Source organism: Variovorax sp. J22G73, assembly GCF_030317035.1.
In the GTDB taxonomy this organism is placed as follows: domain Bacteria; phylum Pseudomonadota; class Gammaproteobacteria; order Burkholderiales; family Burkholderiaceae_C; genus Variovorax.
Map to the genome: position 1 here is coordinate 1 of NZ_JASZYK010000006.1, position 56324 is coordinate 56324.

Sequence of the window (56324 nt, forward strand, 5' to 3'; positions counted from 1 at the left end):
TCATCGCCATGATCATCCCGCGCTCTTCGGCACTCAGTTGTTCGTAACTCCTGGTCATGCAAGCTCTTCCTTTCAGGATCGAGTGTGTTGCACTTCAGGTTTGAAACCGCCCTTACTTTCTTTTGGCGAAGCAAAAGAAAGTAAGTCGCCTGCCGGGGCGAGACCCGGCCCCGGTAAAAAACCACCAAAGAAAGCAGACAGCATGCTGACCCCAGGCACCCCTTTCCCCTTGGGCGCAACCCCAACACCACAAGGCGTCAACTTCGCCCTGGCAGCCCCCACAGCAGAGCAGGTAGACCTCTGCATCTTCGACAGCACGGGCACCCACGAGCAGCAGCGCCTGAAGCTCCCTGCTTTCACGGACGGCGTCTGGCACGGCACCCTCCCCAGCGCCAGGCCGGGCCTGGTCTACGGCTACCGCGTCCATGGCCCGTGGAGGCCGGAAGCGGGCCAGCGCTTCAACCCGGCAAAGTTGCTGCTAGACCCGTACGCACGTGAAATAGCAGGCACCTACGACGGCAGCGACCTGTTCCTCGGCCACGTGCCCGGACGCCCCCAAGAACGCGACAACCGAGACAACGCAGCCATCGCCCTGAAAGCCAGGGTCGCTCGGGCCACATCCCTGACAAATGCATCGGCAAATGCATCGACAGACGCACCAGCACATCAGGGCCATGCCCGCATCCCAGCCGGAGACCGCGTCCTCTACGAACTCCACGTCAAGGGCCAAACCCGGCTGCACCCCGAAGTCCCGGAGCAACTCAGAGGCACCTACGCCGGCCTGGCGGAACCGGCCGTGCTCGACCACCTGCAACGCCTGGGCGTCACCACCCTCAGCCTCATGCCCGTGCAGCACCGCGCCGACGAGCAGCGCCTGCAGCGCATGGGCCTGAGCAACTACTGGGGCTACACCACCATCGGCTGGTTCGCGCCCGAGGCCCGCTACTGGAGCGGCCGCCCCGGCACCACGCCCGCCGGCGAATTCCGCGCCATGGCCGACGCCGTGCACGCGCGCGGCATGGAGCTGGTGATCGACGTCGTCTACAACCACAGCGCCGAGACCGACGAGCTCGGCCCCACGCTGTCGCTGCGCGGCATCGACAACGCCCTGTACTACCACCTGCGCCCCGACGACCGCGCCCTCTACCAGAACTGGACCGGCACCGGCAACTGCCTGAACCTGGGCGAGCCCCGCGTGCTGCAGCTGGTGATGGACAGCCTGCGCTTCTGGGCCTGCGAGATGGGCGTGGACGGCTTCCGCTTCGACCTCGCCCCGGTGCTGGCGCGCGACGCGCAACGCGGCTTCGACCCGCGCGCGCCCTTTATCGCCGCCGTCGCGCAAGACCCGGTGCTTTCGCGCGCCCTGCTCATCGCCGAGCCCTGGGACATCGGCCCCGGCGGCTACCGCCTGGGCGAGTTCCCGCCCGGCTGGCTCGAATGGAACGACCGCTACCGCGACACGCAGCGCGGCTTCTGGCTGCGGCAGGCGCACGACGACAAGGCCAGCCTCGGCGACTTCGCCCACCGCGTCACCGCCTCCAGCGCGCAGTTCGCGCACAGCGGCCGCGCGCCGACGGCCAGCGTCAACTTCGTCACCGCGCACGACGGCTTCACGCTGCGCGACCTGGTGAGCTACAACGAGCGCCACAACCTGGCCAACGGCGAGGACAACCGCGACGGCCACGGCCACAACATGAGCGACAACTGCGGCGTCGAGGGCCCCAGCGACGACCCCGCCGTGCTGGCGCGGCGCACCCGGCTGCAACGCGCGCTGCTCGCCACGCTGATGCTGTCGCAGGGCACGCCCATGCTGCTGGCCGGCGACGAGCTCGGGCACAGCCAGCAGGGCAACAACAACGCCTACTGCCAGGACAACGAAACCACCTGGCTCGCGTGGGCCGAAGCGTCGGCACCCGGCAGTGACACCGGCACCGGCAACGACACCAACGCGGCAACGCTGAGCGCCTTCGTCGCGCGGCTGGCCGCCCTGCGCCGCCAGGCCCCGGCCCTGCGCAGCACGCGCTGGTGGCCCGCCGAGCCGCCGCAGGGAACGCCCGCCGGCATCCGCTGGCTGCGCCCCGACGGCGAACCGATGACACCGCAGGACTGGCACGCGGGCACGGCCCTTGCAATCCTGTTTCCGAATGCTGCAACGACCGCGAAGGACGCGACGGACACCCCCGCGAGCGACTGGCTGGTGATGGTGAACGCGGGCCCCGGCACCGTCTCTTTCAAGCTGCCCGCGGGGGCGTGGCGCCTGTGCCTGGCGAGCGATCCGGGCATGGACCCCGGGGATGCCGGCCAGGCGCTCGGCGCAGCGCTCGAAGTGCCTCCCCAGTGCCTCGGGATTGCAAGAACGTAGCAGCCAGGGACACGGCGCGGTGCTAGTCTCGATACAGAAACTCTGACGACGAATTCCAACGAACGGAGACACAGGATGGACAAGTTCATACCCCAACCGCCGCAGCACGAGCTGCAGGCCCATCAACTGGTCCGTCGCACCATCGCCCTGGTGCTGGCCGGCGGACGCGGCTCCCGCCTCAAGCAGCTCACCGACCGACGCGCCAAGCCGGCCGTGTACTTCGGCGGCAAGTTCCGCATCATCGATTTCGCCTTGTCGAACTGCCTGAACTCCGGCATCCGGCGCATGGCGGTGGTCACGCAGTACAAGTCGCACTCGCTCATGCGCCACCTGCAGCGCGGCTGGAGCTTCCTGCGGGCCGAGCTCAATGAAATGGTCGATGTGCTGCCCGCGCAGCAGCGCGTGGGCGACGAGCACTGGTACCGCGGCACGGCCGACGCCGTGTTCCAGAACCTGGACATCATCCAGACCCGCTCCACCAAGCACGACTACGTGGTGGTGCTGGCCGGCGACCACATCTACAAGATGGACTACTCGCTCATGGTGAAGGACCACGCCGAGCGCGGCCTGGGCTGCACCGTCGGCTGCATCGAGGTGCCGCGCATGGAGGCCACGGCCTTCGGCGTGATGGCCGTGGACGGCGACCGCCAGATCACCGAGTTCCTCGAGAAACCCGCCGACCCGCCCGCCATGCCCGGCCACCCCGACGTGGCGCTGGCCAGCATGGGCATCTACGTGTTCGACTCCGAGTACCTCTACCAGCTGCTGGAGGAAGACAGCGTCAACCCCGACTCGAGCCACGACTTCGGCAAGGACATCATTCCGCGCGCCGTGGCGCAGGGTCGCGCGCTGGCGCATCCGTTCGGCATGTCGTGCGTCACGCGGGCCTCGCGCGGGCCGGGCGCCAAGACCTACTGGCGCGACGTGGGCACGATTGATGCATTCTGGGCAGCCAACCTCGACCTGGCCGCCATCACCCCGGAGCTGGACATCTATGACACGGACTGGCCCATCTGGACCTACCAGCGGCAGCTGCCCCCGGCCAAGTTCGTGCTCGACCGCCACGGCCAGCACGGCATGACCGTGAACACCATCGTGTCGGGCGGCTGCATCGTCTCGGGCTCCAAGGTGAGCAGCTCGGTGCTGTTCTCGGGCGTGCGCATCCACTCCTTCTGCGAGATCAACGAGGCCGTGCTGCTGCCCGACGTCGAGGTCGGCCGCGGTTGCCGGCTGAGCAAGGTGGTGATCGACCGCGCCTGCGTCATTCCCGACGACATGGTGATCGGCGAGGACGCCGAGGCCGACGCCGCGCGCTTCGAGCGCACCGAGAACGGCGTGGTGCTGGTCACGCGCGAGATGCTCAAACGGCTCGCCGCCGCCTGACCACGCCGACGATGCGAATCCTCCAGGTCAGCGCCGAGCTCTTTCCCCTCCTCAAGACCGGCGGCCTGGCGGACATCGCCGGCGCGCTGCCGCTCGCGCTCATGGCCGAAGGCGAGGACGCGCGCGTGCTGCTGCCGGGGTTTCCGGCCATCGTGGCGGGCCTGCACGACCTGGTGCCGGTGGCCGAATTCAATGCGCCCTGGGGCGAACGCTTCGCCCTGCGCTTCGGGCACCTTGCCACCGACGGCGCCCCTGCCGTTCCCGCCTACGTGATCGACGCACCCTCGCTGTACGACCGCCCCGGCAACCCCTACGAAGACGCGTCGCGCCAGCCCTACGGCGACAACCACCGCCGCTTCGCCCTGCTCGGCTGGGCCGCGGCGCAGCTGGCGCAAGGGCTCGACCCGCTGTGGCAGCCCGAGGTGGTGCACGCGCACGACTGGCATGCCGCGCTGGCGCCGGCGTACCTGCACTTCGCGCGCGAGGCCGGCGACCTGCGGGGCCGGCGCGTGGGCAGCGTGTTCACCGTGCACAACCTGGCCTACCAGGGCCTGTTCGCCCCCTGGAATTTCACCGACCTGGGCCTGCCCGCCCAGGCGTTCCAGATGAATGGCATCGAATACCACGGCCAGGTGTCGTTCATGAAGGGCGGCCTGAGCTACGCCGACCGGCTCACCACGGTGAGCCCGACCTACGCGCGAGAAATCCAGACGCCCGAGCAGGGCTGCGGCCTCGACGGCCTGCTGCGCCAGCGCAGCGGGGTGCTCAGCGGCATCCTCAACGCGGTCGACGACAAGGTCTGGAACCCGTCGAGCGACGCGGCGCTGGTGCAGGGCTTCCACACGCCCGAGGGCCGCCACATGGCCGGCAAGGCGCGTTGCAAGTCGGTGCTGCAGCACCAGCTGGGGCTGGCCGAGCGGCCCGATGCGCCGCTGTTCATCCTCGTGAGCCGGCTCACCGAGCAAAAGGGCCTGCACCTGGTGCTGAACGGGCTCGATGCCCTGCTTGCACAGGACGGCCAGCTGGCGCTGCTGGGCGCCGGCGAGGCGTGGCTGGAGCAAGCCTTCCGCGAGCGCGCGGCAGCGTCGCCGCAATCGGTCAGCGTGACCATCGGCTACAACGAGGCGCTGGCGCACCAGCTCTTCGGCGCGGGCGACGTGACGCTGGTGCCCTCTTTGTTCGAGCCCTGCGGCCTCACGCAGATGTACGGCCTGAAGTACGGCAGCCTGCCGCTGGTGCGCCGGGTCGGCGGGCTGGCGGACACGGTGGTCGATGCGTCGCTGGAAGACCTGGCCAGCGGAGAGGCCACGGGCTTCGTGTTCGACCGCTTCGACGTGCCGGACTACGAACGCGCCGTGCGCCGCGCCTTCGCCCTGTACCAGCGCGCACCCGACTGGCGGCGCGTGCGCGGCCATGCGATGCGCCGGCCTGCGGACTGGGGGACTGCGGCCGGGCAGTACATCGACGTTTATCGGCAGGCGCTGGCATGACTTGCCGTCTGTTCATTCGATGCAGCCTGCATTCACGGCACGATCACGCCGGCAGCCTGGGCTCACGCCCCAAGCAGTCCGAGCCCGCAAAAACCCGACAAAGCAGGTCCCGCGGTGTTCCTCCAACAAGACCGTGCCGACCCAGCGCACGGCCCCCACAACACCACACACATCGAGAGTGCCCACCATGACGATCAAAGACTTCGCCTACGACCACCCTGACCGCGACGTGGCGGCCTTCAAGCGCGCGGTGGCCAACAAGCTGATCTACGCCGTCGGCAAGGACCCCGTGGCCGCCAGCCAGGACGACTGGCTCAACGCCACCTCGCAGGCCGTGCGCGACCAGCTGGTGGAGCGCTGGATGATGACCACGCGCGCCAACTACGCGCAGGACCTGAAGCGCGTCTACTACCTCTCGATGGAATTCCTCATCGGGCGCACCTTTACCAACGCGCTGCTGGCCGTCGACCTGTTCGACACCGTGCGCGAGGCGCTGGCCGACTTCGGCGTCGACATGGACGCCCTGGCCGAGCGCGAGCCCGACGCCGCCCTGGGCAACGGCGGCCTCGGCCGGCTGGCGGCCTGCTTTCTCGACTCGATGGCCACGCTCGGCGTGCCCGGCATGGGCTACGGCATCCGCTACGAGTACGGCATGTTCCGCCAGCAGATCGTCGGCGGCCAGCAGGTCGAGACGCCCGACTACTGGCTCACGCGCGGCAACCCGTGGGAGTTCCAGCGGCCCGAGGTGAACTACCGCGTGCGCTTCGGCGGGCGCGTGCAGAAACGCGAAGGCACCAACGCCCCCTACGGCGCGGCCGACTGGGTCGACACGCACGACGTGCGCGCCGTGGCCTACGACACCATCATTCCCGGCTACGGCACGCAGGCCACCAACACGCTGCGGCTGTGGTCGGCGCGCGCCACCGAGGAAATCGACCTCTCGGCCTTCAACCGCGGCAACTACATGGGCGCGGTGGAAAGCAAGAACCAGTCGGAAAACGTGTCGCGCGTGCTCTACCCCGACGACTCCACGCCTTCGGGCCGCGAGCTGCGGCTGCACCAGGAGTACTTCTTCTGCAGCGCCAGCGTGCAAGACCTGCTGCGCCGCTACCTGCGCAACCACAAGACCTTCGACCAGCTCTCCGAGAAGGTCAGCATCCACCTGAACGACACGCACCCCGTGCTCGCCGTGCCCGAGCTGATGCGGCTGCTGCTCGACGAGCACGGCCTCGACTGGGACACCGCGTGGGAGCACACGCAAAAGGTGTTCAGCTACACCAACCACACGCTGATGCACGAGGCGCTGGAGACCTGGCCGGTGGAGATGCTGGGGCGCATCCTGCCGCGGCACCTGCAGATCATCTACGACATGAACGCCAAGTTCCTGGCCACGGTCACGCAGAAGGCGGGCAACGACGTCGAGCTGCTGCGCCGGCTGTCGCTGGTCGACGAGGCCGGCGAGCGGCGCGTGCGCATGGCTTACGTGGCGGTGCTGGCGAGCCACTCGATCAACGGCGTGTCGGGCCTGCACTCGGAGCTGATGAAGCAGTCGATCTTTGCCGACTTCGACAAGATCTTTCCCGAGCGCTTCAACAACAAGACCAACGGCGTCACCCCGCGCCGCTGGCTGGCGCAGGCCAACCCGCCGCTGGCGGCGCTGCTCGACCAGCGCATCGGCAAGGGCTGGCGGCGCGACCTGTCGCAGCTGGAGGCGCTCAAGCCCATGGCCGACCAACCGGCCTTCGTGCGCGCCTTTCGCCATGCCAAGCGCGAGAACAAGCTGCGGCTGGCCAACTGGGTCGAGCAGCACCTGAAGATCGACATCGACACGGACGCCATGTTCGACGTGCAGGTCAAGCGCATCCACGAATACAAGCGGCAACTGCTCAACGTGCTGCACGTGGTGGCGCGCTACCACCGCATCCTGGACGCGCAGGCCGCCGGTGAAACGCTCGACATCGTGCCGCGCGTGGTGGTGTTCGCGGGCAAGGCGGCCTCGGCCTACGTGATGGCCAAGCTGGTCATCCGGCTCATCAACGACGTGGCGGCCACCATCAACGCCGACGCGCGCGTGGGCAAGCTGCTGAAGGTGGTGTTCCTGCCGAACTACAGCGTGAGCCTGGCCGAGATCATCATGCCGGCGGCCGACCTGTCGGAGCAGATTTCCACCGCCGGCACCGAGGCCTCGGGCACCGGCAATATGAAGTTCGCGCTGAACGGCGCGCTGACCATCGGCACGCTGGACGGCGCCAACGTGGAAATGCGCGAGAACGTGGGGCCGGAGAACATCTTCATCTTCGGCAACACCACGCCCGAGGTGGCCGACATTCGCGCCCACGGCTACCAGCCGCGCGACATCTACGAGCAGAACGCCGAGCTCAAGCGCGTGCTCGACGCCATCCGCGACGGCGCGTTCTCGGCGGGCGAGCCCGCGCGCTACCAGGGCATCTACGACGCGCTCGTGAACTGGGGCGACCACTACCTGCTGCTGGCCGACTACGCGAGCTACGTGGCCAAGCAGGCCGAGGTCGATGCGCTGTACCGCGACTCCGACGCGTGGACGCGCAAGGCGATCCTGAACGTGGCGGGCATGGGTGCGTTCTCGTCGGACCGCACGATCGCGCAGTACGCGCATGAAATCTGGAAGACCAAGCCGGTGGTACTGGGCTGACCCCGCGGTTGCGGTAGTCGAGCGGCACGACGCTGCTGATCGGGTTGCCGCTCGTCGCCTGAGCGGCGGCGGCCTCTCAGCGCGGCGCTGCGGGCGTGGCCGAGGTTGCTTGCGGCGCGTCCGTCACGAAGCCGATGCGGCTCAGCCCGGCCTTGTTCGCGATGCCCATCAGCGCCACCACCTTGCCGTAGGGCACGGTCTGGTCGGCGCGCAGCTGCACCTCGGTGTCCTTGCTGTCGGCCGCGGCCTTTTCGAGCCGGGTGGCCAGTTCGTCGTCGGTCACCGGCTGGTCGTTGAAGAACACCTTGCCCGACGCATCGACCGCCAGGCTCACGAACTTGGGCGCGTCGTTGGGCTGGCCGGCATCGGTCTGCGGCAGGTCGAGCTTGATGGAGCTGGCCATCAGCGGCGCGGTGATGATGAAGATCACCAGCAGCACCAGCATCACGTCGACCAGCGGGGTCACGTTGATGTCCGACAGCGGCCGCTGCGCGCCGCCGCCCATGGCGCGCCCGCCGGCACCGGTGCTGCTGCCTAGCGATGTGCGTCCGAAGGCCATGGTGCGGCGTGCCGTGTTGAAGCTGTTGAAGCCGTGGAAGCCGTCAGACCGGCATCGGCCGCGCGGGCGGCGGTGCCACGGGGGCCGGCGGCGTGCCGAAGCTGGCCAGCAGGTCGTGCGCGAAGCCTTCGAGCTCGGCCTCGATGCGCCCGATGACGCGGCCGAATACGTTGTAGGCCAGCACGGCCGGAATGGCCACGGCCAGGCCGAAGGCCGTCATGACCAGCGCCTCGCCGACGGGGCCGGCGACCTTGTCGATGGTGAAGCCGCCGGTTTGCCCGGCAATGCCCGCCAGCGCCCCGTAGATGCCCCACACCGTGCCCAGCAGCCCGACGAAGGGCGCGGTGGCGCCCACGGTGGCCAGCAGGATCTGGCCCGCCTGCAGCCGCCGCAGCGCACCGTGCAGCGCGTCGCGCAGCACACGGGTCAGGCGCTGGTTGCGATCGACCGTGGCGCCCAGCGTGCCGTCGGGGGCACGCGTGGCCACGCCCTGGATGGCGGACACGGCGGGCCAGACCAGCCCGGCCTTGTCGAACGCCTTGAGCTTGTGTTCGGCGTCGGCCAGCGTGGACGATTGCCAGAACGCAGCGATGCTGCGCAGCACGTCGCGCGTGCCGCCGCGCAGCAGCCAAGCCTTCCACAAGATGATGACCCAGCTTGCGATGGACATCGCCAGCAGCAGCGCCGCCACCGAACGGCTGACGCCGTCGCCGTGGGTCAGCAGTTCGAGCACGCTCATCGGCGGTCCTTTGGTTCAGCGAAAACGCGGCAGGTCTTCAGCGAAGACCCAGCACGTCGTACATGTCGAACAGGCCCGCGCGCTGCCCGGCCAGGAAGCGCACGGCGCGCAGGCTGCCCTGGGCGTAGGTGACGCGGCTGGACGACTTGTGGGTGATTTCGATGCGTTCGCCCGTGCCCGCGAACAGCACGGTGTGGTCGCCCACGATGTCGCCGCCGCGGATGGCCGAGAAGCCGATGGTCGACGGGTCGCGCTCGCCGGTGATGCCGTCGCGGGCGTACACGGCGCATTCCTTCAGGTCGCGGCCCAGCGCGTCGGCAATGACCTCGCCCATCTTCAGGGCGGTGCCCGAGGGCGCGTCGACCTTGTGGCGGTGGTGCGCCTCGATGATCTCGATGTCGTAGCCGCTGGACATGGCCTTGGCGGCCATCTCGAGCAGCTTGAAGGTCACGTTGACGCCCACGCTCATGTTGGGCGCCATCATGATGGCGATGTCTTTCGCGATTTCTGCGATCTCGGCCTTCTGCGCGTCGCTGAAGCCGGTGGTGCCGATAACGGCCTGCACGCCGAGCTCGCGGCACACGGCCAGGTGCGCCAGCGTGCCTTCGGGGCGGGTGAAGTCGATGAGCACCTGCGCGTCCTTCAGGCCGGCACGCAGGTCGGACACGATGGACACGCCGCTGTCAAAGCCAAGGAAGGCGCCGGCGTCGGTGCCCAGCGCGGGGCTGCCCGCGATGTCGAGCGCGCCGGCCAGGCGCAGGTCGGGCGCGTTGCGCACGGCCTCGACCAGCATGTGGCCCATGCGGCCCGAGGCGCCGGCGATGGCGACACGGCGCGCATCGGACGCGGCGGAAGTGGAAGCGGGATGGGCGGAGGCGGAAGTGGGTTCGGTCACGCGGATTCAGTCATGCAAAAACACGGGGAACACGGAACGGGCACTGCCTGGCTCGGCGGGCGCCGCCCGCTACGGCTGTCTGTCTGGCTGCGGCGCGTTCAGCGCGCGGCTTCGAGCGGGGGGTAGGCGGCGGGCAGCGGCGGGAGCGAAGCCTGCGCGTCGGCCTTGTCGGCGGTGCCCGCTTTCTTGTCGTCCTTGGAAGGGGCGAATTTCTTCAGGTCGTCTTCCGAGGCCTCGAGCGTGGGCACCTTGCCGGATTTCTTGCGGGTGTCGAGCGTGGCGACGAAGTCTTCTTCGCTCGGCATCTCGTCGCCTTCGAAGCGGTCCATGATTTCGCCGTTGAAGAACACCGTGAGGTGGCGTTCCTGCGGGTCGACGCCCTGGCGGCGGATGGTGAACACGTAGTCCCAGCGATTGGCGTGGAACACGTCGGTCAGCAGCGAAGTGCCGAGAATTTCACGCACCTGCTGGCGCGACATGCCGGGCTTGAGCGCCGCGACCTGTTCCTTCGACACGAAATTGCCCTGGACCACTTCGACCTTGTACGGGGTGACCGCGGACAACGCACTCCGCGTCCGATCGCTGAAGCTGCTGCAGGCACCGAGGCAAAGCGTGGCGGCCACGGCGGCGACCATCAGCCAGGGACGGCGTTGGAAAATGGCAGGCATGGGAGGAAAAGGGGGTAGCGATATGATCGGCCATTGTAGCGGCAGCCCCTTTTTCAGGGCCTTTGCCGCAGCCCAGGGCGCAGGAACCAACATGGCCAACATCGACGAACTCAAGAACACCGGCCTCAAGGCCACATTGCCGCGCCTGAAGATCCTCGAGATCTTCCAGACCGGCAGCCAGCGGCACATGACGGCGGAAGACGTCTTTCGCGTGCTGCTGAACGAACACTCCGACATCGGCCTGGCCACGGTCTACCGTGTGCTCACGCAATTCGAGCAGGCCGGCATCCTGGAGCGCAGCCACTTCGAGAGCGGCAAGGCCGTCTACGAACTGAACGAAGGCACGCACCACGACCACCTGATCTGCACCTCGTGCGGCAAGGTCGAGGAGTTCTACGACGCCGAGATCGAGCGCCGCCAGCAAATGATCTCCAAGGACAAGGGCTGGATCCTGCAGGACCACGCCATGTCGCTGTACGGCCTGTGCGGCGACTGCGCCAGCAAGCACTGACACCGACCGCGGAGCGCCACGTGTGAGCGCACTAGGCTCACTGGGCGCAGAAACTGCGCTCAGTCTTGCCCGTTTTCCATCGCCTTGTGGTGCCGCGCCACGAAGTCGGCATAGGTGTCGATGCCGCGCAGCTGCAAAATCGAATTGCGCACCGCCGCCTCCACCAGCACGGCAATGTTGCGCCCCGCCACCACCTGGATGATGACCTTGCGCACCGGAATGCCCAGCACGTCCTGCGTGAGCGGCGCCGAGGGCATGCGCTCGTAGTCGCGCTCGAAGCTGTCGCGCCGCACGAGGTGCACGATGAGCTTCAGCCGCATCTTCCGGCGCACCGCCGTCTCCCCGAAGATCGCGCGAATGTCCAGCAGGCCGATGCCGCGCACCTCCAGCAGGTTCAGCAGCAGGTCGGGGCAGCGCCCCTCGATGGTGTTCTGGTTGATGCGGTACAGGTCGACCGCGTCGTCGGCCACCAGGCCGTTGCCGCGTGAAATCAGTTCGAGGCCCAGTTCGCTTTTCCCGAGGCCCGACTCGCCCGTGATCATCACGCCCATGCCCAGGATGTCCATGAACACGCCGTGCATCGAGGTGCGCTCGGCGAAGTGCTTGGACAGGTAGGCGCGCAGCAGGTCGATCACGAAGGCCGACGACTCGCGCGTGGCAAACAGCGGCAGCTGCGCGCGCTCGCAGATCGACAACAGTTCGTCCGGCGCGGCCTGGCCGTCGGCCAGCACCAGCATCGGCGGCTCCAGCGTCACGATGCGGGCGATGCGCCGGGCGCAGTCTTCCTGGCTGCCGCGCGTGAGGTAGGCGACCTCGCGGGCGCCCAGGATCTGCACGCGGTAGGGGTGGATGTAGTTGAGGTAGCCGACCAGGTCGGCCGCCGATTGCGCGCGGCTGATGACCTCGGGGTCGAACTGGCGTTCGGATGCGCCCAGCCCCGCGAGCCATTCCCAGCGGAGCGAGCCGCGGAACTCCTCGAACATGGCATCGGCGCTGATGACGGTCGGCTTCATGCGTTCAGGCGCCGGCGCACGGGCGCCGGCATTGCGTTGGAGTGACGGAGGGAGCCGCGCAGCTTATCAGCAGCCGCGCGTGCCGACGCATGCGCTCAGGCGACTTGCGTGGACTGCCAGCCGGCGATCAGCCCGTGAAGGGCGGCCGCGTCGGTGCTGGACTTGATCTGTTCGCGCAGGCTGGCGTCGCTCAGCAGCTCGGCGATTTCAGACAGGATCTCGAGGTGCTTCTGCGTGGCCGCTTCGGGCACCAGCAGGAAGATCAGCAGCGCGACGGGTTGCTCGTCGGGTGCGTCGAAACCGATGGGGTTGGCCAGCTGGAATACCGCGGCCATCGGTGCCTTCAGGCCCTTGATGCGGCCGTGCGGAATGGCAACGCCATGGCCCAATCCGGTGGAGCCAAGGCGCTCTCGCGCGAACAGGCTGTCGGTGATAAGGGCACGGCCCAGGCCGTGAAGGCTTTCGAACAGCAAACCTGCTTCTTCGAAAGCACGTTTTTTGCTGGTGGCGTCAACGCTCACGAGCACTTGAGCGGGCGGCAGGATGGACGCGAGGCGATTCATGGTGGGTGCAGAGCGGGGGCGATTATGCACCCGCTTGGTAAAAACCCCCAGTCCCCCTATTTACTTTCTGTCTACATGTTGCCCGCACGCCTCTTGGCGCCTGGGAAGCTTGCCAAAGTCCCAGTGCCGAGGTCGGAAAACAAAAAGGCCGCCCACAGGCGGCCTTCGGCTTGCGCGCGGGGCGCTTTGCCTACATGAGGCGTTTTGGCGCGGCGTGATGGTGGTCCTGCAGCCGGTCCTTGTGGCGCACCACCTGGCGGTCCAGCTTGTCGACCAGTTCGTCGACCGCGGCGTAGAGATCAGCGTGGCTCGATTCCGCGAACATGTCACTGCCCTTGACGTGGATGTTGCACTCCGCCCTTTGGCGGCGTTCCTTTTCCTTTTGCTTTTCCACCGTGAGGATCACCTTCACATCGACCACCTGGTCGAAGTGCCGCGTGATCCGGTCCAGCTTGCTCGTGACGTAGGTGCGCAAGGCAGGTGTGACGTCGAGGTGATGACCGCTGATCGTCAAATTCATGAATGACCTCCTGGAATTGACGGTTGGGGAAATGACCGCGCTCCGGAATGAAGCGTGGCCGGGGGAACTGGGAAGTAGAGGGAGAGAGGGAAAGGGGGGGAAGAGAAGGAGAAATGAGACAGAAATTGGGGCGGTCGATTCACTATGCCCAAGCTGTCACGGTATTGCAATACCAGGGTTGCCCGCGGTGCCGCGAACGGGCGCGCGGCGTTTCGCACGCTCATGAATCCATAGCAGTCCATGCGCGCGGGGCAGGCCTTGCAGCCGTTCGCGCAGATGTGTGTCAGCTCGAAAAACCCGGTGACCCTCCCGGCGACAGGGCTTGCCCGCTCCCGCGCCGGTTCACCGCCAGGCGGCGCGCATCCGGTTGCGCAGGTCGATCACCGCGCTCGGCGGCGGCACCGCCGGCGGACGTTCGGGCGGGGGCGGCCAGGTCTGTTGATCGAAGCCCGCCAGGTCGGCATCGGCGATGAAGCGCGTGCGGTTGGCGTACAGGTGCCGGTCGCCGCGCGCGGCCTGCTGCGTGACGTAGAAGCGCTGCGGCACCAGCAGGTGCAGGTGGTCGCGCGCCCGGGTCATGGCCACGTAGAGCAGCCGGCGCTCTTCTTCCAGCTCCTGCGCGCCCTGCGCCACGTCGGCCGGCATGCAGCCGTCGACCACGTTGAGCACGTGCACCGAATTCCATTCCTGCCCCTTGGCCGAGTGGATGGTCGAGAGGATCAGGTAGTCCTCGTCGAGCAGCGGCGGGCCGGGGCGGTCGCTGGTGGCGTCGGGTGGGTCGAGCGTGAGCTCGGTGAGAAAGCGCTCGCGCGAGCCGTAGCCGGCGGCGAGCCGCGCGAGCTGCTCCACGTCGGCGCGACGCACGCCGGAGGTGTCTTCGTACAGCCGCTCCAGGTGCGGCTGGTACCAGCGCATGGCCACCTCCACGTCGGCCGGCCACTGCAACGCAGGCGTGCGCAGCGCGGCGTAGGTTTCGGCGAATTCGGTCCACTGCGCGCGCGCGGCGGCGGGCGGCACGAAGTCGCGCACCGCCGCCGCCGGGTCGGCGGCCTTGTCCATCGCGTCGAGCAGCCGCGCGCCCGTGGCGGGCCCGATGCCCGGAATGAGCTGCGTCACCCGAAAGCCCGCCATGCGCCCGCGCGGGTTCTGCGCAAAGCGCAGCACTGCCAGCAGGTCTTTCACGTGCGAGGCCTCCAGGAACTTGAGCCCGCCGAACTTCACGAAGGGAATGTTGCGCCGCGCCAGCTCCAGCTCGAGCCCCGCGCTGTGCGACGAGGTGCGAAACAGCACCGCCTGCGACTTCAGCGCCAGCCCGCCCTCGCGGTGCGCCAGCACCTTGTCGGCCACCCAGCGCGCCTGCCCCGCCTCGTCGGCCACCAGCACCAGCAGCGGCTTGCCCGCCGACGGCTTGTCGGTCCACAGCGTCTTGGCATGCCGCTCGGCGGCCTGCGCGATCACGCGGTTCGACACGTCGAGGATGGGCTGCGTCGAGCGGTAGTTGCGCTCCAGCGTGACCACGCGCGCCGCCTGCGTGAACTGCGACGGAAAGTCGAGGATGTTGCGCACCGTGGCGCCACGGAACGAGTAGATCGACTGCGCGTCGTCGCCCACCACCGTCACGCCGCGCCCGTCGGGCTTGAGCCCCAGCAGGATGGAGGCCTGCAGCAGGTTGGTGTCCTGGTATTCGTCGATGAGCACATGGTCGAAGCGCCCGCCCATCTGCGCGGCCAGCGCGGGCTCGGCGGCCACCTCGGCCCAGTAGAGCAGCAGGTCGTCGTAGTCGAGCACGTTCTGCTGCTGCTTGGCCTCCACGTAGGCGCCGAACAGCTTCTTGAGCTCGGCCTCCCATTCGGCGCACCAGGGGAACGAGTCCTTGAGCACCTGCCCCAGCGCCGCGCGCGTGTTCACGCAGCGCGAGTAGATCGACAGGCAGGTGCCCTTGCGCGGAAAGCGGTTCACGGTGGACGACAGGCCCAGCTCGTGGCGCACCAGCCCCATCAGGTCTTCGGCGTCGCCGCGGTCGTGGATGGTGAAGTTCTCGTCCAGCCCGATCTGCGGGGCGTACTCGCGCAACAGCCGCGCGCCGATGCCATGGAAGGTGCCGGCCTACGGCAGCACGGGCGGCGCCTCGGACTTCAGGCCCAGCACCTTGGCCAGCACCTGGCCGGCGCGGCGTTCCATTTCCTGCGCCGCGCGGCGCGAGAAGGTCAGCAGCAGCAGGCGCTGCGGATCGACACCGCCAGCAATGAGGTGCGCCACGCGGTGCGCCAATGTGCTGGTCTTGCCCGAGCCGGCGCCGGCGATGACGAGCAGGGGACGCTCGTCGCCCTTGTCGCGCTCGGCATGGCCGATGGCGGCTCCCACGCCATGCTCCACCGCTGCGCGCTGCGCCTCGTTGAGCGTGGACAGCGCGGCGGCCAGGCGCTCGGCCTGGGTCTTCGGCGCGGAAGGGAAAACGGGGAGCGCAGTGGTCTGCATGGCGCACGACTTTACTGTATGTCCGTCCAGTCCGGCCACCCCGGCGTCATATGGCCGGTGACATAATCGCGCCTCGCTGCAACCGGAGATTCTTCCCATGGAAACCGCCCCGTCTCGGCAGCTTTCAACTCCCTTTCACTGACGCGATTTTTCGCTCACGTCGGGCCCGGGAATTGAAAGCGCCCCCCTCCCCGCCCACGTTTCAGTCACACCCGGGAGTGAGCCCATGCTCAATATCTTTACGCTCGCCAACGGCCGCCTCGTTCAGGAAGAGATCGAGGCGCTCGAAGAGCTCTCCAAGTTCCAGCCCATCTGGGTCGACCTCGAGTCGCCCACGCTCGAGGAAAAGCGCTGGATCAAGCAGTACTACGGCCTGTCGATCCCCGAAGACGCGATGGACGAGGACATCGAGGAGTCCGCCCGCTTCTACGAGGAAGACAACGGCGAACTGCACATCCGCTCCGACTTCCTGATCGACGACGACGAAGACCCCCGCACCGTGCGCGTGGCCTTCATCCTCAACCAGCACAACACCGACCTGCGCAGCCGCGGCGTGCTGTTCTCGATCCACGATGAAGACGTGCCCGTGTTCCGCCTGCTGCGCATGCGCGCGCGCCGCGCCCCGGGGCTGATCGAGGACGCGAAGGAAGTGATGCTCAAGCTGTTCGACGCCGACGCCGAGTACTCGGCCGACACGCTGGAGAACATCTACGACGAGCTCGAAGTGGCCGGCAAGAAAGTGCTCTCGGGCAACGTCAGCGACGAGCTGGCCGGCGAGGTGCTGGGCGCCATCGCGCGGCAGGAAGACTTGAACGGCCGCATCCGCCGCAACGTGATGGACACGCGCCGCGCCGTGAGCTTCATGATGCGCAGCAAGATGCTCAACGCCGAGCAGTTCGAGGAAGCGCGCCAGATCCTGCGCGACATCGAGTCGCTGGACAACCACACGGCCTTCCTGTTCGACAAGATCAACTTCCTGATGGATGCGACCGTCGGTTTCATCAACATCAACCAGAACAAGACCATCAAGATCTTCTCGGTGGCCAGCGTGGCGCTGCTGCCGCCCACGCTGATCGCGAGCATCTACGGCATGAACTTCAAGTTCATGCCCGAGCTCGACTGGTCGCTGGGCTACCCCTACGCGCTGGTGCTGATGGCGGCCAGCGCGCTGGGGCCGATGTGGTACTTCCGCCGGCGCGGCTGGCTGAAGTAACGCGCACCGCCCGCGCAGCGCAAGCGCGGGGACACCGGGTGTAGAGTGGCTGCCGACCCGGAGAGCCCCCCGTGCGCAGACTTCGCTTCCTCACCAACCGCCACCGCGCGCCGTCCACCAACATCGCGCTCGGCCTGCTGCTGGCCTTCAATGCCGGCGCCGTGAACGCGGGCGGCTTCCTCGTGCTGCACATGTACACCTCGCACATGACCGGCTTCGCCTCGCAGCTGGCCGACGGCATGGTGCTGGGCAACCTCACGCTGCTGCTGAACGCGCTGGGCGCCATCCTCGCGTTCGTGAGCGGCGCCGCGGTGTGCGCGGTGCTGGTCAACTGGGGCCGGCAGCACCGCATGCACGGCGTGTATGCGCTGCCGCTGGTGCTGGAGGCGGCGCTGATGTTCCCCTTCGGCCTCATGGGCGCCATCACGCTCACCTGGGCCACGCCGTTCGCGGTGCCGCTCACGGTGCTGCTGCTGTCCTTCATCATGGGCCTGCAGAACGCGGTGGCGTCGAAGACCTCGGGCGGCAGCATCCGCACCACGCACATGACCGGCAACATCACCGACATGGGCATCGAGATCGGCAAGATGCTCTACTGGAACGGCCGCGCCAGGCAAGACACGACGGCGGTGCGCCACGACCGCGCCCGCATGCGCCGCGCCGGCGGGCTGGTCGGCATGTTCGTGCTCGGCGGCGCAATGGGCGCGCTGGGCTTCAAGTACGTCGGCTTCGTGTGCGTGGTGCCGCTGGCCGCCTTGCTGCTCGCGCTGTCGATTCCGCCGCTGCTGCGCGACATTCCGCGCCGCAGGGCCGCCCCGCTCAGCTGAGCGCCGGCAGCGTGGCCAGCCAGGCGCCGACCAGCGCCAGGCTGTAGCGGCTGGCCACCACGGCCACGAAGCGCGCGAAGTCGCCATGCGCCGCGTCGTCGGCCCGGTCGGAAATGGTGCGCATCGCCGCGAAGGGCACGCCGTAGTCGTGGCACACCTGCGCCACGGCCGCCCCCTCCATCTCGACGGCGAGCGCGTCGGGCAACTCGCGCTGCAGCGCCGCGCTCTCCGCCGTGGTCGAGACGAAGCGGTCGCCGCTCACCAGCAGCCCGCGATGCACCCGGGGCGACGACAGGCCGAACTCGTCGACGCCCTCCTGCCCGATCAACGCCACCGGGTCGCGCAGCACGTTCGTGACGACCTGCGCCAGCGCATCGCTGATCGCGGCATCGGCCGCGAAGCGCGACAGCCCCATCAGCGGCACCTCGTGCTTCGGAAAGATCGGCGATGCGTCCATGTCGTGCTGCAGCAGCTCGGTCGCGACCACCACGTCGCCCACGTTCACGCCGGGCGCCAGTCCGCCCGCCACGCCGGTGAACACGATGGCCCGCACGCCGAAGCGTTCGAGCAGCACCGTGGCCGTGACCGCCGCCGCGACCTTGCCGATGCGCGACAGCACCGCGACCACCGGCTGGCCGTGCAGATGGCCGACCCAGAAGTCACGCCCCGCGACGCGCACGCGCTGCTCGTCGGGCATGAGCGCAAGCAGCGCGCCCAGCTCCTGCTGCATGGCCGCGACGATGGCAACAGGAGCGGCTGGACCGGCCATGCGCTTACTTCATGTCCACGCCGTAGAACGTATGGCGCCCGAAGGGGCTCAGCTTGAAGTCGACCACCTCCTTGCGCACCGGCTTCAGCTGCACCGCGTGCGCGATGGTGAACCACGGCGCCTGTTCCTTGAAGATCACCTGCGCCTTCTTGTAGAGCGCGTCGCGGTCGGCCTGCTTGGTCGTGCTCTTGGCCTTCACCACCAGGTCTTCGTACGGCTGGTAGCAGAACTTCGACACGTTGCTGCCGCTGGCCGACTTGGCCGATGCGCAGCCCAGCAGCGTGTAGAGGAAGTTGTCCGGGTCGCCGTTGTCGCCGGTCCAGCCCATCATGCCCATCTGGTGCTCGCCGGCCTGCAGGCGCTTGCGGTACTCGCCCCATTCGAAGCTCTTGATCTCGGCCTTCACGTTGACCTTGGCCAGATCGGCCTGCATCAGCTCGGCGATGCGCTTGGCGTTCGGGTTGTACGGGCGCTGCACGGGCATGGCCCACAGGTCGGTGGAGAAGCCGTCGGGGAAGCCGGCTTGCGCCAGCAGCTTCTTGGCGGCTTCGGGGTCGTAGGGGTCGTCCTTCACGGCGTCGTTGTAGGACCACATGCTCGGCGGAATCGGGTTCTTCGCGGCCACGCCGGTCGACAGGTACACGCCGTCGATGATGGCTTTCTTGTTGATCGCCATGCTCACCGCCTTGCGCACGCGCACGTCGTCGAATGGCTTCTTGGTGGTGTTGAAAGACAGGTAGCCCACGTTCAGGCCGGGCTGCTCCAGCACCTGCACGTTCGGGTCCTTGCGGATCGCGTCGAGGTCGGCCGGGTTGGGGTACGGCATGACATGGCACTCGCCCTTTTGCAGCTTGGCCCAGCGCACCGAGGCATCGGGCGTGATCGCGAACACCAGGTCGTCGATCTTCGCCTTGCCGCCCCAGTACTGCGGGAAGGCCTTGAAGCGGATGATCGCGTCCTTCTGGTACTGCACCAGGTAGAAGGGGCCCGTGCCGATCGGGTCCTGGTCGACCTTCTCGGGCGTGCCGGCCTTCAGCATGGCGATGGCGTATTCCTTCGACTGGATGCCCGCGTACTGCATGGCCAGGTTCGCGAGGAACGGCGCCTCGGGCTGGTTGAGCACGATCTTCACCGTGTAGTCGTCCACGCGGTCCACCGTCTTCAGCAGCTTGGGCATGCCCATGTCGTTGAAGTAGGAGTGGTTCTGGCTCGTCACCTTGAAGAAGGGGTCGCTCTCCTTCCACTGGCGCTCGAGCATGAAGATGAAGTCGTCGGCGTTGAAGTCGCGCGTGGGCTTGAAGCTCTTGCTGGTGGTGTGCCACTTCACGCCCTTGCGCAGGTGGAAGGTGTACTGCGTGCCGTCGGCGGAAATGTCCCATTTCTCGGCCAGGCCCGGCACGACCTTGGTGCCCCCGCGCTCGAACTCGACGATGGTGTTGTAGACCTGCGTGGTCACGTCGAACGAGGTGCCGGTGGTGTTCATGCCCGGGTAGAAGTTCTCGGGGCTGCCTTCGGAGCAATACACCAGCGTCTTGGCGGACACGGCGCCGCAGGCCAGGCTCAGGGCCACGGCGGCGAGCGCGGTCGGTGCCAGCAGCGCAAGCTTTCGTGGGCGGCGCGAAACGGTGGACTGGGGCTTCATGTCGACTCCTTGAAACACGGTTGAAAAAGTGAAAACAGGCGGCCCTCAGGCGGTCGCCGCCATCGGGACATCGGCGCGCACCACCGGCGCGCCCTCGAGAAACTGCTCGGCGAAATGGCAGGCCACCTGCCGCTCGTCGAGCATGCGCAGCAGCGGCCGCTCTTCGCGGCAGCGCGGCGCCACATGCGGGCAGCGCGTGTTGAACACGCAGCCCGTGGGCGGGTTCAGCGGCGACGGCAGCTCGCCCTTGAGCACGATGCGCTGGCTGCTGAGCCCCGGGGTGGAGGCCAGCAGCGCCTGCGTGTACGGGTGCAGCGGCCGCGCGAAGATGCGCGCCTTCGGCCCCTGCTCCACCGCATGGCCCAGGTACATCACGAGCACGTCGTGCGCGATGTGGCGCACCACGCCGAGGTCGTGCGAGATGAAGAGGTACGCCAGCCCCAGCTCGGCCTGCAGGTCGGCCAGCAGGTTGAGCACCTGTGCCTGGATCGACACGTCGAGCGCCGACACCGGCTCGTCGGCCACCAGCAGGCGCGGCGACAGCATGAGCGCGCGCGCGATCGCGATGCGCTGGCGCTGGCCGCCGGAGAACATGTGCGGATAGCGGTTGGCGTACTCGGGCCGCAGGCCCACGCGCGCGAGCATGTCGCGCGCCCTGGCGGCGCGCTCGGCCTTGCCCAGCGTGGTGTTGATGGCCAGCGGGTCTTCGAGCACCGCCGAGATCTTCTTGCGCGGGTTGAGCGAGCCATACGGGTTCTGGAACACCAGCTGCACGGCCTGGCGCAGCTCGCGCTTGCGGTCTTGCGGCGTGTCGACCGCGTCGGCGTTGACCAGCGTGAGCTGGCCGGCCGTGGGCTTCTCGATGAGCGCGACCATGCGCGCCAGCGTCGACTTGCCGCAGCCCGACTCGCCCACCACGGCCAGCGTGCGGCCGCGCTCGATGCGAAAGGAGATGTCGCCCACCGCGCGCAGGTGCGCGGGCGCGCGGAACATGCCGCGGCGGATGTCGTAGGTGCGCTGCAGGTTGCGGGCTTCGACGACCACGTCGGTGGATGCGTCAGCAGATACGTCGGTCGATGCGCCGGTCATGGCATCACCTCCGCCACCTGTTGTCGCGGCGGGTCTTGCGCGATGGCGGCCAGGCGCCCCGGCTCGCCGAGCGGAAAGTGGCAACGCACCTGGGCACCTTGCGTACCGTGCACCTCGCGCAACGTCGGACGCACTTGGCACGCACGCTCCGTCACGTAGCCGCAGCGCGGCGCGAACAGGCAGCCCGCGGGCCGGTCGTGCACGCCGGGCACCACGCCGCTGATGGTGGCCAGCCGGCCTTCGGGCGCGGCGCGCTCGGGCAATGCGGCGAGCAGGGCCTCGGTGTACGGATGCTGCGGCGACGCGAAGAGCCGGTCCACGCGCTGGTGCTCCATCACCTGCCCCGCATACATCACGGCGATGCGCTGCGCCATTTCGCTCACCACGCCCATGTTGTGCGTGATGAGCACCAGCGCCATGCCGCGCTCCTTCTGCAGGTCGCGCAGCAGGTCGAGAATCTGTGCCTGGATGGTCACGTCCAGCGCGGTGGTGGGTTCGTCGGCGATCAGCAGGCGCGGGTTGCAGGCGATGGCCATGGCGATCATCACGCGCTGGTTCATGCCGCCCGAGAGCTGGTGCGGGTAGCTGCCCAGGCGCGACGACGCAGCCGGAATGCCGACCTGCTCCAGCAGCTCGGTCGCGCGCTTCTTCGCCTCGCGCTTGTCGAGCTTCAGGTGCAGCCGCAGCGTTTCCATCAGCTGGAAGCCGATGGTGAAGCAGGGGTTGAGGCTGGTGGTCGGCTCCTGGAAGATCATCGCGACCTCCTTGCCGACCAGCGCGCGGCGCGCCTTGTCGGAAATGCCCAGCAGCTCCTTGCCCGCGAAGCGCATGTGGTCCGCGCGCACGCGGCCCGGAAAGCCGACCAGGCCCATCAGCGCCATCATCGTCACGCTCTTGCCCGAGCCCGACTCGCCGACGATGCCGAGCACCTCGCCCTCTTCGAGCGTGAGGCTCACACCGTCGACCGCATGCAGCACGCCGCCTTGGGTCGGGAACTCGACGTGCAGGTCTTTTATGTCCAGCAAAGGCATCTTGTCTTTCCTTTGCCTTAGCGTTTGAGCTTGGGGTCGAGCGCGTCGCGCAACCCGTCGCCCAGCAGGTTGAAGGCCAGCACCGCGGCAAGGATCGCCAGGCCCGGAAAGGTCACGACCCACCACGCGCGCAGCACGAACTCGCGCGCGTCGGCCAGCATGGTTCCCCACTCGGGCGAGGGCGGCTGCGCGCCCAGGCCGATGAAGCCCAGCGCCGCCGCGTCGAGGATGGCGGTGGAAATGCCGAGCGAGGCCTGCACGATGAGCGGCGCGGCGCAGTTGGGCAGCACCTCGCGGAACATCAGGCGCAGCGTGCCGGCGCCGCTCACGCGCGCGGCGGTCACGTAGTCGCGCGACACCTCGGCAATGACGGCCGCGCGCGTGATGCGAACGTAGTGCGGCAGCACCACGATGGCCACGGCGACCATCGCGTTGATCAGCCCCGGCCCGAGGATCGCGACGATCACGATGGCCATCAGCAGGCTCGGCATGGTGAGCACGATGTCCATGAGCCGCATGATCGCGATCTCGAGCACGCCGCGGAAAAAGCCCGCGACCAGCCCGAGCACCACGCCCACGGCCACCGAGATGGCCACCACCGCCACGCCGATCGACAGCGACAGCCGCGCGCCGTGCATCAGCCGCGAAAGAATGTCGCGCCCGATGGCGTCGGTGCCCAGCAGGTAGCTCGCGGAGCCGCCCTGCTGCCACGCGGGCGGCAACAGGAACACGGCGCTGTTGGTCTCGTTGGGCGCGTGCGGCGCGATCCACGGCGCGAACAGCGCGACCAGCAGCAGCACGACGATGGTGACCAGCCCGATGACCGCGCCGCGGTTGGCCGAGAAGGCGGTCCAGAACTCGCGCCAGGGGCCGGGCGGCGCTGCACGCTCGCCCTTGCTCTTGTTCTTGCCGGAGGTTGAAACTGCGTGTGTGTCGGCCATGGCGTCAGTGCCGGATGCGCGGGTTGATGACGCCGTAGGCCACGTCCACCAGCAGGTTGACCAGCATCACCAGCCCGCCGAGCAGCAGCATGCCGCCCTGCAGCACCGGATAGTCGCGCCGCCCGATGGCCTCGATGAGCCACTTGCCGACGCCGGGCCAGGAGAAGATGGTCTCGGTGAGGATGGCGCCCGTGAACAGCACGCCCACCTGCAGCCCGATGACGGTCACCACCGGTATCAGCGCGTTGCGCAGCGCATGCAGGCCCACCACGCGAAAGCGCGACAGGCCCTTGGCGCGCGCGGTGCGGATGTAGTCCTCGCCCAGCACCTCGAGCATGGCCGAGCGCGTCATGCGCGCGATGACCGCAAGCGGCACCGTGCCCAGCACGATGGCCGGAAGAATGAGGTGGTGCAGCGCCGACCAGAAGGCATCGATGTCGCCCGCGCGCAGCGCGTCGATCAAGAGAAAGCCGGTCTCGGGCTCGATGAAGTACTGCACCGCGATGCGCCCCGACACCGGCGTCCACCCCAGCTGCACCGAGAAGAACAGGATGAGCAGCAGGCCCCACCAGAAGATCGGCATCGAGTAGCCGGTGAGCGACGTGGCCATCACGCCGTGGTCGAAGATGGAGTTGCGCCGCACCGCGGCAAGAATGCCGGCCGGCAGCCCGAGCAGCAGCGCGAAAAGAATGGCGCACACCGCGAGTTCCATGGTGGCGGGGAACAGCGCCAGAAACTCGCTCATCACCGTGTCCTGCGTGATGATCGACTTGCCCAGGTCGCCGTGCAGCACGCGGCCGATGTAGATGCCGTACTGCACGATCACCGGCTTGTCGAAGCCGTAGGCGGCGCGCAACTGGGCGTGGCGCTCGGGGTCGATGCCGCGCTCGCCGGCCATCGTCTCGATGGGGTCGCCCGGCACCAGCCGGATGAGGAAGAACGCGAGCAGCGTCATGCCGATGAAGGTCGGCACCAGCAGGCTCACACGGGTCAGGAGGAATCGAAGCATCGACCCGCGAATATGCAAGATCGATGCCGTGGCCCTACCCGGGCCGAACCCTTACACGCGGGCTACTTCTTGGCGTCGCGCAGCTCGCGGCGCAGGATCTTGCCGACCGGTGTCTTCGGCATGTCGGTACGAAACTCTACGATTCGCGGCTGCTTGTAACCCGTAAGGTTTGCCCTGCAGTACTCGCGCACCTGCGCCTCGGTGAGCGACGGGTCTTTCTTCACGATGACCAGCTTCACGCCCTCGCCGGTCTTCTCGTCGGGCACGCCGACCGCGGCGCATTCGAGCACGCCCGGAATGAGTGCCACCACGTCCTCGATCTCGTTCGGGTACACGTTGAAGCCCGACACCAAAATCATGTCCTTCTTGCGGTCGACCACCTTGAAGTAGCCGCGCTCGTCGACCACGCCGATGTCGCCGCTCTTGAAGTAGCCGTCGGGCGTCATGACCTTGGCGGTCTCGTCGGGGCGCTGCCAGTAGCCGGCCATCACCTGCGGGCCCTTGATGGCGATTTCGCCGCGCTCGCCCACGGGCACTTCGTTGCCTTCGTCGTCGAGCAGCTTGAGCCAGGTGTTGGGCAGCGGCAGGCCGATGGTGCCGGTGTAGGCGGTGCTGTCGGTCGGGTTGCAGGTGGTCGAGGGCGAGGTCTCGGACAGGCCGTAGCCCTCGCAGATGGAGCACCCCGTCTTCTCGAGCCACAGCTTGGCGACCGCGGCCTGCACGGCCATGCCGCCGCCGACCGAGATCTTGAGGTTCTTCCAGTTGACGGTGTTGAAGTCGGGGTGGTTCGCCAGCCCGTTGAACAGCGTGTTGACGGCGGGGAAGCTGTGGATGGTGTGCTTCGACAGCTCCTTCAGCACGCCCGCGATGTCGCGCGGATTCGGGATCAGGATCAGCTTGCCGCCCGTGCGCATGTTCAGCATCATGCCGACCGTGAACGCAAAGATGTGATACAGCGGCAGCGCGCACACGCTGGTGGGCTGCTCGCTGGCCGGCACCTTCTTCATGGCCGGCTCGTTCCAGGCTTCCGACTGCAGCACGTTGGCGATCACGTTGCGATGCAGCAGCACCGCGCCCTTCGACACGCCGGTGGTGCCGCCGGTGTACTGCAGCACGGCCACGTCGTCGGGGCCGATGGCCACGGGCTTGGGCGAAGCGCCGGCGCCCTTGTCGAGCGCGTCGTTGAAGCGCACCGCGCCCGGCAGGCTGAAATGCGGCACCAGCTTCTTGACGTTGCGCACCACGTAGTTGACCAGCGCGCCCTTCAGGAAGCCGAGCCGGTCGCCCATGGAGGCCAGCACGATGTGCTTGATGGGCGTGGCCGCGATGCACTGCTGCAGCGTGGTGCCGAAGTTCTCCATGATGACGATCGCCTTGGCGCCAGAGTCCTTGAGCTGGTGCTCGAGTTCGCGCGGCGTGTACAGCGGGTTCACGTTCACAAGGATCAGGCCCGCGCGAAGAATGGCCGCCACCGCGATGGGGTACTGCGGGCAGTTGGGCATCATCGCGGCCACGCGGTCGCCCTTGACCAGGCCCAGCCCCTGCAGGTACGCGGCGAAGGCCTTGCTCTGCTTGTCGGTCTCGCCGTAGCTGATGTCCTTGCCCATGAAGCTGTAGGCCGTGCGGTCGGCGTACTTCTTGAAGCTCTCTTCCATGAGCGCGACCAGCGACGGGTATTGCGAGGCGTCGATGTCGGCGGGCACGCCTTGCGGGTAGCTGTTGAGCCAGGGACGGTCGGTCATTGGGTTTGTCTCCTCCGGGGTCTGACAGTTGAAAACGAAAACGGCGCACGAAGTGGCGCCGCGAAGATTCGCCCGCGTGGCGGGCGTGGACCTTCGGCCTATTCGATGGCCTTGCCCATATCTTCCACTACTTTTTTAGCATCGCCAAAGACCATCATGGTCTTGTCCATGTAGAACAGCTCGTTGTCCAGCCCGGCATAACCGGCGGCCATGGAGCGCTTGTTCACGATGACGGTCTTGGCCTTGTAGGCCTCCAGGATGGGCATGCCGTAGATCGGGCTGCCCTTGGTGTGCGCGGCCGGGTTCACCACGTCGTTGGCGCCCAGGATGATCGCCACGTCGACCTGGCCGAACTCGCCGTTGATGTCCTCCATCTCGAAGACCTGGTCGTACGGCACCTCGGCCTCGGCCAGCAGCACGTTCATGTGGCCGGGCATGCGGCCGGCCACCGGATGAATGGCGTACTTGACGACGATGCCCTTCTCGGTGAGCTTCGCAGCCAGTTCCTTCACGGCGTGCTGAGCGCGCGCCACCGCCAGGCCGTAGCCGGGCACGATCACCACCGTCTCGGCATTGCCGAGCACGAAGGCCGCGTCGTCGGCGCTGCCGGTCTTCACCGGCCGTTGCTCCTTGGCCGCGCCACCGGCCGTGGCCGCCTCGCCGCCGAAGCCGCCCAGGATCACGTTGAAGAACGAGCGGTTCATGGCCTTGCACATGATGTAGCTCAGGATGGCGCCCGACGAGCCCACCAGAGAGCCGGCCACGATCAGCATCGCATTGTTCAGGCTGAAGCCGATGCCCGCGGCCGCCCAGCCCGAGTAGCTGTTGAGCATCGACACCACCACCGGCATGTCGGCCCCGCCGATGGGAATGATGATGAGCACGCCCATCACGAAGGCCAGCGCCAGCATCGCGAAGAAGGCGCCCCAGCTTTCCGTGGCCACGAACAGCAGGCCCAGCGCGACGGTCAGCAGGCCCAGCACCAGGTTCAGCATGTGCTGGCCCTTGAACTGCACCGGCGCGCCCTGGAACAGGCGGAACTTGTACTTGCCCGAGAGCTTGCCGAAGGCGATGACCGAGCCGCTGAAGGTGATGGCGCCGATGGCCGCGCCCAGGAACAGCTCCAGCCGGTTGCCGTACGGAATGGCGTAGCGCACGAAGCCGTCGAGGATGACGGCGCCGTCGGGCGTCTGCGCGCCGATGAGCGCGGCCACGGGCGCGGCCGTGATGCCGAAGGCCCACGGCTCGGCCACGGCGGCCACGCCGATGAACACCGCGGCCAGGCCGATCATGCTGTGCATGAAGGCGACCAGCTCGGGCATCTTGGTCATCTCGACCTTGTTGGCCATGAAGGCGCCCAGGCCGCCACCGACGACCACCGCCGCCAGCACGTAGGCGATGCCGGTGCCGAAGTCGACGTTCAATGAGCGCGCCTGTCCGTGGATCAGCGCGATGGTCGTCAGCACGGCGATCGCCATGCCGGTCATGCCGAAGACGTTGCCGCGGATGGAGGTGGTGGGATGGCTCAGGCCCTTCAGGGCCTGGATGAAGCAGACGCTGGCCACCAGGTACAGCAGCGTGACGAGGTTCATGCTCACTTGGAAGCCCCCTCTTCAGCCTTGGGTGCGGCCGTCTTCTTCTCTTTCTTCTTGAACATCTCCAGCATGCGCCGCGTGACCAGGAAGCCGCCGAAGACGTTCACCGCGGCCAGCGCCACGGCCAGCACGCCCATGGTCTTGCCCAGCGGCGTGGTGGTGAGCGCGGCCGCGAGCATGGCGCCCACGATGACGATGGCCGAGATGGCGTTGGTCACCGCCATCAGCGGCGTGTGCAACGCGGGCGTGACGGTCCACACCACGTGGTAGCCCACGTAGATGGCCAGCACGAAGATGATCAGGTTGATGACTGTGTGGGAAACGGGATCCATGGGTTCTTCTCCTCGCGTGATCGCTGTGTCTACTTGCGGGTGACCTGGCCGTCCTGCGTCATGCGGCAGGCGGCGACGATGTCGTCCTCGAGGTCGATCTTCAGCGCGCCCTCCTTGGTGACGATCAACTTGAGAAAGTCGAGCACGTTGCGCGCGTACAGGGCCGATGCATCGGCCGCCACCAGCGCCGCGAGGTTGGTCTCGCCCACGATGGTCACGCCGTGCTTGACCACGGTCTTGTCGGCTTCGGAGATCGGGCAGTTGCCGCCGATGCCGTCGGCGCCCTTGCCGGCCGCGATGTCGACGATGACCGAGCCCGGCTTCATGGCCTTGACCATGTCCTCGGTGATGAGCGTGGGCGCGGCGCGACCGGGAATGAGCGCGGTGCTGATCACCACGTCGGCCAGCGCCACGCGCTTGGCGACCTCGACCTGCTGGCGCGCCAGCCAGCTCGCGGGCATCGGCTTGGCGTAGCCGCCCACGCCGACGGCGGCTTCCTTCTCTTCGTCGGTGTCGTAGGACACCTCGATGAACTTGCCGCCGAGCGACTCGATCTGTTCCTTCACGCTGGGGCGCACGTCGGACGCCTCGATGACGGCGCCCAGGCGCTTGGCCGTGGCAATGGCCTGCAGGCCCGCCACGCCGACGCCGAGGATGACGACGCGCGCGGCCTTCACGGTGCCGGCGGCGGTCATCAGCATCGGGAAGAAGCGCTGGTACTTGTCCGCCGCGATCATCACGGCCTTGTAGCCGGCGATGTTGGCTTGCGACGAGAGCACGTCCATGCTCTGGGCACGCGTGGTGCGCGGGGCGGCTTCGAGGGCGAAGGCCACGACGCCGGCCGATGCCAGCCGCTGCAGGCCGGCCGCGTCGAAGGGGTTGAGCATGCCGATGACGACGGCGCCGCTCTTGAGCAACGCGGTTTCCGCCTCGGTCGGCGTGCGCACCTTGAGCACCATGTCGGCGGAAAAAGCGCCTGCTTGGTCGGTGATTTCCGCGCCCGCGGCCTGGTAGGCCGCGTCGGTGACGCTGGCGGCAATGCCGGCCCCCGCCTGTACACGAATCGCATGCCCCGAGGCGACCAGTTTCTTCACGGTCTCGGGTGTTACGGCCACTCGGGTTTCGCCAGCCAGTGTCTCGGCAGGCACGCCTATCAGCATAGAGATCTCCTCAGAGCAAGGGGGCACACGGAACGCGCGCAGAGCTTACAGCAAGATTACAGACGCCCGATGTCGCCAACATGCAGTCTTCTTCAGGCTTCAAGCACCGATGAATAGTGCATTCACTGCTATTCAATTGATAGTGATCAATCGGCGTTTTCCCCAAGCTGCGTAGCAGCTGTGGTGCAAGGCCTCGCACGGCTCCGGCGCATTGACGACCGGTCGGTCGCGTCTCACTTTGGGCGACTTTCACCAAACCTAATTGTTGGCAACTGTAGTTAACTGTTTTTAGTCTTCGTCTGAATTTCAGAATTAGCGTGCATTAGTTGCAAACTCGAAAAATCGACACAGTCGCAAATGGATACACTTCGCCCAAATCGTCGGCTCACGGAGGTCGGCGAAGGAGAAGAAGGGGATGGAATGCGTATTGCTGTACTCGACGACAGCCCGGACCAGCTCGCGCTGATCCGCAAAGCCATGGTGGGCCTCGGACACGAGTGCCACCTCTATAAAGAAGGACGAACACTTTTGCATGCCCTGCGGCGGCAGACGTTCGACTTCCTCATCCTCGATTGGGGCCTGCCCGACATGTCGGGGCCGATGCTGGTGAAGAAGCTCCGCGTCGACCTGAAGAACCGGCTTCCCGTGCTGCTGGTGACGGACTTCTACGACGAGAGCGACATGGTCGCGGCCCTCAACGCGGGTGCCGACGACTTCATGGCCAAGCCGCTGCGCTCCGGAGAACTCGAGGCCCGCGTCAACGCGCTGCTGCGCCGGACCTATCCCGCGCGCCACGAGGCGGAGCTGGTGTTCGGGCCGTACCACTTCTTTCCGCCCTCGCGGGTGCTGAAGGTGCGCGGCAAGGCGGTGGAGCTGAAGAACCGCGAGTACGAGCTGGCCCTGTTCCTGTTCCAGAACATCGGACGCCTGCTGTCGCGGGCGCACCTGCACGAGGCCGTCTGGGGGCAGGGCGTGGAGGTGCTGTCGCGCTCGCTCGACACGCACATCTCGCGGCTGCGTACCAAGCTGGACCTGCGCCCGGACAACGGCTTCCTGCTGCTGGCCATCTACGGGCTGGGCTACCGGCTCGAGGCGATCGACGAGAACAGCATGTCGAAGCTCAGCGTGCGCTAGCGCCCAGGGGCTGACAACTCGCCATCCGGGAATCTCTTCCGCGCGGCAGCCTCCAACCGTTCGTGCATCGCGTGGCGCCAGGCCCTCGCGCCCGGACCCAACAACCCAAGGAAACAGTGAAACAAGGAATGAACCCCATCGTCAGGCTGCTGCTCGCGGCCGCGCTGCTCTGGAACTGCCTCGGCCCGGCGGCCGCGCAAGACCTGGAGGCCAGCGACATGGTGCGCGGCGGCATGCAGGCCATCCAGATGATCGACCAGGGCAAGGCCGGCGAGCTCTGGGACGGCGCCTCGGCCACCGCCCGCAAGCGCGTGACCCGCGCCGATTTCACGGGCCAGGTCGCCAAGAGCCGCGCGCCTCTCGGCGCTCCCCGCATGCGCACCTGGGTCACGGTGAACCGGCAGGTCCTTGCGGACCCCGACGCCGAAACGGCGGGCCAGTACGTCAGCATCGAATACGAGACCCGCTTCGCCAACAAGCCCGACGGCACGCTGCGCGAACTCGTGAGCTTTCACCTCGACGGCGACCGCATCTGGCGCTTCAGCGGCTACGTGCTGAGGTAAAAGCCTCGCATGGCATCACCACGCTGGAAACCCAATGTCACCGTCGCGGCGGTGATCGAACGCGACGGACGCTTTCTGCTCGTCGAGGAGCAGGCCGGCGATGGCCTTCGGCTCAACACGCCGGCGGGCCACCTGGACCCGGGCGAATCCCCGGCCGAAGGCTGCGCGCGCGAAACGCTCGAAGAAACCGCCCACCATTTCACGCCGACCTCGCTCATCGGCATCTACATGGCGCGCGCACGGCCGGTGGCGGAAGGCGGCGAAGACACCACCTACATGCGTTTCGCCTTCGCGGGAACGCTGGGCGCTTTCGAGGAAGGCCGTGCGCTCGACGAGGGCATCGTTCGCACGGTGTGGATGACGCTGGACGAAATCCGCGCCAGCGTGGCGCGGCACCGCAGCCCGCTGCTGCTGCAGTGCATCGAGGACCACCAGGCCGGCAAGCGCTACCCGATGGAGATCGTGCAGGTCGACGAATCGGTGCGCTCGGCGCCCTGAATCAGCCGATCAGACGATCACGCCGCCGCCCAGGCAGCGCTCGCCGTCGTACAGCACGGCCGACTGCCCGGGCGTCACCGCCCATTGGGGCGCACCGAAACGCAGGCTGAATGCCTCGTTGGTATTCCCGGCCGCACCGGGTTCCCCACCGCCCATCTCGCAGGGCGCATCCGCCTGCCGGTAGCGTGCCTTCGATCCGTACTCGCCGGCCGCGGGCGCCTCGCCCGACACCCAGCTCGCGCCGTCCGCCTTGAGCTCCGACGACAGCAGCCACGGATGGTCGTGCCCCTGCACCACCCACAGCGTGTTCTTCTCGACGTCCTTGCGCGCCACGAACCACGGCGAATGGTCGCCCGAGCCGCGCTGCGCGCCCTTGTCCTTGACGCCGCCGATGCCCAGCCCCTGCCGCTGCCCCAGCGTGTAGAAGCTCAGCCCCTGGTGCTCGCCCAGCTTGCGGCCGCGGTCGTCCTTGATGGGGCCCGGCTCCTTGGAGATGTAGCGGTTCAGGAAATCGCGAAACGGCCGCTCGCCGATGAAGCAGATGCCGGTCGAGTCCTTCTTCTTCGCGTTGGGCAGCCCGATGTCTTCCGCGATGCGGCGCACTTCGGTCTTGTGCAGCTCGCCGACGGGAAACAGCGTCTTCGACAGCTGCGCCTGGTTCAGGCGGTGCAGGAAGTAGCTCTGGTCCTTCGACGGGTCCAGCCCCTTCAGCAGCTCGTGCCTGCCGGTGGCTTCGTTCAACCGCACGCGGGCGTAGTGGCCGGTGGCGATCTTCTCGGCGCCCAGGCGCATGGCGTGGTCGAGGAAGGCCTTGAACTTGATCTCGGCATTGCACAGCACGTCGGGGTTGGGCGTGCGGCCGGCCTTGTATTCGCGCAGGAACTCGGCGAACACGCGGTCCTTGTAGTCGGCGGCGAAGTTGACGTGCTCGATCTCGATGCCCAGCACGTCGGCCACGCTGGCGGCGTCCACGAAGTCGATGTTCGACGAGCAGTACTCGCTGTCGTCGTCGTCTTCCCAGTTCTTCATGAAGATGCCGACCACCTCATGCCCCTGCTGCTTGAGCAGGTGCGCCGTGACGGCGGAGTCCACGCCGCCGCTCAGTCCCACCACGATCCGATGATTTGCCATAAGCCCGCCATTGTCCCAGCCCGGCGGTAGGGGCTGGCGGCGTGTGGGAAATCGGGAAAACCCGTGTCGCCGGCTTGTCAGCGGCAACCCCACGGCGCGAAGGGCCGGCGCTACAGTGCCCCTGAACGAGGCGGCCCCGTCCGCCCGCGCGATTTGCAACAACAGCACAGCGGAGACAAGACGCATGGCCACCCCCTCCCCCGCCACGGCTTCCGGCCACGACCTGCCCTGGACGCGCAACTACCCGAGCGGCATGCGCTGGGACGCCGAGCTGCCCGTGAAGCCGGTGCAGCAGATGCTCGACGAGGCCGTGGCGCGCTGGCCCGACCATTCGGCGGTCGAGTTCATGGGCCAATCGCTCACCTACCGGGAGCTCGGCGCCGCGGTCGATCGCGCCGCCAGGGGCCTGCAGGACCTGGGCGTGAAGCCCGGCGTGCACGTGGGCCTGTACCTGCCCAACACGCCGCACTACCCGATCGCCTTCTTCGCCGTGCTCAAGGCCGGCGGCACGGTCGTCAACTACTCGCCGCTGGACGCCGAGCGCGTGCTGGCCCACAAGATCGAGCACAGCCGCACCGACATCCTGGTCACGCTCGACCTCGTCAACCTGTACCCGCTGATGGCGCGCCTGCTCGACAACTCGCGCCTGAAGACGCTGGTGGTCGGCAGCCTCGGCGACTACGGCGCGGCGGGCGACAAGGTACAGGCGCAACTGCAGGCGGCCGGCCAGGTCGCGCCCGTGCCCACCGACGCGCGCCACGTGCGCTTCACCGACCTGCTGAAGAGCCAGGGCGCGCACCACGCCTACCCGCTGGGTGACCTGGCCGAGGAGATCGTGGTGCTGCAGTACACCGGCGGCACCACCGGCCTGCCCAAGGGCGCGATGCTCACGCACGCCAACCTCACGTCGGCCTCGGCGCAGTACTACGAGTCCACGCGCGGCGAGCCGCCCATCCTGGACGAAGGCAAGGAGCGCTTCCTGGTGGTGCTGCCGCTGTTCCACATCTTCGCGCTCAGCGCCGCGATGCTGCTCGGCGTGCGGCTGGGCGCGGCGCTGGTGCTGCACACGCGCTTCGATGTCGACGCGGTCATGAACGAGCTCGCGGCCAGCAAGATCAGCGTGTTCCCCGGCGTGCCGACGATGTACACCGCCATTCTCTCGCACCCCAAGGCGAAGGAGATGGACCTGCGCTCGCTCAAGTTCTGCGGCTCGGGCGGCGCGCCGCTGCCGGTGGAGGTGGAGCAGCGCTTCTTCGCGCTCACCGGCTGCCACCTGAACGAAGGCTGGGGCATGACCGAGACCTCGCCCGTGGGCACCTTCACGCCCGCGCGCGGCGTGCGCAAGGCGGGCTCGTGCGGCATGCCGCTGCCGCAGGTGCGCATCAAGCTCGTGAGCCTGGACGACCCGGCCAAGGACGTCACCACCTTCGGCGAAGCCGGCGAGCTGTGCATCAGCGGCCCGAACGTGATGAAGGGCTACTGGAACAACCCGAAGGCCACCGCCGAGTCGATGACCGCCGACGGCTATTTCCGCAGCGGCGACGTCGCCAAGATGGACGCCGACGGCTACCTCTACATCGTCGACCGCACCAAGGACATGCTGCTGTGCGGCGGCTACAACGTGTACCCGCGCGTGCTGGAAGAAGCGGTGTACGAACACCCTTCGGTGGCCGAGGTGTGCGTGATCGGCATTCCCGACGACTACCGCGGCCAGTCGCCCAAGGCCTTCGTGAAGCTGAAGGAAGGCGCGCAGGAACTGACGCTGGACGCGCTCAAGGCCTTCCTGAAAGACCGCCTCGGCAAGCACGAGATGATCGGCGCGCTGGAGATTCGCGCGGAGCTGCCGAAGACGGCGGTGGGCAAGCTCTCGAAGAAGGACCTCGTGGACGAGGAAGCCCGCAAGCGAGGCTGAACACGAGGCTGAACAGCAAAAGCCCGCCAGCGGGCTCGAGCCTCGGTGGTTACTGCTTCTTCTGCCCGAACGCCTCGGCCAGCAGCTCGTAGGAGCGCAGCCGGGCCGCATGGTCGAACACCTGCGAGGTGATCATGAGTTCGTCCGCACCGGTGCGCGCCACGAAGGCTTCCACGCCCTTCTTCACCGTCTCGACCGAGCCCACGGCGGAGCACGACAGCACCGAGTCGAGCAGCGCGTTCTCGGCCGGCCCGACCTTCTGGCGGTAGTTTTCCACCGGCGGCGGCAGGCGGCCGGGGCGGCCGCTGCGCAGGTTCACGAAGGCCTGCTGCCACGAGGTGGCGCGGAACTCGGCCTCGGCGTCGGTGTCGGCCGCGAACACGTTGAAGCCCAGCATCACGTACGGCTTGCTCAACTGCGCCGACGGCTTGAAGGTCTCGCGGTAGATCTGGATGGCCTGCATGATCTGCTGCGGCGCGAAGTGCGAGGCGAAGGCATAAGGCAGGCCCAGGTGCGCCGCCAGTTGCGCGCCGAAGGTGCTGGAGCCCAGGATCCACACCGGCACCTCGAGCCCCGCGCCCGGCACGGCCTTCACGGCCTGCTGGGGCGCCTTCGACATGAAGTCCATCAGCTCGACCACGTCCTGCGGGAACTGGTCGGAGTCCGACTCCAGGTTGCGCCGCAGGGCGCGCGCGGTGCGCTGGTCGGAGCCGGGCGCGCGGCCCAGGCCCAGGTCGACGCGCCCCGGGTACAGCGACTCCAGCGTGCCGAACTGCTCGGCGATCACCAGCGGCGAATGGTTGGGGAGCATCACCCCGCCGGCGCCGATGCGGATGGTGGAGGTGCCCGCCCCCACGTACGACAGCAGCACGGCCGTGGCCGCGCTCGCGATGCCCGGCATGCCGTGGTGCTCGGCCAGCCAGTAGCGCGTGTAGCCCAGCTTTTCGCCTTGCTGCGCGAGCGAGAGCGAGTTGCGGAACGACTGCGCGGCGTCGCTGCCCTCGGTGATCGGGGAAAGGTCGAGGATCGATAACGGAATCATGGCGCGATCATGGCGCGAACCGCCCGACGGCGTCGCCCGAGGGGCTATTCGGTTTGGTATAGCGTGCTCACGCTCGCGAAGTCGCGTCCGTTCTGCTCCACGTTCACCTGGAACGGCACGCTTTCTCCGGGCGCGATGGCCGGCAGGTTGTCCACCAGCTTGAAGCCGGTGAGCTGCCCGTTGCGGTCGCGCAGGCTCACCCACAGGCGCACCTTGCCGACGATGCTGCTGCCCGGGTTCTTCACGCTGCCCGTGACCTCCACGCTCTTGTAGGTGAAGCGCTGGCTGAAGTTGAGCAGCACGCTGCCGGTCTCCGCCTTCGTGCCCGTCACCTTCACCTCCATGGGCTTGCGCGGGCCCGGCATCGCGGCACGGCGCATGGGCTTCCATTCGATGCGCGTCTGCGTGATGCGCTCCATGTCCTCCGGCTCCAGGAAGATCGGAAAGCGCTCGCCCGGATACAGGTACGCCAGCCCCGCGATGTTCGTGGTGCCGTGGAACTTGTTGCCGCTGTAGCGCGAGATCACGCCGCCCGGCGCGAGCACCACCGCGTCGGTGCTGCGGTTGACCAGCTCGCCCAGGAACAGCCGCTGCTGGATGTTGTTGCGCCCGTCCACCAGCGGCAGCAGCTCGAGCTGCCTGTCGTCGAAGCGCTCGCTGTCTTCGGCCAGCAGGTCGTCGGTGCCCAGGCGCAGGTCGGGGTTGAAGTTTTCCGGGCCGCCGGCCGTGCGAATCACGCGGTCGGCGCTGCGCACCGGCGTGCGGGCGCCGCTGCTTTCGAGCGTGCTGTAGCCGATGCGGTAGTCCCACGCCGCAATGGCCGCGGCGCGGCCGAAGCGCGCGATGCTCACGTCCACCGAGGTGCGCGCGCCGGGCGCCAGCTCGTTGGCCTGCCCGTAGCCGTGGCCGAAGCCGATCACCTGCCCCGCGTCGTCGTACAGCGTGACCAGCACCTCGATGCCGCCGATGGCGGTGGCGTCCTTGCGGTCGTTGGCCACGCGGCCCACCAGCCGCACGCGTTCGCCCTGCTGCACGAGCCGCGCCCGCGCGAAGGCCAGGCGCGGCCCCTGCACGCTGCTGTAGGGCTCGCTGAGCTTCTGCACGCGCAGCTCCTGGCGCGTGACGTTCTTGCCGCTGGGCATGTCGATGAGCGCGGGCGCGCTCTCGCCGGGCTCCAGCACGGCGATGGGCAGCGTCTCGCTGCGCTCGTCGAGGCGGCTGTCGCCGTCGTAGTAAACGGCGCGGATGCTGGCGCGCGACAGCGGCTTGCCGGTTTCGTTGCGCGCCACCACCAGCAGCTTGGGCTGCGCCGAACTGCCGCTGCCCACCAGCACCTGGCGCGGCTCGCCGAGCTTCACGCCGTCGGTGGGAATGGTGCGGTCCACCAGCGCCGCGACCGTGGGCCGCTGCGCATCGGACGTGCCGCGCGACTTGAAGAACAGCAGCCCCACCACCTGGAACACCAGCACCGCGCCCAGCACGATGGCCACGCCGATGCCGGCCTTGCGCAGCATCAGCTTCTGCCGCAGCGCCTCTTCCGCCGCGAGCCGCCGGCCGGCCTCGTTCTTCACCTGGTCGAGCACGCGCTCGAGCCGGTCGGACACCTTGTCTTCCACCAGCGTGACCGAGCCGCAGTGCTCGCAGGTGTATTCGTTCAGGCCCGTGCGCTTGAGCACGCTGCTGCCGCATTCGCCGCACTTGAGCGTCTGGAGGTCGATGGTCATGCGTTGGTTCTTACCAGCCGAAGGTGTCGGCAATGTCCTCGGCCGCGCTCGGGCCGCCGAGCAGCGGCGCAAGGCGTTCGATCAGGCGGGCGCGGTGCACGGGGTCGACCTCGCAGTCGTCCGCGTTCGTGAAGATCTCGTCGCCCGCCTCGTCCCACACCTGGCCGATGGTGCCCAGGCACGCCGCCATCTGGAAGATGTCGTCAAACAGCGGCCCGTTGTCCTCCCAGGCGCCCGCGCCGTGCATCGCGAACTGGATCGCGCCCGTGCGCAGGTCGAAGATGAACGGGTCGGCGCCCTGGTCGGCCACCACCAGCCAGTGCTCGGGCCAATCGGCCAGCCGCTCGCCGGTGATGCCCTGCCAGCGGTAGCCCGCCTGCAGCTGCCACAGACGCGAGAGCGGCGGAATGCTGAAGGGGTTGCCGGCGGTGGGCACCGTGAGGCCGGCGTGGCCGACGCGCTCGTTGATCCATTCGCCCAGCGGCCCCACCTGCTCGTAGAAGGTGGCGATGGCCGGCGGCAGCGCGATGTCGCCGCGCCAGTGGTCCGCGGCCGTCTGCGGTGCCAGCGCGCCGTGAGGGGCGAGGGCCGCGCGGGCCTGTTCGATCGATGCCAAGTTTTTTCTCCGTTCAGGGGTTGCAGGCAGCCTGCAGTGCGGTGCGCAAGGCGGCCACGTCGCCGGGCGCGACTTCGCGGACGCCGAGGCCCGACAGGCCACAGGCGGTGGACGCCACCACCGGCACGCCGGCCGCCACGGCGCGCAGCAAGGCGCGCGGCGCGTGTTCGATGTGCGCCGGAAGCACGACGACGCTGGCACCCGCCAGTGCATCGCCGCGCCAGTTCATGTGTTCGACGTGCGCAATGCCTTGCCACAGGCGTGCGTCGTCCGACGGCGAGCCCCACACGCGCAGCCGGCACGGCATGCCCTGCAGCGCGGCGGCGAGCTCGCGTGCGCCCTTGCGCGCCAACGCGCTGGCGGCGAACACGACGAGCGGCAAGCGCTCATGCTCACGCTCGATCGCGGTCGCCTTCATTTCAGGCAGCACCCAATCGAGCGGCTGCAGCGCGGCCTGCGGCGCCAGCACGCCCAGATGCTGCGCGACCTCGGCGTGCGGCGTCACCACGACGGCCGCGCGCGCCAGCGCAAGCGCCTCGGCGCGCACGAGCAGCGGGTCGGCGCGAAAGTCGCGCAGCGTGGCGTCTTCAGGCCACTGCCGGGCCGCGGCGTCGAGCCGTGCTTCCACCTCGGCCATCGGCAACGCACCGGCCAGCACCGTGACGCGGCGGCCATCGAGCGCGCCGATGCGCTGCAGGTGCGGCAACAGCGCCTGCTCGACGACCAGGTGCGTGTGCGCGGGCTCCAGCCGCGCCGCGAAGGCGAGCGCAAGCCAGCGCTGGCCGTCGATCAGGCTGGCCTGCCGACGCCCCGCCTGCCGCGCCCACAGCCGCTGCCACAGCGCGCGGCGCACGCTCACGGCGGCCGGCGATTGCGGCGGCGGCGTGCTTTCGGCGACCGGTTCGCGGTGCCAGCCTGTCACAGCCCGCCGCCAGAACGCGAGCCGCACGGGCAGCGGCTGCATGCGTTGCGCGTCGGGGTGATGCGCATGAAGGTAGCGCGCGAACTCGGGCGTCCAGCCATCGACCAGCACCACTGTTCGCCCGCGCGGGCCGACATCGACGGGCGGGCGATGGCGAAAGCAGGTGGTCTGGTCGCAGCTCAGGCAGCCGCGCGCGAGCGGCAGCGCCGGGGTGTCCCCCACTTCACCCACTTCACCAGCTTCGTTCGCGCGCCGCAGCACCAGTGGGCGCTGCGACACCAGCGGCGAACGCGCGCGAATGCGCAGCACCAGTTCGCTGTCGGTCAGCTCCACCTCGAGCCGCCACGCGTGCCGGGCCCGCAGCTTCAGGTCGACGTAGTTCCAGAACACGGTGGCGTCGATGGCATCGCCGCCGGCGCTCTCGGCCTGCTCGATGCGCGCGCTGTGCCCATGGCGCTCGACCAGCTCGAAACCCGCGCGCGCGGCGACGGTGGCCAAGGCGTTCGACAACTGGCACAGGCCGCCGGCCAGCGTCGGCACCACGCAACCGCCGCGCAGCTCGCGGCCCACGACGAAGCCGCGCCAAGCGCCGGGCCGGCCCAGCTGGCGCCAGAAGCTCAGCACCTCGCCGGCGGGCACCTCGATGGCGTCGAACGCGCGGCGTGCCACGCGCAGGTTCTGCACCTTGCCCGCCACCAGGGGAAATTCGTCCGTTCGGCCGTCGGCCCACAAAGGGGTGCGGCAGTGCGCGAGCACGGGCGCGTCGGCCAGCGCGTGGCCGACCTGCCAGCGCCGCGCCGACGGCCGCAGCGTTTCGCGCAGTGCGTGGGCCGTGGCGAGCAGCCGGGAGCGCAGCCAGAAGTCGATCGCGTCGATGCGGCGCGGCGGCTGCCAGGCCTGCACGCTCACGCGGCGGGGCCTCGCTTGCGCCATTGGCCGAGGTCGGCCTCGATGCGCTCTTCGATGTTGCCGCTCCAGTGCGCGCCGAAGCCGGCGGCGCGCAGCAATTCGACGATGCGGTGGCCCACCACCACGGTGTTGGCCTCGCGCTGCTCGATCTCGGGGATCATGCCGCCGCTGAAGGCCAGGTGCAGGCGGCCGGTGCGCACCGCGGTGTCCAGGTCTTGCGAGTGATAGAAGCAGCAGCCGCGAATGCCGGAGTCTTGCCGGCCCGCGGCGCGCCAGTGCTCGCGCACGTCGTCGTGGCCGTCGGCCAGCGTGTTGCCCGCGCGGTGCAGCGCAATGATCTTCTCGCCGCGCAGCTGCGCGAACACCGCTTCGAGGCGGTCGTACTCGGTGAGCGCGGGCCAGGTGGCCTCGTCGGCATGCTTGGCGGCGCAGGCGCGCGCGGCCTCTTCCTTGACCCAGGCACGGTCTTCGGCGGTGAGCTCGTCCGGATCGAGGTACTCGTCGGTGATCATCCATTCGATGTCGGCATCGGGATGAAAGCCGCTCCACACCAGGTCGTGGATGCGTCCGCGCGTGTCTTCAGGGGCGAGAGTGAGGGCCATGCGTGTTGGGTTGCCGCGGTGGCGGCGACGAATCATGCTTTCTTGTTTGCGGGCGGGAGCGCCTTCGTATTTTCGCCCACTGCACCAGGATGGCGCAGTAATGCAAAAGCATGATGGCCGTGCAGCCACCCCCTCCGGTCCGCGCCATCATGAAGGATGCGCCGTGGCAAGGCAATGCGCCGTTTGGCGCAGGGCCTCGTGCGCACGCAAAGCTGGGCGAGCCTGCCCGGCACGGCGCACCGGCGTGGTGCCGCGAAGGGCAGTGGCTATGCTCGGCGGCTCTTCATGCAGCAACGCCACCCCTCCATCGACCTGATCGCCCACTTGCAGGGCGCATCGCCGGGCTACGGCTTTGCTTCGTCCGACGGCCGCTACCAGGCGGCGCTGGTCGGCGCCGACACCGTGATCGTCGACCTGCACACGCAGCGCATGCACCGCGCCCCCGGCGTGTACCCGCGTGAATTCGACGACGCACCCCCGCCCGGCACGCCGGCGCCCGCGTTGCGCGTGGAAGGCGAGGAAACCGCCACCGCCTGCATGCCCGCGTGGACCGACGTGCAGTGGATCGGGCTGGCCCACGCTGATGCCGACGCCAACACCGACGCCAACGCCGACATCGCACCGCCCGGCTTCTGGCAGCCCTGGCCCGACCCGCGCGCGGTCGGCCTGCCGCCATTGCAGGAGCAACTGCCCACCGAGTGGCGTTCCGACGCGCCGCAGGCCTCGGAGCGCACGGCGAAGCCGGCTTCCGACTGGGTGGCGTGGCTGGTCGCGCTCGCGGTGCTGCTGTACTTCGCGGCCTTCGGCTTCCAGGCGATGACCTGGGCGCTGCGTGGCGGCTGGAACTGGCTGTGGCTGCTGGTCGGGCCACCGCTGTTCGGCGTCTTCGCGGTGTCGGCCGTGCGGATGGTCGTGGAACGGGTGCGCGAGCGCAGGCGCATTTGCGTGGCGCTGGACAACATGGCGCTGGAACGCGGCGAGGGCTTTCGCGTGGGCGAGCCGCTCGCGCTGCGCCTGCGCGCGACGGTGGCCATCGCGGCGAAGGACGATGAACGCACGGTGCCGCCCGAGCGCATCACGGTCCGCCTGATGCGCCGATCCGTTCGCGGCGAGGCCGACGGCGGTTGGACACTGGTGGACGAATGCCGCGACGAGGCCATCGCCTGTCGAGAAGACGAGCGCGACGGCAGGTTGCGCTACGCCTGCGAGCTGTGCGCGCCCCTCGAGGCTGCCGACGCCCACTCGGCAACGACCGCGCAATGGTGGCTCGCGCTGCACGAGGCCGCCGCTGCCCCTGCCGCGCCCTTCATGGTCGCGGCGCTGCGGCTGCTGCCCGCGCGCTGACTCAGCGCTGCGCGGCCGAAGCGATGGCCGCGAGCAGCGTGTCGGTGCTGCGCACGCGGCCCATGCGCGGGAACACCTCCCTGTTCGCGAAGTCGTGCGGCTCGGCCGCCAGCGAACTCATCGCGTCCTCGGCGAACACCAGTTCGTAGCCCCGGTCGAAGGCGGCGCGCGCGGTCGACTCCACGCCGAAGTTGGTCGCGATGCCGCTCATCACCAGGGTCTTGATGCCGCGGCGGCGCAGCTGCTGGTCGAGGTCGGTGCCGTAGAAGGCGCCCCACTGGCGCTTGGTGATCCGCACATCGGCCGGCTGCACCTGCAACTCGGGCACCAGCTCGGAGAACTCGGGCGGTGGCACCGGCGAGCCGGCCGGGCGGCTGATGGAGGCGTCGGCCGGCAGGCTCAGCAGCGCGGCTACGTCCACCCGCACCCACACCACGGTGCCGCCGACGGCGCGCAGCGCGTCGGCGATGCGCTTGCTTCGCTGCACCACGTCGGCGGCAGTATGCGGGCCGAGCTGGCGCCCGACATTGCTGCGCTGCAGGTCGATGGAAATGAGGGCGGTCTGGTGGGGGTTCAGGTCGAGGGATTGCATCCTGGCCATCGTAGCCAGGCGGTCTGAGCCCTTCATGAGCGATACGGCCCGCGCAGAAAAAAGCCGGGCCCTGCACACGCAGGGCCCGGCTTTTTCCAGGTCCGGGTCGATGCCCGCAGAGGCGGGCAGACCGAGAAGAACGCCGATGCTTACGGCACTATGTTTACAGCGGCAGGGCGTCGCCATGGGCGGCAGCGCGGGCTGCGGCACGCACCGCGGCGCGGTCCACCGAGCTGGCCACCAGCGGTGCGACGCCGGAGTTGGCGCCTTCGGCGTACGGGTCGGCGCTGTGGGCGGCGGCAACGGCTTCAGAGCGGACGATGGCGCGGTTGGCCGTCGACACGATCACCGGGGCCGGGCCCGAGTTGGCGCCGGTGGCGTAGGGGTTGGCGCTGTGCGCTGCAACCACGGCCTGGCTGGCGACGTCGGCGCGGCTGGCGGCCGAGGTCAGCTGGTGCACGCCTTCGTAGGTTTCGGCGTGGGCTGCACCGGCAGCGGCCAGCAGGGCGATGGAGATGGCGGAGAGGAGCTTCGAGGCGGTCATTTGGATTTCCTTCAATTCGTTTGTTCTTGCTTGGATGATTTCGAACCGGTCTTGGGTGGGTCACCGTCCCTCCGGGGGGCGGCCACCTCGCTCGGGGCCCTGTTCACCCAGATCGGCTTGGGGGCCGGTCTGTGAATGAATTGTGCGCCTGGATCTAAGTAAAAACCCTTATGAACCAGAACCGCGGTGTTCACACTCTGGAAACAATCACGCAGCCCGAAGGCGGGTTGCGGCCTTGTCGTAGAGTCGTTGGATGCGCGCGCCGGCCCCCTCCTTTTTGCCCCCTTTGCCTCCTTTGTCTTCTTCCGCCCCGTGGGGCACCCCCGAAACCGTGTTCGATCGCCTGCCCGGCGCCTGGGCGCTGGAGCGAACCATCGAAGGCCAGGCCACCATGTCCGGCACCGCCGTGTTCACCCCGCTGGAGGCCGGCCTGCTGAAGTACCGGGAAGAAGGCCGCATCCGCCTGGCCGACGGCAAGGAGTTCGACGGGCACCGCGACTACCTGTTCGAGCGCGCCCCGGGTGGCTTCGTGGTGCACTTCGCGGAAACGCCGCGGCGGCTGTTCCATGCCATCGCGGTCGTGCCCGAGGGCGACGCGCTCGCCGGCTCGGCCACGCACCTGTGCACGCCCGACACCTACGACAGCGCCTACCGCTTCCTGCCGGACGGCAGCTTCACCATCCGCCACACGGTGCACGGCCCGCGCAAGGACTATCTGTCGGCGACCGTCTTCCGGCGCCGCGCCGGGTAGCTCGGAAGCTCAGTCGCGGTCCAGCCGCCAGCCCGGCATGCCGCGCGCCACCGTCTGCACGAGCATCGCGCAGATGCCGCACTTGATCAGGTCGCCCGGAATGAACACCAGCATGGCCAGCGTGGCCTGCGCCAGCGACATGTGGGCCACCCACGACAGCCCGACGATGCCGATGGCGTAGACCACCCCGATGCCGCCCAGCACCGACGACACGAAGGCCGCGGCCAGCAGCGGCAGGCCCCCGACACCGGAAGCACCGGAAGCGCTCGAAGCCCCCGTTGCACTTGCGGCACCCGTGCCACGGCGCACCGCCACGCGCATCAGCAGCCGCATCGCCAAGCCGCAAGCGAAGGCCCCGAACAGCCAGCCGAACAAGAAGCCCGAGGTCGGCCCCACGAACACCGCCAGGCCGCCGCGCCCTCCCGACAGCAGCGGTAGCCCCAGCGCCACCGCCAGCAGGAACAGCCCGATGGCCAGGAAGCCGCGGCGCGGCCCCAGCAGGCAGCCCGCCAGCATCACGCCCAGCGATTGCAGCGTGATCGGCACGCCGAACGGCAGGTCGATCTTCGGAATCAGGCCGAACACCGCCATCAGCGCCGCGAACAGCGCGATGTACGACAGGGAGCGGGACGAAGTGAGGGAGCCGGTGGTGGTCATGGCAATGCAATCGCGATCGGTGGATCGGTGAAGAAATGAAAGGTCAGCGGCCCAGCCGCGCGGCCAGCGCGTCGGCCACGCGCTCGGCCGTCTGCAGCGTGCGGATGGTCAGCGGCGCCAGCAACCGCAGGCCGCCGCCGTGGCCGGTGCGCGCGCGGTAGGCGTCGTCCAGGCGCTGCCACTGCACGTAGAAATTTTCGGCGAAGCGCAGCATCAGGCCCAGGCCCAGCGCGATGCGCTCGGTCGGCACGCCCAGGCGCCGCAGCGGGTGCAGCACCGCCTCCAGCACCGCCAGCAGGTCCTCGAAGCGGGTGGTGAGCGTGAGCATCAGCGCGAGCGTGGCGGCGCTGGCCAGGCGCAGCGCGCTCACCACGCCGAACGACGTGGTGCCCATGGCCCAGTGGAAGCCGACGATCATCGCGCCCGCGATGGCCACGCCCAGCAGCATGCGCGCGCGGCGCCACGCAGGCGGCCCGAGCGACGCGAAGATCGCCAGCACCACCGCGCAGGCCACGGCCAGCACCACGGGCCGCTCCACCAGCACCAGCAGCGTGCCGCACACCGACAGCACCGCGAGCTTGACCCACGCGGCCATTGCGTGCATCCACGTCGGCTGGTCCGAATAGAGGCTACGCATGGCGGGCCCGCTCCAGAGCGGCGCGCTCGCGCACGTTCGCGGCATAGGCCTCGCACACCTCGCGGCCGGGGCCGTCGGCGCGCACCTTGCCCTGCTCGAGCCACAGCACGCGCTCGAAGTCGACCACGTGGTCCAGCAGGTGCGTGGACAGCACGATCTGGTGGTCGGTGGCCTCCAGTTGCGCCGCGAGCCGCGCCTGGCTCAGCAGGTCGAGGCTGGCGAAGGGCTCGTCCAGCAGCAGCGTGGCCGGCTCGCTGATCTGCAAGGCCAGCAGGCACACCTGCTGGCGCTGCCCCTGGCTCAGCTCGCCCACGGCGCGCCCGGCCCAGGCTTCGAGCCCGCGCCGCGCAAGAAACTCGCGCGCCTGCTGCCGCGCGGCCTGCCGGGTTTCACCGCGCGCCGTGAGGCTGAAGGCCAGTTCCTCGGCCACGGTGGGAAAGATGATCTGGTCGTCGGGGTTCTGGAACATCAGGCCGACGTGCTTTGACAGCTGCTTGCGGTCGGTCTGCGTGTCGAAGCCGTGCACCGTGACCCGGCCCTGCTGCGGCTGCTCCAGCCCGCTGATCAGCCGAAACAGGCTGCTCTTGCCCGCGCCGTTGTCGCCGACCAGGCCGATGCGCGCCTCGTGCAGGCTCAGCGTGAGCCCCTCGAACACGTGCTGGCTGCCGCGCACCAGCGTCACCGCGTCGAGGCGGATGCTGTGCGGGGAACGGGTTTCGGGCGGGGTGGGCTGCTGCAAGGGGCGCCCACTGTACCCGAAGCCGCCCTGCGGACGGGGTGCTCAGCGCGCGGCGGGAAACAGCCCGTTGATCTCCCCGACCGACAGCATGCCCTCGCCCATCGCGGCGAAGCGCCCCTGCGCGAAGGCCTCCGTGGCGATGCGCTGCACCAGCCCCAGCGCCGACTGCAGCGGCCCGCAGCCCAGGCTGATGCGCCGGGCCCCGGCGCGCGCCAGGTCGCCGGCCGGCGGCGCGCCGGCATAGCCCGCGTACACGTTCACCGGCAGGCGCACCGCGCTCGCGAGCCTGGCGATTTCGTCCAGCCCGGCCATGCCGGGCACGAAGATGCCGCTCGCGCCCGCCGCTTCGTACAGCCGCGCGCGGCGCTTCGCCTCTTCGAAGCAGGCCGCGGGATCGTCCCAGGGCACGAAGTAGGCGTCGGTGCGCGCGTTGATGAAGAAGCGCGCGTCCAGCTCGCGGATGGCGGCGATGCGCTCGCACAGCACGTCGGACGGTGCCAGCTCACGGGTGCCGGGCCGCGTGCCGTCCTCGATGTTGATGCCGGCCACGCCCATGTCGATCAGCGCGCCCGCCACGTCGACCACCGCCTGCGTGCCGTCGCCGAAGCCGCTCTCGATGTCGACGCTCACCGGCACGGCGCTCACGCGGCAGATGCGCGCGCAGGCCGCGAGCAGCTCGCTCGCCGGCATGCGCTCGCCGTCCGCATAGCCCAGCGACCAGGCCATGCCCGCGCTGGTGGTGCCGATGGCCGTCGCCCCGGCGCGCTCGACGACGCGGGCGCTGACGGCGTCCCATGCGTTCACGAGCACAAGCGGCTCAGGGCCCGTGTGCAGTTGATGGAAGGTGTCTGTCTGGCGTTGCGCGTCGCTGGGCCGCATGGTCGTTCGTTCCGAAGGAGTGGGAATGAACGCAGCCTACCTACGATGCGCCGGCCCGACTTGGAAAAAACTGCTGTTCACCGCCACCGGCCGGTGAACCTCATTTCACTCCGTAGCGCCGCGCCGCCCGCAGCGCCACCAGGCTCACCACCACGCCGAAGGCCACGTAGAACGACGGCGCGATCTTGCTGCCCGTGGCCGCGATGAGCCAGGCGCTGATGAAGGGCGCGAAGCCGCCGAAGATCGCCACGCCGAAGCTGTAGCTCACCGACAGCCCGGTGCCGCGCGTGGCCGCGGGGAACAGCTCCGACATTGCCGCCGAGATCGGCCCCCAGTACGCCGAGGCCACCACGCCCATCGCGGTGAGCGCGAGCATCAGCGCCGGCACCGACGGATGGTTCACCAGCAGGTAGAACAGCGGCACGATCATCACGCCCATCACCAGCGCCGCGTTGCGCATGATGACCACGCGCCCCACCCGGTCCGACAGGCCGCCGAACACCGGCACCAGCGCAAACTGCAGCACGCCGAACCAGAAGGTGCCCGCGAAGGCCATCGACGCCGGCAGGCCCAGCTGGCGCACCGCGAAGGTGGGCATGAACAGCCCCGTGTAGGCCACCACCGTGGCCAGGATGATGAGCCCCATGGCCGCCAGCGTGCGCCCGCGCTGCTCGACCAGCGTGGTGCGCACCGGCGTGGCTTGCTGCACCTGTTGCGCCGCGCGCTTGAACTCGAGCCCCTCGTCGAGGTGGCGGCGGATGTACAGGCCGGCTGGCCCGATCAGCAGGCCGAAGAAGAACGGAATGCGCCAGCCCCACGCCAGCAGTTGCTCGGGCGTGAGCAGCGTGTTCAGCCCCATGCCGAAACCCGCCGCCAGGAAGGTGGTGATGCCCTGGCTCGCGAACTGCCAGCTGGCGAAGAAGCCGCGCCGGCGCGGGTCCTGCTCGGCCAGCAGCGCGGTGGCGCTGCCGAACTCGCCGCCCGCGGCAAAGCCCTGCAGCAGCCGCGCGAGGATGACCAGCCCCGGCGCCCACAGCCCGATCTGCGCGAAGGTCGGCGACACCGCGATCAGCAGCGTGCCGCACAGCATGATCGCCATCGACAGCGTCAGCGCGTTCTTGCGTCCGCGCGCGTCGGCGTAGGCGCCGAGCACCAGCGAGCCGACCGGGCGCATCACGAAGGTCACGCCGAAGGTGCCCAGCGTGATGAGCAGCGACACGCTCTCGTTCTCCGCGGGAAAGAACAGCTTGGAGATGGTCACGGCCAGGAAGCCGTAGATCACGATCTCGAACCACTCCAGCGCGTTGCCGATGGAAATGGCGGTAATGACGCGCAGCGTGCTTTGCCGCGCAACGGCAGGCTCGACGGGTTGGGCAGGTTGTGCCGAATCGGCCTGCTCCGGCAGGCCGGCGGTGCGTGGGGCGAGTGTGCTCATGATGCTGCGTGCTCCAGGGATGGTTGAACCGGGCGGTCCGCCCCCGTGGCGGGGCGAACGCCGAAGTGGTGCAGCACGTTGCGCAGCACCCCTTCGAACAAGGGATCGACACCGAGCACCCAGCTCGCACCGACGGCACCGGCGTTGAACACGCGGCCGCCCTGCGGGCGCTCCCAATAGATCATCTCGGCCGAGAGCCCGTCCAGCGAGTCGGTCAGGTTCGAGAAGTAGTCCAGGTACGCATCGAGCCGGCCCGGCTGCAGCCGTCGCCCCTGCGCGATGACCTCGATGCCGCGCTGCGGCTCGGGCAACTGCTGCCCCGCGGGCAGCGTGTGCGTCATGCGGCGCAGCGTGGCCACGCTCAGGTCCCACTCGTGGCCGATGGCACGCGGCAGGCCGCCGCCCGGCGCATGGCCGAAGGTTGCGCCTTCGGCCAGGCCCAGCGGGTGCGGCTGCGTGAACAGGAAGTGGCGCGGCTGCGTCGCGTGGTACACGCCGAAGTCGCTGCCCTCGGCAAAGGCCCAGCCCGCCGACTCCAGCCCGATGAGCTCGGCGCACGAGCGCCCGGCCTGGCGGAACTGGCCGCCGCGCGCCCAGTCCTGCGCGTGGTACTGCTCGCCGAAGGGGCCGGCGGGCGGGCGCACCTGGGAGGTCTGGGCGGCCTGGGCGGCCTCCTCGCCATGCTCGCCATGCTCGCCATGCTCGCAGTCTGCGTCGTTCGGGCCGAGCACCTTGCGCTGCTCCATCACCGTGCCGTCTTCGTCGTAGCTCACGCGCAGGTACATGGTGTTGCCCGACAGCACCACGGCCGTGCCGCCGCCCGAGAGGTAGTCGTCGAGCCCGTCGCAGGCCGGCAGCGACCAGTACTCGCTGTGCCCGTTGATGACCACGGTCTTGTAGGCCTTCAGCAGGCCCGGGTCGCGGTGCAGGTCCAGGTCGCTCACCACGTCGTAGTCGTAGCCCGCCTGGTCCAGCCACACGTGCAGGCGGCGCTCCAGCCGCGTCCACTGGCTGAAGCCCGCGTCGGCCGGGTCGTACAGCGCGTTGGGGCTGGCGTTGGGCCACGGCATGCGCAGGCCGACCTGGTAGGTCGGCTGCCCGCCGCGGTGGTAGGTGTAGCTGCTGTAGGCGGGTGCGTCGGGGTGGCTGTTTTCCAGCCCGACCGAGCGCCGCGGCCACACCGGGTCGCTCGCCACGTTCTTCGCGAAGGGCGTGCTCGCATAGGCCAGCCAGCTGTTGGTGGCGCACAGCACCAGCACCGGCGCGGGCGCCCGGTGCGCGGCGCGGCGCACGATGAAAGTGATGTCGTACACGGCCGGTGCGCCGTCGAGCAGGAAGTGCACGCGCCCCACGTACACGCCCGACTTCGCAGTCTCCGGAATGCGAAAGGCGTGGCTCTCGGGCCAGCGGCAGTCGTACAGGTCGTCGCTTGCCAGGCGCAGGCCGTGGCCGCGCGTGGGGTCGGCCAGCGGGTCGTAGCCGTCGTCCGAAAACTCGTTCACGCGCTGCGGCTCGAAGGCCGGGCCCACGATCATCCAGGTGCCGTGGTTGACGATGCGCCCGGTGCGCTGGTGCCCGCTGGCGTCGGCCACCGTGTCGCCGCGCTCCTCGCGCAGCGGCCAGCAGGCCAGCACCGTGCGCCCGCGCGGCGTATGCAGGCCGCGGTCGGCGAAACGCGCGCGCACCTCGTCGGGCTGCAGGGCATGCGAGTAGATGGCGGGCATGACGATGTCGCCTTCGAGGAAGGCGTCCGCCAGGCCGTCGATGCCGCTGCTGCCCAGGCGCAGCGGTGCGCTGCCCGGTTGCAGAGGGCTGCTCCCGCGGCCGGGCTGCGCACTGCCGCTCCATCGGCCGCGCGCCACCACCTCGCCGTCGACCCACAGCACCGTCTCCTGCCCGTCCCAGGTCGCCACCAGGTGGTGCCAGCGCTTGGGGCGCAAAGCGCCGCCCGCGAGCTGGCCCCGGGCGCGGAACGCACCGCCGTCGCCCAGGTAGAACACCGCGCGGGCGTCTTCATCGATGAAGAGCCCGTAGCCGCAGGCAGCCGGCAGGTCGAACTGCCCGAGCACGCTCTGCCGCGTGCCCGTGCTCCACACCTGCACCCAGCATTCGAGCGTGAGCGCGCGCAGCGGCTGGTCGAGCCCGCGCGCCACCTGCACGTAGGAGCCAGGGTGGATCGGATGCGCGCGCGCCGGCGAAGGCGCGAAGGTGTGCAGCACGGTGTCGGCCGTGCGGCCTTCGACATCGGGCCCGAGCTGGCACACCGACAGCGTGCAGGGCACGTCGCTGCTCAGGTGAAAGCGCACCACCTCGCCGGCGGCCACGCTCTTGCGGTCGGTGTAGCCGTGCACGCCGGGCACGTGCAGGCTGCGGTGGGGCGGCAAGGGTGGCATGGGCTTGGGCATGCAGGCGTCCTGCATCACGCCGAGACAGCCAGGCCGCTGGTCGCGATCTCGTCGGCCAGGCCGCGCAGCGAGCGTTCCAGCAGGTCGGCCAGCTCGTCGATTTCCGCGGGCGAGATGGTCAGCGGCGGCGTGATCATCTGGAAGTCGCCGAAGGCGCCCAGGTTGGCGCGCCGGTTGTACAGCGCGATGCCGTGCTTCAGCCCGTGCTCGGTGAGCCGCGCCGGCGCGTTGAAGCTGGCCGGCAGCTGGCGCCGGGTGGCCTTGTCGGCCACGATCTCGATGGCGGTGAAGAGCCCCTTGCCGCGCACGTCGCCCACGATGGGCGAGCGCGCGGCCACCTCGCGCAGGCGGGCCATCAGCAGCTCGCCGCTGTCGCGCGCGCGGCGCACCAGGTCTTGCCCGATCACCTCGCCCACCACCGCGTTGGCCACCGCGCACGACAGCGGGTTGGTGAAGTAGGTGTGGCCGTGCACGAAGCCGCCGCTCTGCGCGACGGCGTCGACGATGCGGTTGGGTGCCAGCATGGCGCCCAACGGCGTGTAGCCCGCGGCCAGCCCCTTGGCCAGCGTGACCAGGTCGGGCCGCGCGCCGGCCCAGTGGTGCGCCGCCAGAAAGGCGCCGGTGCGCCCGGCGCCGCTCATGATCTCGTCGTAGATCAGCAGCACGCCGTGGCGGTCGCAGATCTGCCGCACGCGCTCGAAGTACGCCGCGCCCGACACCACCGCGCCGGTCGACAGCCCGCCGATGGGCTCCAGGATGAAGGCGAGCACGGTGTCGGGCCCTTCGCGCACGATGGCGGCCTCGAGCTCGTCGGCGCAGGCCATGGCATGCGACTCCACCGTGTGGCCCTCGGGCACGCGGTACGACAGCGGCGCGGCCACCTTCGGCATCTCGCGCACCATCGGGCCGTACAGGGAGTGCGTGTGCGCATCGCCCGTGACGGCCAGCGCGCCCAGCGTGGAGCCGTGGTAGCTCGGGTTGCGAGAAATGACCTTGGCGCGGCGCGGCTGGCCCGTGACCACCGCGTACTGCCGCGCCAGCTTCAAGGCCGACTCGTTGGCCTCCGAGCCGCCCGAGACGAAGAAGGCGCGGTCGAAGCCTTCGCCCGCCAGCTTGCACACACGGTCGGCCAGTTCGATGCTGTGCTCGCTCTCGAAGAAGCGCGGGTACGCGAAGGTCACCTGCGCCGCCTGCGCCTGCATGGCGGCCAGCACGCGCGGGTTGCCGTGGCCGATGTTCGCGACCACCGCGCCCGCCGTGGCGTCGAGAAAGCGGCGACCGCCGGTGTCCCACAGGTAGATGCCTTCGCCGCGCGCGATGCGCGGCGGCCGGGGCGTGCCCTTGGCGGCATAGAAGCCGAGCACGGAGCCGCCCTTGGGCGTGTCGCCCACGGTGCGGGCGGTGTCTTCGATCGTGGCGCTCATCGGTGGATTTCCATTCGCTTGTCTTGAACGGCCCGACGATAGGCAGAGCACGCCGCCATGGGTAGACGTATCAAGCGATGAAGTGCTATACGTCTGGCGCATGAAGAACACCCACGACCGACTCGACCTGCTGGACACCTTCATCAAGATCGGCGAGAGCGGCTCGCTCAGCAAGGCGGCACGCCTGCTGGGCACCACGCAGCCCACGGTGAGCCGCCGCCTGCTGGAGCTGGAGCGCCTGCTGGGCTGCAAGCTGGCCATTCGCAACACGGCCAACTTCTCGCTCACCGACGAGGGCCGCTCGCTGCTGGCCGAGGCGCACGACCTCACCGACCGCTGGTCGGGCCTGTCGCAGCGGCTGCTGGGCGGCCAGAGCCGACCCGAGGGCACGCTGCGCGTGATCGGCCCGTCGGGCTACGGCACGGGCTTTTTGACCGACGCGGTGACCGACCTGCGCGCGGCGCATCCGCAGGTGCGCGTGGAGCTCACGCTGACCGACCGCGTGGTCGACCTCGCGGCCTCCGGCGCCGAATGCTGGGTGTGCGTGGGCGAGGTGCGCGACCCGGGCCTGGTGAGCCGGCCGCTGGGCCGCATGGAGCGCGTGCTGATCGCCACGCCCGAGCTGCTCAAGCGCATCGGCCCCGTCACGATGGCCCGGCTGCCGCAGCTGCCTTGCGTGGGCCTGGTGCCGTACGTGACGGGCAGCGTGCGGCTCATCGACCGCGGCGGGCGCTCGCGCATGGTGGCGCTGGACACGCCCATGCGCACCGACAGCCTGCTCGCGAGCTACCGCGCGGTGTTGAACGGCGCGGGCATCGGCGCGGCCGCGCCCTGGATGTGCCACGACGACATGCAGGCCGGCCGCCTGAAGCGCGTGCTGCCCAACTGGTGGCTGGAACCCATCGGCGTGTACGTGGCGCTGCCGCCGGGGCTGTACCGGCCGGCGCGCGTCACCGCGTTCGTGGAGGCGCTGCGCGCGCGCATGCATGCGCTGCCGGGGTTCCGGCCCGCATGAGCGCCGCGGCCTACATGAGCGCCGCGGCCTACATCAGCGCGACCACCGGGTAGCGCCGCCACCCGCGCTCCGCATGGCGCTGGCCGTGCGCGAAGAGAAAGCCCAGCACCGCCTGCGGATCGGACAGCAGCTCGGGGTGCGCCACCTTCCACTGTTTGAACGCGTGCTTCAACGCGGGCTCGTCCTGCAGCATCCGCAGCGCGGTGTCCTCGAACACGTAGGCGGAGAAGGCCTCCTTCTTCTCCAGCACGCTGTTGAAGAAGCCCCAGCGAAAGAAGCTGTCGTGCGCCTCGGGCTCCAGCGTTTCGACGGCGTAGCGCGCGGCGGGCTGGTCCAGCGGCACCCACACGTCGCCCGCGCGCGCCTGGAAGGCCTCGGTGTGCGTGGCGAGCACCACGCGGTCGTGGAACATGTGGCCTTCGTAGGCGTTCGGGCGCGGCACGGCCTCCTGCACGCGGTACACGCGCGCCGCATCGAACAGTTCGTCTGCCTCCAGGCGCCGCAGCAGCACGCCGTTCCATTCGAGCCGCTCGATCACCTCGCGCCAGGCCTGCGGCACCAGGTAGGCCCTGGGCGCGGCGACGGCCGCTTCTTCCACGCAGCGGTCGAAGTGCACGATGTCTTTCTCCCACGGCTGGTTGCGGTCGTAGGCCAGGCGCTGGTAGCTGCCGAGCTGGCTGGGCATGCGCACCGCCTCGTAGCCCTTGAAGCGCAGCGTGGCGGGCCGGCTGTGGTCGTTGCGCCATGCGAGCGGCCAGCGCGCCTGCCGCGCTGCGGCCGCTCGCGCATCGCGGCGCAGCCCCTGGATGCGTGCCGCGTGCGCCACGGTGAACCCCAGCACCACCTCCACCAGCGTGCGCATCGCGGCCACGCGGTCGGCGTAGGGCTTGAGCATGTGGGTCTCGGGCATGAAGCCGATGGTGTGGTGCAGCGCGGCGTAGCCGGTGGAAAAGCGCGGCAGGTCCAGGAAGTCTTCGATGCCCTCGTCGGGCGTCTCGCCCAGCAGGTTGACGTAGGGGCAGGTCGGCCAGCCGCGCCGGTCCATGTCGCCGTAGATCGCGGGCAGCATGCGCTCGCGCAGGAAGTCGCCCAGCGTGCCGCCCAGCTTGTCGGGCTGGGTCGGAATCAGCGTCATGGTGCAGGCGTAGTCGGCGCCGTTCGAGGTGTGGGTGTCGACCATCACGTCGGGGTCCCACGTGGTGAAGAAACGGTTGAACACCTGCGCGGCCAGGCTGTCGCATTTGATGAAGTCGCGGTTCAGGTCCAGGTGCAGGCCGTTGCCGCGAAAGCCGAACGACTCCGGCCCCAGCTGGTTCACGCGCGAGGTGTTCTGGCGGTTCAGGCAACCGTCGACGTTGTAGACCGGAATGAACAGGAACACCGTGTCGCCCAGCGCCGCCAGCCGCTCGGGCTGCGTGCAGAAGTCGCGCACCAGCGCCATGCAGGCGTCGATGCCCTCGGGCTCGCCGGGGTGGATGCCGTTGTTGTTGAAGAACACGGGGCGGCGCTGGCGCTGCAGCGCCTCGCGCTCGAACACGCCGTCGGCCGTGACCACGCCGGCGTGCATCGGAACGCCGGTGTCCGACACGCCGATGCGGCGCCACTGCAGCACGCCGGGGAATCGCTGGGCCAGCTGCTCGTAGAAGGCGATGCACTCGGCCCAGGTGGCGGTCTGGTTGCCGTTGCCGCTTTCGAAGGGCGTGGGGTAGAGGGGGTGAGGCGTGGCCGTCATGACAGAACTCCGTTCGTGCAACAACAGGTTTCAGAAGGCTGGGCAGCGTAGCAGGCGGGGTGGATGGGGGCAGATGGGGCAGAAAGTGGCAGGCGCACGCCAAGGTTTCCACCCGTGCGCGCTCCAGCTACAGTAGTCGCCCCGATCCGGTCATACAGCCCTTCTTTCTGCCACGCGCTCCACACGCGCCAGACAACTGCCAGGCCAGGCCGCAACCACACATTCAAGGACACAGACATGGGCGCCCAATGGAAAGCTAAACACAAGGATCTGGCGGCCAATGCCAAGGGCCGGCTGTTCGGCAAGCTCGCCAAGGAAATCATGATGGCCGCGCGCAACGGCGCCGATCCGGCCGGCAATTCGCGGCTTCGCCTCGTGGTGGAACAGGCCCGCAAGGTCTCGATGCCCAAGGACACGCTGGACCGTGCCATCAAGAAAGGCGCCGGCCTCACCGGCGAGGCCGTGCACTTCGAGCACGTGATCTACGAAGGCTTCGCGCCGCACCGCGTGCCGGTGATGGTCGAGTGCCTGACCGACAACGTGAACCGCACCGCGCCCGAAATGCGCGTGCTGTTCCGCAAGGGCCAGCTGGGCACCTCGGGATCGGTGTCGTGGGACTTCGACCACGTCGGCATGATCGAGGCCGAACCCGCCAGGCCCGACGCCGACCCCGAGGTGGCCGCCATCGAAGCCGGCGCGCAAGACTTCGAACCGGCCGGCGAAGGCCACCCCGCCGTCTTCCTGACCGACCCGACCGACCTCGACCTCGTGAGCCGCGCGCTGCCGGCGCAGGGCTTCACCGTGCTGTCGGCCAAGCTGGGCTACAAGCCGAAGAACCCGGTCGATCCGGCCAGCCTGAGCGCGGAAGACCTGGAAGAGGTCGAGACCTTCCTGGCCGCCATCGATGCGAACGACGACGTGCAGAACGTGTTCGTGGGGCTGGCGGGCTGACCGGTACCCACACCGGAACCACGCGCTCAGCCGCATGCTCGCGGGAAAGTGCCTCTGCGGCGCCATCCAGTACGCGGTGGCGGACGAGTTCGCGTACGCGCTGAGCTGCCACTGCGGGAACTGCCGCCGCGCCACCGGCTCGGCGTTCAAGCCCTTCGCGGGCATCGAGCGGGGCAAGCTGTCGATCACCCGGGGCGCGGACGCGCTGATGGTCTACGGCGCGCCCGACGCGGGCGACATGCACTGCGGCCGGTGCGGCTCGCTGCTCTATTCGGTGGTGCGCGAGGGGCGGTTCGTGCACGTGACGCTGGGCACGCTGGTCGATGCGCCTTCGGTCCGCCCGACGGCGCACATCTTCGTGGGCTCGAAGGCGCCGTGGTTCACCATCACCGATGACTTGCCGCAGCACCAGGGGCACGCGGGCGAGGGCTGAAGGCGGCGCCGCCATGAAAAAAGCCGGCCTCTTTCGAGGCCGGCCTTGCGTCCGGAACCTGGAAGCCAGGCTTCAGAACGGTTATATCTACCTTTTTTGTACACAAGCTTTTTTTTAACAGCTGCATCCTCGTCATTCGGTCCGAATGATGTCAACTTCTCTTGGATTTAGAGCTTCTTGTTTACATCTTCAGGGGGTGCAGGGGGCAGACGGGCCTGTGGACAACTCGTGCCGGCGAAGCACCGATTCTGGCCGCAGACTCTGGAAATCAACTGTCTGCTTGATGGGGAGCTTTCGATGGCTCCAGTACGAGTGGCCAGCTTATGCTGACCGTACGGTCCAGATGCTGATGACCACTCCTGGATTAGAGCCATGCCAACCGCGCCTGCGGTATTGCCTGACAGAGGGGGCGAGTCCTGCTGGCGGGTTATGACCAGAAATAGCAGGCACCTGGCCGCTTCACCAGAAGATGCTCCGCTAAAGTTGATTCATCGGTCCGGAGTGACTGGGGAGGAGAACGAATGGCGAGCA

General features: G+C 68.8%; 50 protein-coding genes and 1 pseudogene (1 of these 51 running past the window's edge). 16 read left to right on the forward strand and 35 right to left on the reverse strand.

The genetic code is table 11. The features are described from left to right. Nucleotides 1-202 precede the first annotated feature (202 nt). The 4 genes from glgX to QTI51_RS21580 all read left to right on the forward strand — a co-directional run bounded on the left by glgX (nucleotide 203) and on the right by QTI51_RS21580 (nucleotide 7906). Nucleotides 203-2362, forward strand: coding sequence for a glycogen debranching protein GlgX (glgX, locus tag QTI51_RS21565; protein ID WP_116912455.1), 2160 nt, complete (start codon nucleotides 203-205; stop codon nucleotides 2360-2362). A gap of 75 nt (nucleotides 2363-2437) precedes the next feature. After that, complete coding sequence (gene glgC / locus QTI51_RS21570) at nucleotides 2438-3745, forward strand: glucose-1-phosphate adenylyltransferase (protein ID WP_116912456.1); 1308 nt, start codon at nucleotides 2438-2440, stop codon at nucleotides 3743-3745. A gap of 11 nt (nucleotides 3746-3756) precedes the next feature. After that, a complete protein-coding gene (glgA, locus tag QTI51_RS21575) occupies nucleotides 3757-5235 on the forward strand; it encodes a glycogen synthase GlgA (RefSeq protein ID WP_116912457.1) in 1479 nt (492 codons plus the stop codon). A 187-nt stretch (nucleotides 5236-5422) separates the two neighbouring features. Next, nucleotides 5423-7906: a glycogen/starch/alpha-glucan phosphorylase gene (locus QTI51_RS21580; RefSeq protein ID WP_116912458.1), complete on the forward strand. Its 2484-nt coding sequence runs from the start codon at nucleotides 5423-5425 to the stop codon at nucleotides 7904-7906. A gap of 76 nt (nucleotides 7907-7982) precedes the next feature. Here the strand turns inward: QTI51_RS21580 and QTI51_RS21585 are convergent, their stop codons facing one another. The 4 genes from QTI51_RS21585 to QTI51_RS21600 form a co-directional block, all read right to left on the reverse strand. Next, nucleotides 7983-8465, reverse strand: a complete 483-nt coding sequence (locus tag QTI51_RS21585) for an ExbD/TolR family protein (RefSeq protein ID WP_116912459.1) — start codon at nucleotides 8463-8465, stop codon at nucleotides 7983-7985. Nucleotides 8466-8508: 43 nt separating this feature from the next. Further along, nucleotides 8509-9204: a MotA/TolQ/ExbB proton channel family protein gene (locus QTI51_RS21590; protein ID WP_116912460.1), complete on the reverse strand. Its 696-nt coding sequence runs from the start codon at nucleotides 9202-9204 to the stop codon at nucleotides 8509-8511. A gap of 37 nt (nucleotides 9205-9241) precedes the next feature. After that, nucleotides 9242-10099: a 4-hydroxy-tetrahydrodipicolinate reductase gene (gene dapB / locus QTI51_RS21595; RefSeq protein ID WP_116912461.1), complete on the reverse strand. Its 858-nt coding sequence runs from the start codon at nucleotides 10097-10099 to the stop codon at nucleotides 9242-9244. A 98-nt stretch (nucleotides 10100-10197) separates the two neighbouring features. Beyond that, nucleotides 10198-10767 carry an outer membrane protein assembly factor BamE gene (locus QTI51_RS21600; RefSeq protein WP_116912462.1) on the reverse strand — a complete coding sequence of 190 codons (570 nt, stop codon included), beginning with the start codon at nucleotides 10765-10767 and terminating at the stop codon, nucleotides 10198-10200. A 91-nt stretch (nucleotides 10768-10858) separates the two neighbouring features. Here QTI51_RS21600 and fur point away from each other — a divergent pair, with 91 nt between their 5' ends. Further along, nucleotides 10859-11278: a ferric iron uptake transcriptional regulator gene (gene fur, locus QTI51_RS21605; protein ID WP_116912463.1), complete on the forward strand. Its 420-nt coding sequence runs from the start codon at nucleotides 10859-10861 to the stop codon at nucleotides 11276-11278. A gap of 59 nt (nucleotides 11279-11337) precedes the next feature. On the opposite strand, the gene hprK is transcribed toward fur, so the two are convergent. The 4 genes and pseudogenes from hprK to QTI51_RS21625 all read right to left on the reverse strand — a co-directional run bounded on the left by hprK (nucleotide 11338) and on the right by QTI51_RS21625 (nucleotide 15852). Next, nucleotides 11338-12291, reverse strand: a complete 954-nt coding sequence (hprK, locus tag QTI51_RS21610; RefSeq protein ID WP_116912464.1) for an HPr(Ser) kinase/phosphatase — start codon at nucleotides 12289-12291, stop codon at nucleotides 11338-11340. A 95-nt stretch (nucleotides 12292-12386) separates the two neighbouring features. Then, nucleotides 12387-12854 carry a PTS sugar transporter subunit IIA gene (locus tag QTI51_RS21615; RefSeq protein ID WP_093127334.1) on the reverse strand — a complete coding sequence of 156 codons (468 nt, stop codon included), beginning with the start codon at nucleotides 12852-12854 and terminating at the stop codon, nucleotides 12387-12389. A 190-nt stretch (nucleotides 12855-13044) separates the two neighbouring features. Next, nucleotides 13045-13374 carry a ribosome hibernation-promoting factor, HPF/YfiA family gene (gene hpf / locus QTI51_RS21620; protein WP_116912465.1) on the reverse strand — a complete coding sequence of 110 codons (330 nt, stop codon included), beginning with the start codon at nucleotides 13372-13374 and terminating at the stop codon, nucleotides 13045-13047. A 342-nt stretch (nucleotides 13375-13716) separates the two neighbouring features. Beyond that, nucleotides 13717-15852: pseudogene (locus QTI51_RS21625) on the reverse strand (ATP-dependent helicase). A 226-nt stretch (nucleotides 15853-16078) separates the two neighbouring features. Between QTI51_RS21625 and corA the strand changes: the two are divergent. Further along, nucleotides 16079-17065 (forward strand): magnesium/cobalt transporter CorA, encoded by a 987-nt coding sequence (corA, locus tag QTI51_RS21630; protein ID WP_116912467.1) that lies wholly within the window; start codon nucleotides 16079-16081, stop codon nucleotides 17063-17065. Nucleotides 17066-17136: 71 nt separating this feature from the next. Further along, nucleotides 17137-17892: a YoaK family protein gene (locus tag QTI51_RS21635; RefSeq protein ID WP_116912468.1), complete on the forward strand. Its 756-nt coding sequence runs from the start codon at nucleotides 17137-17139 to the stop codon at nucleotides 17890-17892. On the opposite strand, the gene QTI51_RS21640 is transcribed toward QTI51_RS21635, so the two are convergent. From QTI51_RS21640 to QTI51_RS21685, 10 genes are all read right to left on the reverse strand, one after another. Further along, nucleotides 17885-18661, reverse strand: a complete 777-nt coding sequence (locus tag QTI51_RS21640) for a 5'-methylthioadenosine/adenosylhomocysteine nucleosidase (RefSeq protein WP_116912469.1) — start codon at nucleotides 18659-18661, stop codon at nucleotides 17885-17887. The genes QTI51_RS21635 and QTI51_RS21640 overlap by 8 nt on opposite strands. Nucleotides 18662-18665: 4 nt before the next feature. Continuing rightward, the gene (locus QTI51_RS21645) at nucleotides 18666-20303 is read right to left on the reverse strand and encodes an ABC transporter substrate-binding protein (protein WP_116912470.1); all 1638 of its coding nucleotides are present in this window, start codon (nucleotides 20301-20303) and stop codon (nucleotides 18666-18668) included. A 45-nt stretch (nucleotides 20304-20348) separates the two neighbouring features. Then, nucleotides 20349-21392 (reverse strand): dipeptide ABC transporter ATP-binding protein, encoded by a 1044-nt coding sequence (locus QTI51_RS21650; RefSeq protein WP_116912471.1) that lies wholly within the window; start codon nucleotides 21390-21392, stop codon nucleotides 20349-20351. Then, nucleotides 21389-22423: an ABC transporter ATP-binding protein gene (locus QTI51_RS21655; RefSeq protein ID WP_116912472.1), complete on the reverse strand. Its 1035-nt coding sequence runs from the start codon at nucleotides 22421-22423 to the stop codon at nucleotides 21389-21391. Before QTI51_RS21655 ends, QTI51_RS21650 begins: the two co-directional genes overlap by 4 nt. 17 nt (nucleotides 22424-22440) lie before the next feature. Next, nucleotides 22441-23364: an ABC transporter permease subunit gene (locus QTI51_RS21660; RefSeq protein ID WP_286516271.1), complete on the reverse strand. Its 924-nt coding sequence runs from the start codon at nucleotides 23362-23364 to the stop codon at nucleotides 22441-22443. Nucleotides 23365-23368: 4 nt separating this feature from the next. After that, nucleotides 23369-24373 carry an ABC transporter permease subunit gene (locus tag QTI51_RS21665; RefSeq protein ID WP_116912474.1) on the reverse strand — a complete coding sequence of 335 codons (1005 nt, stop codon included), beginning with the start codon at nucleotides 24371-24373 and terminating at the stop codon, nucleotides 23369-23371. A 62-nt stretch (nucleotides 24374-24435) separates the two neighbouring features. Further along, nucleotides 24436-26115, reverse strand: coding sequence for a long-chain-fatty-acid--CoA ligase (locus tag QTI51_RS21670; RefSeq protein ID WP_116912475.1), 1680 nt, complete (start codon nucleotides 26113-26115; stop codon nucleotides 24436-24438). A gap of 98 nt (nucleotides 26116-26213) precedes the next feature. Continuing rightward, nucleotides 26214-27713, reverse strand: a complete 1500-nt coding sequence (locus tag QTI51_RS21675; protein WP_116912476.1) for an NAD(P)(+) transhydrogenase (Re/Si-specific) subunit beta — start codon at nucleotides 27711-27713, stop codon at nucleotides 26214-26216. Next, the gene (locus tag QTI51_RS21680; RefSeq protein ID WP_116912477.1) at nucleotides 27710-28042 is read right to left on the reverse strand and encodes an NAD(P) transhydrogenase subunit alpha part 2; all 333 of its coding nucleotides are present in this window, start codon (nucleotides 28040-28042) and stop codon (nucleotides 27710-27712) included. Before QTI51_RS21680 ends, QTI51_RS21675 begins: the two co-directional genes overlap by 4 nt. A 29-nt stretch (nucleotides 28043-28071) precedes the next feature. Continuing rightward, on the reverse strand, nucleotides 28072-29202 hold the full coding sequence (locus QTI51_RS21685) for a Re/Si-specific NAD(P)(+) transhydrogenase subunit alpha (protein ID WP_116912478.1): 1131 nt from the start codon (nucleotides 29200-29202) through the stop codon (nucleotides 28072-28074). 420 nt (nucleotides 29203-29622) lie between these two features. Here QTI51_RS21685 and QTI51_RS21690 point away from each other — a divergent pair, with 420 nt between their 5' ends. The 3 genes from QTI51_RS21690 to QTI51_RS21700 all read left to right on the forward strand — a co-directional run bounded on the left by QTI51_RS21690 (nucleotide 29623) and on the right by QTI51_RS21700 (nucleotide 31397). After that, the gene (locus QTI51_RS21690) at nucleotides 29623-30336 is read left to right on the forward strand and encodes a response regulator transcription factor (protein WP_116912479.1); all 714 of its coding nucleotides are present in this window, start codon (nucleotides 29623-29625) and stop codon (nucleotides 30334-30336) included. Between the two features lie 128 nt (nucleotides 30337-30464). Beyond that, complete coding sequence (locus tag QTI51_RS21695) at nucleotides 30465-30899, forward strand: DUF4019 domain-containing protein (RefSeq protein ID WP_116912480.1); 435 nt, start codon at nucleotides 30465-30467, stop codon at nucleotides 30897-30899. Between the two features lie 9 nt (nucleotides 30900-30908). Further along, the gene (locus QTI51_RS21700) at nucleotides 30909-31397 is read left to right on the forward strand and encodes an NUDIX hydrolase (protein WP_116912481.1); all 489 of its coding nucleotides are present in this window, start codon (nucleotides 30909-30911) and stop codon (nucleotides 31395-31397) included. Between the two features lie 9 nt (nucleotides 31398-31406). On the opposite strand, the gene mnmA is transcribed toward QTI51_RS21700, so the two are convergent. Then, entirely contained in the window at nucleotides 31407-32528 is a 1122-nt protein-coding gene (gene mnmA / locus QTI51_RS21705; protein WP_116912482.1) for a tRNA 2-thiouridine(34) synthase MnmA, read from the reverse strand. A gap of 184 nt (nucleotides 32529-32712) precedes the next feature. Here mnmA and QTI51_RS21710 point away from each other — a divergent pair, with 184 nt between their 5' ends. Then, complete coding sequence (locus QTI51_RS21710) at nucleotides 32713-34440, forward strand: long-chain-fatty-acid--CoA ligase (RefSeq protein WP_116912483.1); 1728 nt, start codon at nucleotides 32713-32715, stop codon at nucleotides 34438-34440. A 49-nt stretch (nucleotides 34441-34489) separates the two neighbouring features. On the opposite strand, the gene QTI51_RS21715 is transcribed toward QTI51_RS21710, so the two are convergent. From QTI51_RS21715 to QTI51_RS21735, 5 genes are read right to left on the reverse strand one after another with little or no spacing between them, the layout of a single operon-like run. After that, entirely contained in the window at nucleotides 34490-35482 is a 993-nt protein-coding gene (locus QTI51_RS21715; RefSeq protein WP_116912484.1) for an LLM class flavin-dependent oxidoreductase, read from the reverse strand. Between the two features lie 44 nt (nucleotides 35483-35526). Continuing rightward, nucleotides 35527-37206, reverse strand: coding sequence for an FxLYD domain-containing protein (locus QTI51_RS21720; RefSeq protein ID WP_116912485.1), 1680 nt, complete (start codon nucleotides 37204-37206; stop codon nucleotides 35527-35529). A gap of 10 nt (nucleotides 37207-37216) precedes the next feature. Continuing rightward, nucleotides 37217-37822: a hypothetical protein gene (locus QTI51_RS21725; RefSeq protein ID WP_116912486.1), complete on the reverse strand. Its 606-nt coding sequence runs from the start codon at nucleotides 37820-37822 to the stop codon at nucleotides 37217-37219. Between the two features lie 13 nt (nucleotides 37823-37835). Beyond that, the gene (locus QTI51_RS21730; protein WP_116912487.1) at nucleotides 37836-39677 is read right to left on the reverse strand and encodes a VanW family protein; all 1842 of its coding nucleotides are present in this window, start codon (nucleotides 39675-39677) and stop codon (nucleotides 37836-37838) included. Continuing rightward, nucleotides 39650-40255: a DUF6891 domain-containing protein gene (locus QTI51_RS21735; protein ID WP_116912488.1), complete on the reverse strand. Its 606-nt coding sequence runs from the start codon at nucleotides 40253-40255 to the stop codon at nucleotides 39650-39652. The genes QTI51_RS21730 and QTI51_RS21735 overlap by 28 nt, the downstream gene beginning before the upstream one ends. 285 nt (nucleotides 40256-40540) lie before the next feature. On the opposite strand from QTI51_RS21735, the gene QTI51_RS21740 reads away from it, so the two are divergent. Further along, nucleotides 40541-41599 (forward strand): hypothetical protein, encoded by a 1059-nt coding sequence (locus QTI51_RS21740; protein WP_286516265.1) that lies wholly within the window; start codon nucleotides 40541-40543, stop codon nucleotides 41597-41599. A 1-nt stretch (nucleotide 41600) separates the two neighbouring features. Here the strand turns inward: QTI51_RS21740 and QTI51_RS21745 are convergent, their stop codons facing one another. After that, nucleotides 41601-42191, reverse strand: a complete 591-nt coding sequence (locus QTI51_RS21745) for an isochorismatase family protein (RefSeq protein WP_116912536.1) — start codon at nucleotides 42189-42191, stop codon at nucleotides 41601-41603. A gap of 163 nt (nucleotides 42192-42354) precedes the next feature. After that, complete coding sequence (locus tag QTI51_RS21750) at nucleotides 42355-42735, reverse strand: helicase SNF2 (protein WP_116912489.1); 381 nt, start codon at nucleotides 42733-42735, stop codon at nucleotides 42355-42357. 295 nt (nucleotides 42736-43030) lie between these two features. Between QTI51_RS21750 and QTI51_RS21755 the strand changes: the two genes are divergently transcribed. After that, complete coding sequence (locus tag QTI51_RS21755; RefSeq protein ID WP_286516263.1) at nucleotides 43031-43486, forward strand: DUF6314 family protein; 456 nt, start codon at nucleotides 43031-43033, stop codon at nucleotides 43484-43486. Between the two features lie 9 nt (nucleotides 43487-43495). Here the strand turns inward: QTI51_RS21755 and QTI51_RS21760 are convergent, their stop codons facing one another. The 7 genes from QTI51_RS21760 to QTI51_RS21790 form a co-directional block, all read right to left on the reverse strand. Beyond that, a complete protein-coding gene (locus tag QTI51_RS21760; RefSeq protein ID WP_116912491.1) occupies nucleotides 43496-44143 on the reverse strand; it encodes a biotin transporter BioY in 648 nt (215 codons plus the stop codon). Between the two features lie 43 nt (nucleotides 44144-44186). Further along, nucleotides 44187-44780: a CbiQ family ECF transporter T component gene (locus QTI51_RS21765; RefSeq protein ID WP_116912492.1), complete on the reverse strand. Its 594-nt coding sequence runs from the start codon at nucleotides 44778-44780 to the stop codon at nucleotides 44187-44189. Then, entirely contained in the window at nucleotides 44773-45519 is a 747-nt protein-coding gene (locus tag QTI51_RS21770; protein ID WP_116912493.1) for an energy-coupling factor ABC transporter ATP-binding protein, read from the reverse strand. Before QTI51_RS21770 ends, QTI51_RS21765 begins: the two co-directional genes overlap by 8 nt. 42 nt (nucleotides 45520-45561) lie before the next feature. Next, nucleotides 45562-46398, reverse strand: coding sequence for an isocitrate lyase/PEP mutase family protein (locus QTI51_RS21775; RefSeq protein WP_116912494.1), 837 nt, complete (start codon nucleotides 46396-46398; stop codon nucleotides 45562-45564). A gap of 100 nt (nucleotides 46399-46498) precedes the next feature. Beyond that, the gene (locus QTI51_RS21780) at nucleotides 46499-47833 is read right to left on the reverse strand and encodes an MFS transporter (protein WP_116912495.1); all 1335 of its coding nucleotides are present in this window, start codon (nucleotides 47831-47833) and stop codon (nucleotides 46499-46501) included. Continuing rightward, complete coding sequence (locus QTI51_RS21785) at nucleotides 47830-50238, reverse strand: LamG domain-containing protein (protein WP_116912537.1); 2409 nt, start codon at nucleotides 50236-50238, stop codon at nucleotides 47830-47832. The genes QTI51_RS21780 and QTI51_RS21785 overlap by 4 nt, the downstream gene beginning before the upstream one ends. 14 nt (nucleotides 50239-50252) lie before the next feature. After that, complete coding sequence (locus tag QTI51_RS21790) at nucleotides 50253-51662, reverse strand: aminotransferase family protein (protein ID WP_116912496.1); 1410 nt, start codon at nucleotides 51660-51662, stop codon at nucleotides 50253-50255. A gap of 100 nt (nucleotides 51663-51762) precedes the next feature. Between QTI51_RS21790 and QTI51_RS21795 the strand changes: the two genes are divergently transcribed. Beyond that, entirely contained in the window at nucleotides 51763-52677 is a 915-nt protein-coding gene (locus tag QTI51_RS21795; protein ID WP_116912497.1) for a LysR family transcriptional regulator, read from the forward strand. A gap of 28 nt (nucleotides 52678-52705) precedes the next feature. Here QTI51_RS21795 and QTI51_RS21800 read toward each other — a convergent pair whose 3' ends face one another. Continuing rightward, entirely contained in the window at nucleotides 52706-54409 is a 1704-nt protein-coding gene (locus QTI51_RS21800; protein WP_116912498.1) for a M14 family zinc carboxypeptidase, read from the reverse strand. Between the two features lie 237 nt (nucleotides 54410-54646). On the opposite strand from QTI51_RS21800, the gene QTI51_RS21805 reads away from it, so the two are divergent. Both QTI51_RS21805 and QTI51_RS21810 read left to right on the forward strand, forming a co-directional pair. Then, nucleotides 54647-55360: a YebC/PmpR family DNA-binding transcriptional regulator gene (locus tag QTI51_RS21805; RefSeq protein ID WP_116912499.1), complete on the forward strand. Its 714-nt coding sequence runs from the start codon at nucleotides 54647-54649 to the stop codon at nucleotides 55358-55360. Between the two features lie 34 nt (nucleotides 55361-55394). Beyond that, the gene (locus QTI51_RS21810; protein WP_116912500.1) at nucleotides 55395-55793 is read left to right on the forward strand and encodes a GFA family protein; all 399 of its coding nucleotides are present in this window, start codon (nucleotides 55395-55397) and stop codon (nucleotides 55791-55793) included. 477 nt (nucleotides 55794-56270) lie between these two features. On the opposite strand, the gene QTI51_RS21815 is transcribed toward QTI51_RS21810, so the two are convergent. Beyond that, nucleotides 56271-56324: the final stretch of a phospholipase D-like domain-containing protein gene (locus QTI51_RS21815; RefSeq protein ID WP_286516261.1), read on the reverse strand. The gene runs 861 nt beyond the window's last position; the window shows 54 of its 915 coding nt (coding positions 862-915); its start codon lies off the right edge, out of view — the gene reads right to left on this strand; the stop codon is at nucleotides 56271-56273.

Excerpts from the sequence above, each read along its gene's own strand:
- glgX (WP_116912455.1), top strand. The coding sequence starts at position 203 with ATGCTGACCCCAGGCACCCCTTTCCCCTTGGGCGCAACCCCAACACCA.
- glgC (WP_116912456.1), top strand. The coding sequence starts at position 2,438 with ATGGACAAGTTCATACCCCAACCGCCGCAGCACGAGCTGCAGGCCCAT.
- glgA (WP_116912457.1), top strand. The coding sequence starts at position 3,757 with ATGCGAATCCTCCAGGTCAGCGCCGAGCTCTTTCCCCTCCTCAAGACC.
- QTI51_RS21580 (WP_116912458.1), top strand. The coding sequence starts at position 5,423 with ATGACGATCAAAGACTTCGCCTACGACCACCCTGACCGCGACGTGGCG.
- QTI51_RS21585 (WP_116912459.1), bottom strand. The coding sequence starts at position 8,465 with ATGGCCTTCGGACGCACATCGCTAGGCAGCAGCACCGGTGCCGGCGGG.
- QTI51_RS21590 (WP_116912460.1), bottom strand. The coding sequence starts at position 9,204 with ATGAGCGTGCTCGAACTGCTGACCCACGGCGACGGCGTCAGCCGTTCG.
- QTI51_RS21600 (WP_116912462.1), bottom strand. The coding sequence starts at position 10,767 with ATGCCTGCCATTTTCCAACGCCGTCCCTGGCTGATGGTCGCCGCCGTG.
- fur (WP_116912463.1), top strand. The coding sequence starts at position 10,859 with ATGGCCAACATCGACGAACTCAAGAACACCGGCCTCAAGGCCACATTG.
- hprK (WP_116912464.1), bottom strand. The coding sequence starts at position 12,291 with ATGAAGCCGACCGTCATCAGCGCCGATGCCATGTTCGAGGAGTTCCGC.
- QTI51_RS21615 (WP_093127334.1), bottom strand. The coding sequence starts at position 12,854 with ATGAATCGCCTCGCGTCCATCCTGCCGCCCGCTCAAGTGCTCGTGAGC.
- hpf (WP_116912465.1), bottom strand. The coding sequence starts at position 13,374 with ATGAATTTGACGATCAGCGGTCATCACCTCGACGTCACACCTGCCTTG.
- corA (WP_116912467.1), top strand. The coding sequence starts at position 16,079 with ATGCTCAATATCTTTACGCTCGCCAACGGCCGCCTCGTTCAGGAAGAG.
- QTI51_RS21640 (WP_116912469.1), bottom strand. The coding sequence starts at position 18,661 with ATGGCCGGTCCAGCCGCTCCTGTTGCCATCGTCGCGGCCATGCAGCAG.
- QTI51_RS21645 (WP_116912470.1), bottom strand. The coding sequence starts at position 20,303 with ATGAAGCCCCAGTCCACCGTTTCGCGCCGCCCACGAAAGCTTGCGCTG.
- QTI51_RS21650 (WP_116912471.1), bottom strand. The coding sequence starts at position 21,392 with ATGACCGGCGCATCGACCGACGTATCTGCTGACGCATCCACCGACGTG.
- QTI51_RS21655 (WP_116912472.1), bottom strand. The coding sequence starts at position 22,423 with ATGCCTTTGCTGGACATAAAAGACCTGCACGTCGAGTTCCCGACCCAA.
- QTI51_RS21660 (WP_286516271.1), bottom strand. The coding sequence starts at position 23,364 with ATGGCCGACACACACGCAGTTTCAACCTCCGGCAAGAACAAGAGCAAG.
- QTI51_RS21665 (WP_116912474.1), bottom strand. The coding sequence starts at position 24,373 with ATGCTTCGATTCCTCCTGACCCGTGTGAGCCTGCTGGTGCCGACCTTC.
- QTI51_RS21670 (WP_116912475.1), bottom strand. The coding sequence starts at position 26,115 with ATGACCGACCGTCCCTGGCTCAACAGCTACCCGCAAGGCGTGCCCGCC.
- QTI51_RS21680 (WP_116912477.1), bottom strand. The coding sequence starts at position 28,042 with ATGGATCCCGTTTCCCACACAGTCATCAACCTGATCATCTTCGTGCTG.
- QTI51_RS21685 (WP_116912478.1), bottom strand. The coding sequence starts at position 29,202 with ATGCTGATAGGCGTGCCTGCCGAGACACTGGCTGGCGAAACCCGAGTG.
- QTI51_RS21690 (WP_116912479.1), top strand. The coding sequence starts at position 29,623 with ATGCGTATTGCTGTACTCGACGACAGCCCGGACCAGCTCGCGCTGATC.
- QTI51_RS21695 (WP_116912480.1), top strand. The coding sequence starts at position 30,465 with ATGAACCCCATCGTCAGGCTGCTGCTCGCGGCCGCGCTGCTCTGGAAC.
- QTI51_RS21700 (WP_116912481.1), top strand. The coding sequence starts at position 30,909 with ATGGCATCACCACGCTGGAAACCCAATGTCACCGTCGCGGCGGTGATC.
- mnmA (WP_116912482.1), bottom strand. The coding sequence starts at position 32,528 with ATGGCAAATCATCGGATCGTGGTGGGACTGAGCGGCGGCGTGGACTCC.
- QTI51_RS21710 (WP_116912483.1), top strand. The coding sequence starts at position 32,713 with ATGGCCACCCCCTCCCCCGCCACGGCTTCCGGCCACGACCTGCCCTGG.
- QTI51_RS21715 (WP_116912484.1), bottom strand. The coding sequence starts at position 35,482 with ATGATTCCGTTATCGATCCTCGACCTTTCCCCGATCACCGAGGGCAGC.
- QTI51_RS21720 (WP_116912485.1), bottom strand. The coding sequence starts at position 37,206 with ATGACCATCGACCTCCAGACGCTCAAGTGCGGCGAATGCGGCAGCAGC.
- QTI51_RS21730 (WP_116912487.1), bottom strand. The coding sequence starts at position 39,677 with ATGGCGCAAGCGAGGCCCCGCCGCGTGAGCGTGCAGGCCTGGCAGCCG.
- QTI51_RS21735 (WP_116912488.1), bottom strand. The coding sequence starts at position 40,255 with ATGGCCCTCACTCTCGCCCCTGAAGACACGCGCGGACGCATCCACGAC.
- QTI51_RS21740 (WP_286516265.1), top strand. The coding sequence starts at position 40,541 with ATGCAGCAACGCCACCCCTCCATCGACCTGATCGCCCACTTGCAGGGC.
- QTI51_RS21745 (WP_116912536.1), bottom strand. The coding sequence starts at position 42,191 with ATGCAATCCCTCGACCTGAACCCCCACCAGACCGCCCTCATTTCCATC.
- QTI51_RS21750 (WP_116912489.1), bottom strand. The coding sequence starts at position 42,735 with ATGACCGCCTCGAAGCTCCTCTCCGCCATCTCCATCGCCCTGCTGGCC.
- QTI51_RS21760 (WP_116912491.1), bottom strand. The coding sequence starts at position 44,143 with ATGACCACCACCGGCTCCCTCACTTCGTCCCGCTCCCTGTCGTACATC.
- QTI51_RS21765 (WP_116912492.1), bottom strand. The coding sequence starts at position 44,780 with ATGCGTAGCCTCTATTCGGACCAGCCGACGTGGATGCACGCAATGGCC.
- QTI51_RS21775 (WP_116912494.1), bottom strand. The coding sequence starts at position 46,398 with ATGCGGCCCAGCGACGCGCAACGCCAGACAGACACCTTCCATCAACTG.
- QTI51_RS21780 (WP_116912495.1), bottom strand. The coding sequence starts at position 47,833 with ATGAGCACACTCGCCCCACGCACCGCCGGCCTGCCGGAGCAGGCCGAT.
- QTI51_RS21785 (WP_116912537.1), bottom strand. The coding sequence starts at position 50,238 with ATGCCCAAGCCCATGCCACCCTTGCCGCCCCACCGCAGCCTGCACGTG.
- QTI51_RS21790 (WP_116912496.1), bottom strand. The coding sequence starts at position 51,662 with ATGAGCGCCACGATCGAAGACACCGCCCGCACCGTGGGCGACACGCCC.
- QTI51_RS21795 (WP_116912497.1), top strand. The coding sequence starts at position 51,763 with ATGAAGAACACCCACGACCGACTCGACCTGCTGGACACCTTCATCAAG.
- QTI51_RS21800 (WP_116912498.1), bottom strand. The coding sequence starts at position 54,409 with ATGACGGCCACGCCTCACCCCCTCTACCCCACGCCCTTCGAAAGCGGC.
- QTI51_RS21805 (WP_116912499.1), top strand. The coding sequence starts at position 54,647 with ATGGGCGCCCAATGGAAAGCTAAACACAAGGATCTGGCGGCCAATGCC.
- QTI51_RS21810 (WP_116912500.1), top strand. The coding sequence starts at position 55,395 with ATGCTCGCGGGAAAGTGCCTCTGCGGCGCCATCCAGTACGCGGTGGCG.